Annotated in this window: 54 protein-coding genes and 1 other RNA gene (2 of these 55 only partly in view); 30 read left to right on the top strand and 25 right to left on the bottom strand. The window is 39.5% G+C overall.

Going from position 1 to position 57,214, the window contains the following annotated elements; all coding sequences use genetic code 11:
- A protein-coding gene (locus G4Y78_RS17215) for a hypothetical protein (RefSeq protein ID WP_163834196.1) crosses the window boundary here: on the top strand, positions 1-182 show its 3' portion. Its footprint begins 145 nt before the window's first position; 182 of the gene's 327 nt are visible here — the last part of the coding sequence; its start codon lies off the left edge, out of view; it ends in the stop codon at positions 180-182.
- Between the two features lie 198 nt (positions 183-380).
- On the opposite strand, the gene G4Y78_RS17210 is transcribed toward G4Y78_RS17215, so the two are convergent.
- Complete coding sequence (locus tag G4Y78_RS17210; RefSeq protein WP_163834195.1) at positions 381-1,214, bottom strand: hypothetical protein; 834 nt, start codon at positions 1,212-1,214, stop codon at positions 381-383.
- A 275-nt stretch (positions 1,215-1,489) separates the two neighbouring features.
- Between G4Y78_RS17210 and G4Y78_RS17205 the strand changes: the two genes are divergently transcribed.
- Complete coding sequence (locus G4Y78_RS17205; RefSeq protein WP_163834194.1) at positions 1,490-2,878, top strand: cytochrome P450; 1,389 nt, start codon at positions 1,490-1,492, stop codon at positions 2,876-2,878.
- 435 nt (positions 2,879-3,313) lie between these two features.
- Here the strand turns inward: G4Y78_RS17205 and G4Y78_RS17200 are convergent, their stop codons facing one another.
- The 3 genes from G4Y78_RS17200 to G4Y78_RS17190 are packed head-to-tail and all read right to left on the bottom strand — an operon-like array spanning position 3,314 to position 5,248.
- Positions 3,314-4,156, bottom strand: coding sequence for a substrate-binding periplasmic protein (locus tag G4Y78_RS17200; RefSeq protein WP_163834193.1), 843 nt, complete (start codon positions 4,154-4,156; stop codon positions 3,314-3,316).
- Positions 4,156-4,884, bottom strand: coding sequence for an START domain-containing protein (locus G4Y78_RS17195; protein WP_163834192.1), 729 nt, complete (start codon positions 4,882-4,884; stop codon positions 4,156-4,158). The genes G4Y78_RS17200 and G4Y78_RS17195 overlap by 1 nt, the downstream gene beginning before the upstream one ends.
- A gap of 7 nt (positions 4,885-4,891) precedes the next feature.
- Complete coding sequence (locus G4Y78_RS17190) at positions 4,892-5,248, bottom strand: PilZ domain-containing protein (protein ID WP_163834191.1); 357 nt, start codon at positions 5,246-5,248, stop codon at positions 4,892-4,894.
- Between the two features lie 181 nt (positions 5,249-5,429).
- On the opposite strand from G4Y78_RS17190, the gene G4Y78_RS17185 reads away from it, so the two are divergent.
- On the top strand, positions 5,430-5,792 hold the full coding sequence (locus G4Y78_RS17185) for a DUF4870 domain-containing protein (protein WP_222937520.1): 363 nt from the start codon (positions 5,430-5,432) through the stop codon (positions 5,790-5,792).
- Positions 5,793-6,107: 315 nt separating this feature from the next.
- Positions 6,108-8,126: a flagellar hook protein FlgE gene (locus tag G4Y78_RS17180; RefSeq protein ID WP_163834190.1), complete on the top strand. Its 2,019-nt coding sequence runs from the start codon at positions 6,108-6,110 to the stop codon at positions 8,124-8,126.
- 114 nt (positions 8,127-8,240) lie between these two features.
- On the opposite strand, the gene G4Y78_RS17175 is transcribed toward G4Y78_RS17180, so the two are convergent.
- Positions 8,241-8,510, bottom strand: a complete 270-nt coding sequence (locus G4Y78_RS17175; RefSeq protein WP_163834189.1) for a ribosomal protein L7/L12 — start codon at positions 8,508-8,510, stop codon at positions 8,241-8,243.
- A gap of 178 nt (positions 8,511-8,688) precedes the next feature.
- Here G4Y78_RS17175 and G4Y78_RS17170 point away from each other — a divergent pair, with 178 nt between their 5' ends.
- Positions 8,689-9,291 carry a YfbM family protein gene (locus G4Y78_RS17170; RefSeq protein ID WP_163834188.1) on the top strand — a complete coding sequence of 201 codons (603 nt, stop codon included), beginning with the start codon at positions 8,689-8,691 and terminating at the stop codon, positions 9,289-9,291.
- Positions 9,292-9,407: 116 nt separating this feature from the next.
- Here the strand turns inward: G4Y78_RS17170 and G4Y78_RS17165 are convergent, their stop codons facing one another.
- Together G4Y78_RS17165 and G4Y78_RS17160 are read right to left on the bottom strand one after the other, a co-directional pair.
- On the bottom strand, positions 9,408-10,256 hold the full coding sequence (locus G4Y78_RS17165; protein ID WP_163834187.1) for a hypothetical protein: 849 nt from the start codon (positions 10,254-10,256) through the stop codon (positions 9,408-9,410).
- Between the two features lie 380 nt (positions 10,257-10,636).
- On the bottom strand, positions 10,637-12,814 hold the full coding sequence (locus G4Y78_RS17160) for a M4 family metallopeptidase (protein ID WP_163834186.1): 2,178 nt from the start codon (positions 12,812-12,814) through the stop codon (positions 10,637-10,639).
- Between the two features lie 760 nt (positions 12,815-13,574).
- On the opposite strand from G4Y78_RS17160, the gene G4Y78_RS17155 reads away from it, so the two are divergent.
- The 3 genes from G4Y78_RS17155 to G4Y78_RS17145 all read left to right on the top strand — a co-directional run bounded on the left by G4Y78_RS17155 (position 13,575) and on the right by G4Y78_RS17145 (position 16,685).
- Positions 13,575-14,177 (top strand): hypothetical protein, encoded by a 603-nt coding sequence (locus G4Y78_RS17155; RefSeq protein ID WP_163834185.1) that lies wholly within the window; start codon positions 13,575-13,577, stop codon positions 14,175-14,177.
- Between the two features lie 209 nt (positions 14,178-14,386).
- Complete coding sequence (locus tag G4Y78_RS17150) at positions 14,387-15,982, top strand: ATP-binding protein (protein WP_163834184.1); 1,596 nt, start codon at positions 14,387-14,389, stop codon at positions 15,980-15,982.
- A gap of 19 nt (positions 15,983-16,001) precedes the next feature.
- Positions 16,002-16,685, top strand: coding sequence for a response regulator (locus tag G4Y78_RS17145; protein WP_163834183.1), 684 nt, complete (start codon positions 16,002-16,004; stop codon positions 16,683-16,685).
- Between the two features lie 131 nt (positions 16,686-16,816).
- Here G4Y78_RS17145 and G4Y78_RS17140 read toward each other — a convergent pair whose 3' ends face one another.
- From G4Y78_RS17140 to G4Y78_RS17130, 3 genes are all read right to left on the bottom strand, one after another.
- A complete protein-coding gene (locus tag G4Y78_RS17140) occupies positions 16,817-18,370 on the bottom strand; it encodes a tripartite tricarboxylate transporter permease (protein ID WP_163834182.1) in 1,554 nt (517 codons plus the stop codon).
- Positions 18,371-18,373: 3 nt separating this feature from the next.
- Entirely contained in the window at positions 18,374-18,850 is a 477-nt protein-coding gene (locus G4Y78_RS17135; protein ID WP_163834181.1) for a tripartite tricarboxylate transporter TctB family protein, read from the bottom strand.
- A gap of 83 nt (positions 18,851-18,933) precedes the next feature.
- Positions 18,934-19,932: a tripartite tricarboxylate transporter substrate binding protein gene (locus G4Y78_RS17130; RefSeq protein ID WP_163834180.1), complete on the bottom strand. Its 999-nt coding sequence runs from the start codon at positions 19,930-19,932 to the stop codon at positions 18,934-18,936.
- Between the two features lie 386 nt (positions 19,933-20,318).
- Between G4Y78_RS17130 and G4Y78_RS17125 the strand changes: the two genes are divergently transcribed.
- Positions 20,319-21,074, top strand: a complete 756-nt coding sequence (locus tag G4Y78_RS17125) for a substrate-binding periplasmic protein (protein ID WP_163834179.1) — start codon at positions 20,319-20,321, stop codon at positions 21,072-21,074.
- A gap of 54 nt (positions 21,075-21,128) precedes the next feature.
- On the opposite strand, the gene G4Y78_RS17120 is transcribed toward G4Y78_RS17125, so the two are convergent.
- The 3 genes from G4Y78_RS17120 to G4Y78_RS17110 form a co-directional block, all read right to left on the bottom strand.
- Complete coding sequence (locus G4Y78_RS17120) at positions 21,129-21,335, bottom strand: hypothetical protein (RefSeq protein WP_163834178.1); 207 nt, start codon at positions 21,333-21,335, stop codon at positions 21,129-21,131.
- A gap of 274 nt (positions 21,336-21,609) precedes the next feature.
- Complete coding sequence (locus G4Y78_RS17115; RefSeq protein ID WP_163834177.1) at positions 21,610-22,011, bottom strand: hypothetical protein; 402 nt, start codon at positions 22,009-22,011, stop codon at positions 21,610-21,612.
- 142 nt (positions 22,012-22,153) lie between these two features.
- A complete protein-coding gene (locus tag G4Y78_RS17110) occupies positions 22,154-22,624 on the bottom strand; it encodes a DUF6174 domain-containing protein (protein ID WP_163834176.1) in 471 nt (156 codons plus the stop codon).
- Positions 22,625-23,055: 431 nt separating this feature from the next.
- Between G4Y78_RS17110 and G4Y78_RS17105 the strand changes: the two genes are divergently transcribed.
- A complete protein-coding gene (locus tag G4Y78_RS17105; RefSeq protein ID WP_163834175.1) occupies positions 23,056-23,544 on the top strand; it encodes a ParB/RepB/Spo0J family partition protein in 489 nt (162 codons plus the stop codon).
- Positions 23,545-23,607: 63 nt separating this feature from the next.
- Here the strand turns inward: G4Y78_RS17105 and G4Y78_RS17100 are convergent, their stop codons facing one another.
- The gene (locus G4Y78_RS17100; protein ID WP_163834174.1) at positions 23,608-24,372 is read right to left on the bottom strand and encodes a substrate-binding periplasmic protein; all 765 of its coding nucleotides are present in this window, start codon (positions 24,370-24,372) and stop codon (positions 23,608-23,610) included.
- A 146-nt stretch (positions 24,373-24,518) separates the two neighbouring features.
- Between G4Y78_RS17100 and G4Y78_RS17095 the strand changes: the two genes are divergently transcribed.
- The gene (locus tag G4Y78_RS17095) at positions 24,519-24,788 is read left to right on the top strand and encodes a TfoX/Sxy family DNA transformation protein (RefSeq protein WP_163834173.1); all 270 of its coding nucleotides are present in this window, start codon (positions 24,519-24,521) and stop codon (positions 24,786-24,788) included.
- On the opposite strand, the gene G4Y78_RS17090 is transcribed toward G4Y78_RS17095, so the two are convergent.
- Positions 24,785-26,269 carry an NCS1 family nucleobase:cation symporter-1 gene (locus tag G4Y78_RS17090; protein WP_222937519.1) on the bottom strand — a complete coding sequence of 495 codons (1,485 nt, stop codon included), beginning with the start codon at positions 26,267-26,269 and terminating at the stop codon, positions 24,785-24,787. The two genes, G4Y78_RS17095 and G4Y78_RS17090, sit on opposite strands and share 4 nt — an antisense overlap.
- Before the next feature lie 114 nt (positions 26,270-26,383).
- Between G4Y78_RS17090 and G4Y78_RS17085 the strand changes: the two genes are divergently transcribed.
- On the top strand, positions 26,384-26,911 hold the full coding sequence (locus G4Y78_RS17085; RefSeq protein WP_163834171.1) for a hypothetical protein: 528 nt from the start codon (positions 26,384-26,386) through the stop codon (positions 26,909-26,911).
- Between the two features lie 125 nt (positions 26,912-27,036).
- Here G4Y78_RS17085 and G4Y78_RS17080 read toward each other — a convergent pair whose 3' ends face one another.
- Positions 27,037-28,926, bottom strand: a complete 1,890-nt coding sequence (locus G4Y78_RS17080) for a hybrid-cluster NAD(P)-dependent oxidoreductase (protein ID WP_163834170.1) — start codon at positions 28,924-28,926, stop codon at positions 27,037-27,039.
- 52 nt (positions 28,927-28,978) lie between these two features.
- The gene (locus tag G4Y78_RS17075) at positions 28,979-29,698 is read right to left on the bottom strand and encodes a sulfite exporter TauE/SafE family protein (RefSeq protein ID WP_163834169.1); all 720 of its coding nucleotides are present in this window, start codon (positions 29,696-29,698) and stop codon (positions 28,979-28,981) included.
- A gap of 264 nt (positions 29,699-29,962) precedes the next feature.
- Between G4Y78_RS17075 and G4Y78_RS17070 the strand changes: the two genes are divergently transcribed.
- The 10 genes from G4Y78_RS17070 to G4Y78_RS17025 all read left to right on the top strand — a co-directional run bounded on the left by G4Y78_RS17070 (position 29,963) and on the right by G4Y78_RS17025 (position 42,211).
- Positions 29,963-30,418: a type III secretion system chaperone gene (locus G4Y78_RS17070; protein ID WP_163834168.1), complete on the top strand. Its 456-nt coding sequence runs from the start codon at positions 29,963-29,965 to the stop codon at positions 30,416-30,418.
- Between the two features lie 280 nt (positions 30,419-30,698).
- Positions 30,699-30,917, top strand: coding sequence for a DUF7079 family protein (locus G4Y78_RS17065; RefSeq protein WP_163834167.1), 219 nt, complete (start codon positions 30,699-30,701; stop codon positions 30,915-30,917).
- Positions 30,918-31,744: 827 nt separating this feature from the next.
- The gene (locus tag G4Y78_RS17060; protein WP_163834166.1) at positions 31,745-33,763 is read left to right on the top strand and encodes a carbohydrate binding domain-containing protein; all 2,019 of its coding nucleotides are present in this window, start codon (positions 31,745-31,747) and stop codon (positions 33,761-33,763) included.
- Positions 33,764-33,869: 106 nt separating this feature from the next.
- On the top strand, positions 33,870-34,577 hold the full coding sequence (locus G4Y78_RS17055) for a hypothetical protein (RefSeq protein WP_163834165.1): 708 nt from the start codon (positions 33,870-33,872) through the stop codon (positions 34,575-34,577).
- A gap of 300 nt (positions 34,578-34,877) precedes the next feature.
- Positions 34,878-35,789, top strand: a complete 912-nt coding sequence (locus G4Y78_RS17050) for a substrate-binding periplasmic protein (protein ID WP_163834164.1) — start codon at positions 34,878-34,880, stop codon at positions 35,787-35,789.
- Positions 35,790-36,040: 251 nt separating this feature from the next.
- On the top strand, positions 36,041-37,903 hold the full coding sequence (locus tag G4Y78_RS17045; protein ID WP_163834163.1) for a GGDEF domain-containing protein: 1,863 nt from the start codon (positions 36,041-36,043) through the stop codon (positions 37,901-37,903).
- 83 nt (positions 37,904-37,986) lie between these two features.
- Positions 37,987-38,355, top strand: coding sequence for a PilZ domain-containing protein (locus tag G4Y78_RS17040; RefSeq protein WP_163834162.1), 369 nt, complete (start codon positions 37,987-37,989; stop codon positions 38,353-38,355).
- Between the two features lie 225 nt (positions 38,356-38,580).
- Entirely contained in the window at positions 38,581-39,489 is a 909-nt protein-coding gene (gene prpB / locus G4Y78_RS17035; protein WP_163834161.1) for a methylisocitrate lyase, read from the top strand.
- A gap of 132 nt (positions 39,490-39,621) precedes the next feature.
- A complete protein-coding gene (gene prpC, locus G4Y78_RS17030) occupies positions 39,622-40,746 on the top strand; it encodes a bifunctional 2-methylcitrate synthase/citrate synthase (protein ID WP_163834160.1) in 1,125 nt (374 codons plus the stop codon).
- 16 nt (positions 40,747-40,762) lie between these two features.
- On the top strand, positions 40,763-42,211 hold the full coding sequence (locus tag G4Y78_RS17025) for a bifunctional 2-methylcitrate dehydratase/aconitate hydratase (RefSeq protein ID WP_163834159.1): 1,449 nt from the start codon (positions 40,763-40,765) through the stop codon (positions 42,209-42,211).
- A gap of 222 nt (positions 42,212-42,433) precedes the next feature.
- On the opposite strand, the gene ppsR is transcribed toward G4Y78_RS17025, so the two are convergent.
- Positions 42,434-43,249 (bottom strand): posphoenolpyruvate synthetase regulatory kinase/phosphorylase PpsR, encoded by an 816-nt coding sequence (gene ppsR / locus G4Y78_RS17020; RefSeq protein WP_163834158.1) that lies wholly within the window; start codon positions 43,247-43,249, stop codon positions 42,434-42,436.
- 236 nt (positions 43,250-43,485) lie between these two features.
- Here ppsR and ppsA point away from each other — a divergent pair, with 236 nt between their 5' ends.
- The 3 genes from ppsA (at position 43,486) to G4Y78_RS17005 (ending at position 47,271) form a co-directional block, all read left to right on the top strand.
- Complete coding sequence (gene ppsA / locus G4Y78_RS17015) at positions 43,486-45,852, top strand: phosphoenolpyruvate synthase (RefSeq protein WP_163834157.1); 2,367 nt, start codon at positions 43,486-43,488, stop codon at positions 45,850-45,852.
- Between the two features lie 105 nt (positions 45,853-45,957).
- The gene (locus G4Y78_RS17010; RefSeq protein WP_163834156.1) at positions 45,958-46,701 is read left to right on the top strand and encodes a dienelactone hydrolase family protein; all 744 of its coding nucleotides are present in this window, start codon (positions 45,958-45,960) and stop codon (positions 46,699-46,701) included.
- 42 nt (positions 46,702-46,743) lie between these two features.
- On the top strand, positions 46,744-47,271 hold the full coding sequence (locus G4Y78_RS17005; protein ID WP_163834155.1) for a hypothetical protein: 528 nt from the start codon (positions 46,744-46,746) through the stop codon (positions 47,269-47,271).
- Positions 47,272-47,365: 94 nt separating this feature from the next.
- Here the strand turns inward: G4Y78_RS17005 and G4Y78_RS17000 are convergent, their stop codons facing one another.
- Positions 47,366-48,511 carry an IS4 family transposase gene (locus tag G4Y78_RS17000; protein ID WP_163830996.1) on the bottom strand — a complete coding sequence of 382 codons (1,146 nt, stop codon included), beginning with the start codon at positions 48,509-48,511 and terminating at the stop codon, positions 47,366-47,368.
- A 230-nt stretch (positions 48,512-48,741) separates the two neighbouring features.
- Between G4Y78_RS17000 and G4Y78_RS16995 the strand changes: the two genes are divergently transcribed.
- Positions 48,742-48,903: a hypothetical protein gene (locus G4Y78_RS16995; RefSeq protein ID WP_163834154.1), complete on the top strand. Its 162-nt coding sequence runs from the start codon at positions 48,742-48,744 to the stop codon at positions 48,901-48,903.
- 60 nt (positions 48,904-48,963) lie between these two features.
- Here G4Y78_RS16995 and G4Y78_RS16990 read toward each other — a convergent pair whose 3' ends face one another.
- Positions 48,964-49,773, bottom strand: a complete 810-nt coding sequence (locus tag G4Y78_RS16990) for a rhodanese-like domain-containing protein (RefSeq protein WP_163834153.1) — start codon at positions 49,771-49,773, stop codon at positions 48,964-48,966.
- A gap of 398 nt (positions 49,774-50,171) precedes the next feature.
- Between G4Y78_RS16990 and G4Y78_RS16985 the strand changes: the two genes are divergently transcribed.
- Positions 50,172-50,717 carry a metal-dependent hydrolase gene (locus tag G4Y78_RS16985; RefSeq protein WP_163834152.1) on the top strand — a complete coding sequence of 182 codons (546 nt, stop codon included), beginning with the start codon at positions 50,172-50,174 and terminating at the stop codon, positions 50,715-50,717.
- A 115-nt stretch (positions 50,718-50,832) separates the two neighbouring features.
- Here the strand turns inward: G4Y78_RS16985 and G4Y78_RS16980 are convergent, their stop codons facing one another.
- Positions 50,833-51,462, bottom strand: a complete 630-nt coding sequence (locus tag G4Y78_RS16980) for a hypothetical protein (protein WP_163834151.1) — start codon at positions 51,460-51,462, stop codon at positions 50,833-50,835.
- Between the two features lie 162 nt (positions 51,463-51,624).
- Positions 51,625-52,491 (bottom strand): patatin-like phospholipase family protein, encoded by an 867-nt coding sequence (locus G4Y78_RS16975; RefSeq protein ID WP_222937518.1) that lies wholly within the window; start codon positions 52,489-52,491, stop codon positions 51,625-51,627.
- A gap of 226 nt (positions 52,492-52,717) precedes the next feature.
- Between G4Y78_RS16975 and ffs the strand changes: the two genes are divergently transcribed.
- Positions 52,718-52,814, top strand: an RNA gene (ffs, locus tag G4Y78_RS16970) — signal recognition particle sRNA small type.
- A gap of 50 nt (positions 52,815-52,864) precedes the next feature.
- Here the strand turns inward: ffs and G4Y78_RS16965 are convergent.
- Positions 52,865-53,470: a peptidylprolyl isomerase gene (locus G4Y78_RS16965; RefSeq protein ID WP_163834150.1), complete on the bottom strand. Its 606-nt coding sequence runs from the start codon at positions 53,468-53,470 to the stop codon at positions 52,865-52,867.
- Between the two features lie 229 nt (positions 53,471-53,699).
- On the opposite strand from G4Y78_RS16965, the gene G4Y78_RS16960 reads away from it, so the two are divergent.
- The gene (locus tag G4Y78_RS16960; protein ID WP_163834149.1) at positions 53,700-54,506 is read left to right on the top strand and encodes an extracellular medium-chain-length polyhydroxyalkanoate depolymerase; all 807 of its coding nucleotides are present in this window, start codon (positions 53,700-53,702) and stop codon (positions 54,504-54,506) included.
- Between the two features lie 124 nt (positions 54,507-54,630).
- On the opposite strand, the gene G4Y78_RS16955 is transcribed toward G4Y78_RS16960, so the two are convergent.
- Positions 54,631-55,194 (bottom strand): hypothetical protein, encoded by a 564-nt coding sequence (locus G4Y78_RS16955; protein ID WP_163834148.1) that lies wholly within the window; start codon positions 55,192-55,194, stop codon positions 54,631-54,633.
- Between the two features lie 334 nt (positions 55,195-55,528).
- Here G4Y78_RS16955 and G4Y78_RS16950 point away from each other — a divergent pair, with 334 nt between their 5' ends.
- Positions 55,529-56,950: a phosphate ABC transporter substrate-binding/OmpA family protein gene (locus tag G4Y78_RS16950; RefSeq protein ID WP_163834147.1), complete on the top strand. Its 1,422-nt coding sequence runs from the start codon at positions 55,529-55,531 to the stop codon at positions 56,948-56,950.
- A gap of 52 nt (positions 56,951-57,002) precedes the next feature.
- On the opposite strand, the gene G4Y78_RS16945 is transcribed toward G4Y78_RS16950, so the two are convergent.
- Positions 57,003-57,214 carry the end of a YecA/YgfB family protein gene (locus tag G4Y78_RS16945; protein ID WP_163834146.1) on the bottom strand. Its footprint extends 391 nt past the window's final position, so 212 of the gene's 603 nt are visible here — the last part of the coding sequence; its start codon lies beyond the right edge, outside the window — the gene reads right to left on this strand; its stop codon occupies positions 57,003-57,005.

Here is a 57,214-nt window from a genome sequence, read left to right as displayed (position 1 = left end):
CTGGTCAATGGATAGCTGATTTGATAGTTGAATCAGATCCTTTAGAAGCTTCTTTGATGCAAAAATTTTCGGCATCTGGAGAGAGTATTCTTGAGTGGGAGGTTGGTGTTTTGCTTAGCAAGGCTAGGGAAAAACTTGGAATTAATTATGAATGGCAAGAGCAAAATTATGGTAAAAAATAAATAGATATAAGGTTGTGATCAGTAGAATATCACTTTGTTGCTCACTTAGCTGTAAGTAAGGTGGGAGAAATTTAGATGTTGAGTTAATGAGGCTTGTTGCAGACTATATAATCTTGAATCCGGAGAGCTGTATAAAAGAGCCTTGTATGAATAAGCTAGATTTTCAGACAGTTGCAGTGAGTGAAAAGCCCTTAAAACTTATTTAGTATGCCAATAGCTCGCAGGAATCGCCATAGTTTCCTTGCTCATAAGTGGGTTTTTAATAATAAAGGTTAATCGTTTGTCCATATCGGCTTGTTTGAAAATGGCGGTTATGCTGGGGTGTTGGGAAAAGTGCTGCATAAAGCTGCCATCTTTATAAGATTCTTTTAGGCCTTTGGTCAGTGCTTTGGCAATTTCTGGCTGGTTGGGGCTGACGAAAAAAAATAATGCAAAAGGGTATACCAGCATAATTTTAGTTTCTACTGTGATATAAGGATGGTTAGGTTTATGTACTTTGACTTCCTTCCATGCTTCATTTACACCTCGAGGGAAGTAATCGACTCTGCCGCCTTTATTAATGATATTGAAGATATTTTTATATTTACCTGCTACTGTTTTAAGCCCTGCAGCTTCCAATATTGCTATATCAGACCAACCAATTCCTTGAATTGCTTGCATGTTTTTCAAATCATTTACCGTTTTGATGTTATTAAAACGAGGTTGGTCGCGCTGATTAATAATAAAAACTCTATGGCCTAGCAGGCCTCGGAGGAGGGGGATGCGAACAGGGATTAACTGCTTTTCCAATTGGCTGGAAGTACCCATCCAATACACATTAACTTCTTTGCCTGCTTTTAACATCAGCTTTAAACGTTCTTGGGTAGCATCATGGGTTTTTTTGATAATTTTGTATTGATAACCTGATTTGGCTAAAGCCAACTCCAGTAAGCGATATTGATAGCCAAATGCTTCTTCACGGTAAGGTAAAACAGGTACTTTGATTTCAAGGGATGCAGCATTAATTAAGCTGGCTGTCAGGCAACCAGCCATGAATATGAAAAAGCAATGTTTGTAGACCAGCAGGCCTCTGCTATTAAGCATACTTATATTTTATGTAGCCTCTTGGGTTCTAAAAAGTATAGTGAGACTAATTTAATATTTCTAAAGCATTTTAGAAGAGAGAGTCGTTTTGCCTTAACTAGCGTGTATCGATGGGTGTAGTGGTTGGTGAGCGAAAGGGTTAATTGTATTGATTAAAAAAAGATCTAAACTGTTAGGGATAAAGCGTACAGTTGTCAATTAAAGTATAACGCAAGGAATGCGCCATGTCTGACCAATTAGCCACAGTAAATGTTACCAGTGATGATGAGATTACCAGGATAGCAACAAGCAAAAATAGTTATTTAGCTGAGTTAGATGCTGCGGATGATGACGAAAAATTTAAATTAGTAAGGCAATGGATTGACCATGAGCCGTTGGCTTTTTTTAAAGCTTTGCGAAAAGATTGCCCCATTCTTGTTACCCCTAAAGCAACGTTAGTCACTCGCTTAGATGATTGTGTAGAGGTGCTTAACCAACCGAAGGTTTTTACAGTCGCTTTGTATGAACCTAAAATGGACAATTATTTAATGTCCCATGATGATGATGCTTTTCATACCCGTGAAAAGTCTATTATGCAAGGTTTTTTGAACCGAAATGACTTGCCTCGGGTTCGTACTATGGTAAGAGAAACTTGTATTGATTTACTAAATCAGGCGGCGGGCAATATGGAGTTAGTCGGTAGTTATTGTCGGATGGTGCCTGCGACTTTAGTACAAAATTATTTTGGTTTAACTGGGGTTGATCGTGAAGATTTGATTGAGTGGTCTTATTGGAACCAGGCAGATACTTTTTATAATCAACCTTTTGATAACCATACTGAAGATAAGCGGCAATATATTCGAGAACAGCACGAAAGAACAGGTAATGCTTTAGCGAAATATATTACAGAGTTGATGGTACGCCGTGTGTTAGCGGTTAAAGCAGAACAAGCAACCAATATTATATTTGCTTTATGGTATGGGCTACGTAAATTAGTACGGCACTTGATGGGGGAAAAGCCTGAAGTATTAAATGATGATATTGTGACACGAATGATTCGTAGTCATTTTGCTGATACCGTTGAGTTTGACTTACAGCGAGTTGGAGTTAATGCCGGTGGCCTGTTAATTGGAGCTATTGAAACAACGTCACAGGCTGTTGCTCAATCCGTGCAGTTTTTATTAGATCACCCTGAGTGGCTTGCAAAAGCGAAAAGTACCGCAACACAAGCAGATACCACGGCGTTTGATGATATTGTGTGGGAAACCTTGCGTTTTGTACCAATCTCACCGTATTTATTTAGAGAAGCTGCGTCAGAAGCCGTGATTGCTCGGGGGACAGATAGAGAAACCACAATCCCTGCAGGGGGGTATGTGTTAATTGCTACCCAGTCAGCCATGTTTGATGAGCGGGCATTTGATGAACCAGAGCAGTTTAGGCCTGGACGGAATTGGTATCATCAGTTTCACTTTGGTTATGGTGAACATCAATGTTTGGGACGTTATGTAGGGGCTGAAATGATTCCTGAAATGGTCAGGCAAGTGGTGTTGCTTGATGGGTTAAATGCCGAAGGAAGTATTGATTATGAAGGTGGGCACTTGCCACAAAGATATCAAGTTACTTGGAGTGACTAGTAGTAGAAAATAAATTATTGCTAAAACTATAATGTTGTCCTTCACCCGGTAGTATTGGGCTGTATTAAGCCTATAGCGGGAAAGTACTTAAAATCTGAAGTTGTTAGAGCTACTTTTAGTTAGCTGCCAGTTAAATTCAGTTGGGTTTATTCTGAAATGGTGTGTTGTATGCTGTGGGCAGCTGACATTTGGACAACCGTATAACGCAAATTCAAACTTACTGACGGCTGAATGGCAAACAGAACAAGTAGACTGCTGATGTTGCTTGGTTGAGTTACTCATGGTTTACATCTCATGCTTGTTATAGCAGTAGGGTATTGTTTTTATATGACAGAATGAAGAAGATTCTTTCAATAGATTGGTTAGTGATAATCTATTGAGCAGAAATTTGAACTATGACATGTTGCTGAGGTAAATTATTGGCTTCGACATGAGTTACTCACAGCTGGGTGCACTCAATTCTAATCCTCTTTTCAAAAATTTCCTGACTAATTCCTGATATTTTCGACTGTGTTTGAAGTTTTCGATAGCAGCACTTAATGGTTCTACCAGATTAGAGCGTCGTTTATTTAAGTAAATGTATAAGTTCACCTTAAGCTCGGGTTTGACTTCAATTTTTAAATTATTCAAACAGGAAATTTTTTTATAATAATAAGCAACTGCAATAGGTAGCACCGCAACATGCAGGCGTTTACGGCGCAGTAATTCAATAAGTTGTTCATAATGTTTTACTCTCACTACTTTTATGTTACTGAGAGAGTCTGCCGCAATGGGCATGCCTGTAATTAAACCAATACGATAACTGGCTAATTCTTCATATTTGATATCCTCGAAGCTGACATAAGCCATGAAAAATGAAAAGTAACTGGGTGTTACTTTAAGCAGTTGTGGATAACTCACTTTATCTATATCAGATAACAGTACAAAGTCACCATCAATTTTACCTTTATTGGCTTCTAATAAGGCGCGTTCCGCTGGCAGACTGATAATTTTTAATTTGCAGTTGACCATTTCAAAAATGAGTTGTAAATACTGGTCGACCAGTCCGTCTCTTAAGCGAGTATGATATGGCTCTGATAGTTGACCACCTAATAATACATCGTCTTCTGTACAGATTGGATTGCTGTTTTTTGCCTGACTATTGTTAATAAAGATAAAAGTAGTCAATATAAAAGCAGTGAATGTTAGCTTAAAATGAGTAACGTGGCCTTTTATCCTATGGAGATAATGGGGCGATTTATTTAAAGGTGGTTTGTCTGTAGATAGAAAGGTATTCATTACCAGCTTTTTACCTCAAAACCGATGATAAGACCTTTAGCATTATGCTTTAGTTTGGCTTTTTGATATTTACTTTCTTGTACAATACGAGCTAATTTTTTAAGTGTATAAAATGGAGCGTCTGTAATTAAATTATTTACTAGCCAATTAGGTAGATTGCCTCCTGGTTCCATATGGTGTTGCCAGGTAATCTGTATTTTGTTTTTGGCAATAGGTTCTAACAAGTAAAAGCCTTTAGACTTCTCAATACGGACTAGCTTGGACTGGTTGACTTTTTTGCATATGGTTGTTTGTTGGTTTTTACAGAAGTGAGGAGCTGCTTGTAATTGAATAGTAATCGTTTTCGTTGTGAGTGACTGGTTAAGTTTTGCATGTAGAATAATATCTCGATTTCTTGAGGGGAATGGAAAGTCGTTGACTTGGTAAACATAACGTTCACCAAAGCTGATTGATTGGATTAAGGCAGGCTGTGTACACTGATATACCCATTGTGGACAGGCACTGATATCGTTTAACACGCCTAGTACACTGTCTAAGCTGGAGTTAATGGTGGTCACTGCTTTAAATTCTTTAATTCCCGACCCTGGTATTGCTCTGGTGTAAACTTGGATACCCTCTTGATTTTTAACCTGCTGCCACTGTTGAGCCTGCAAAGGCTTGGCGATAATAGATATTAATAATATAGCAACTAATAATATTAACAGGGGGTAAGCTTTATTATGGTTCATTACTCACTCAAATACCTTCAGCAAAGCGGGAAAAAAACTCTTGATCATTTTTTTTTATATCTGTAAATTGCAGTCCCAGCTGAAAATCGTACGTTCTGATTATAATGTGCCTAACCTCTGCTTTAGCATAAATGATAAGATTTTTTCCTTGGTATCTCGCTTTAATCATGATGGGAAGTACTTGAGATTTTTTAAATGCAAACAGGGTTTGTAACAAGACTCCTTGTGCTGAGACATTAACAGTAGTGGCAGGTAGCACTTGATTATTAGAAGGACTTTTGATGAATGCTTTCCACTTAACATTTCTCCGAGTGTGGCGTCGTTTCTGCGTATCATTATCTTCTAATAATTCTTCAATGTTCATTATTTTATTACTTAATGAATGAAATTAAACACTAATGTTAACGCTCATTGTTTAATCATAGTTCATCATCAATTATTCGTACCAAAAATCTTACAGGTAAGATATTGACATTTTATGTCAACCGTGGTGAAATGACACCTAATTACCCCACCCAGGGTATGTATAGAGGGAGATGTTATTGATGAAAAGCGATATCACTGTAGCTATGTCTAATGAGGAAAAGCAGTGGGGAATGTTTTGCCATGTGGCTGTTTTTGTTGGCTATGTGTTTCCACTTGGTAATATCCTTGGTCCACTGATTATTTGGTTAATGAAGAAAGATGAATTCGATTTTGTTGATAACCAAGGTAAAGAGGCGATTAATTTTCAGATTACAATGCTAATTGCTAGTGTAGTTATCTTGATACTTTGTTGGGTATTGATTGGATTTCTCTTGTTACCAATATTTTTTATATTTAATTTAATTATCCCAATTATTGCTATTGTTAAGTCTTCTAAAGGAGAAGCTTATCGTTATCCGTTATGTATTCGTTTTATTAAATAAATGATGACTGTTTATATTGAGTTGATCATTACCAAATGAGTCATGATTGCACCTTGGCATTTAAAGCGGAAAACAGTTGCCGCCTGATTTTTCTAAAATTCTGATTTTATTCAATATAATTTATGGCACACCTGTTGCCTAGTAAGATGAGGTATACAAGTATACATAATAGGAACAGGAAAACAGGCTTATGGATTGAGCCATTTATCTATTCTATTGCTTGCCTAGTGCAGGCCCTGCAGTTTTTTCCAAAGTAGATATTTTTAGTTACACTAAAAAACGATGAAATATGCCCATCGCCAGGGGAGGTATACAATGGGATTCAACACTGCACTCAGCGGTTTAAGGGCAGCAAGCTCAGATTTGGATGTGATTGGTAATAATATTGCTAATGGTGGTACGGTTGGTTTTAAACGATCACGGGCTGAATTTCATGATTTATATTCTCAGGCAGTATTAGGTGGAGGTAATAACCAAAAGGGTTATGGTGTGTTTGTTCAAACTGTGGCACAACAGTTTGGTCAGGGTAATATAAAATCAACTGATCGCAATTTAGATCTGGTGGTAAATGGCTCTGGTTTTTTTGTAACCAAAAGTCACAATGGTTTGGCTTATACACGACAAGGGATTTTTAGTTTGAATAAAGATGGCTATGTTGTGTCAAATACCGGTGACTTTCTACAAGGGTTTACTGCCGATGCATCGGGGGTCATTATTCCAGGTGCCTTGTCTGACTTACAAATTAATGCTCAATATCTCGATCCTCGTCAAACCAGTGGGATAGATATTGATTTTAATTTAGACTCGAGAGATACGGTATTAGCAAGAAGGGGAAGTTTAACTGAATCGAATAATACGGCGGTTGTTGCCAATGCTCAGTTAGCCAATACCAATGGGTATAATGCTGGCAGTTTTATTTTGCAAGATACTTCGCAATCCCCAGTGGTTACAGTAGCAACTTTAAATATACCGAGTGCAGCGAATATGCAGGCTAGCGCTATCGCCAGCGAACTAATCAGTAATGGTGAACAATATGGTGTAATGAGTGCTTCTGCCAATACCCGGGTAAAAGTGGATGTGTCTAACCTTGTTGCATTGCTTGGTTCTTCAGCTCCAGCAGGTGCTTCAGTTAGTATTAATAATCAAGCAATTGATTTGAGTTCAGTAAATAGTATAAATGAGCTCGCAATTGCTATATCTAATTTAACCGGTGTCAATGCACAAATTGATTCATCGGCACCAAACGAAATAAGAGTATACAACAATACAGGTGATAATATTGCTGTTGCGCTCAGTAATACGGGAACCAATGTAGCGGTTCAGGGGGCAACAGGAGCTGCCTTTACTAATGCAGGGGCTGCAGTTAACGTAGCGGATGGAGCTACATCAACTGTCGGGGGCGAAGTCACAATACAACTTGAAAATAATCTACAAATAGCTGCCGCTCCTGCGCCAGCGACCCTACCAAATATCTTTACCATCCCATTAACTTATACCCCTTTTGCTGACAATGAGTTTGATCCAAATGATCCTGCTACCTATAATCATGCTACTCAAGTGCAGATTTTCGATAGTTTGGGTAACCCTCATACACTAACATCTTACTTTGTAAAAGAAGAAACCAACCCTTCGACCCCTAACGTTTCTGACTGGAGTATGTATTTACTGATTGATGGAGAAGATATAGGAGACCCTGTTGTAAGTAGTGGGTCAGCCACTCGCGCTAGATTTTCAGTGCAATTTGACCAGGATGGTAATTTACTTAGCTCTAACCCCATTGTTGTTACCAACTGGGTACCTTTAGATAGCAATGGGGATCCTATAAATGCCTTACAACCTATCAATGTTTCTTCAGGGGGCAATATTTTGCCCTTGCCAGATCCTCCTACCAGCTCAAATTTTGTCTTTGATATTACTAACTCAACTCAGTTTGGGAGTCTTTTTGCTGTCAAGAACTTATCACAAAATGGTTATAGTGTTGGGCGAATGACTGACTTGAATGTGAGTGAAACAGGGGTCATATTTGGTCGTTATTCCAATGGTCAAAATACCACTTTAGGCCAGGTGGCTTTAGCTAATTTTGTTAATCCCCAAGGGCTGCAACCTATAGGTAAAACCGCTTGGATGGAAGCGTTTGATTCTGGTGAACCTGTCATTGGTACTCCTAATACAGGGACTTTAGGTAGTATAAGATCTGGTGCTTTAGAAGAAGCTAATGTGGATGTGGCGGAAGAGCTTGTGAGTTTGATTATTGCCCAGCGTAACTACCAGGCTAATGCTAAAACGATTGAAACAGAAGACACTGTTACTCAAACAATTATTAATCTGCGTTAACCGTAAGGAGTTAGCGGGCATGTTGATAGCTTGGGATGGCTTTTAATAAGACTACAGCAGTTTATGTCATAATTATACTGCTTTATTTAGTCATGCCTTCTAACTCAATTGATATTAGTCATCCATAATAGACAAGCCATCTAAGTTATGTCCCATATTCTCAACCTCGCAGGTGGCACCGATCTTTTCAATTGCAGCTTTATATTTATCAGCTTCTTCCGATGTTAAGTTTTCTTTAATGGTATAGGGAACTGACTTGAAGATGGATCTGGCTTTGTCATGAGAAATTTTAAAAAGCTTAGCAAAGTCAGTTTCTACATAGTATTGGCCTTTACTACCTGCGGCATAGCCAGTCAGTTTCACTCTAAATTCTTTAGTTGTCATGTTATGTCTATACTTCTACTTGCGTATTAAGAGTAATGAAAGAACATAGCCTAATATAAATAGTATTAGCTGAAAGGCAATGATGAAATCTATTTTATATTGTGGATGAGGTTATGCTAGTACTGGAAAGTGCTTGGTTGTTGCACAATAAAAGATAGTCAGGTAGGGATTGCTGAATATGAGCATGTGTCTTGAAATGACAACGCTAGGTAGGCAACACATAGAGGCTGTTTTAGGGTATCCGCCGCTAATCTGGCGAGTGTTAGCGCCGGACGAGCCTGGCTACTTTTGGTATGAAGTTGAGCAATTTACCCAATTGATGAAGTTTCCTCATCGTAATCAGTTAATCGATGACACTGCTCCGCCACCAGACTTTCATTACACTGACGGTGAAGGTGTGAGTGAACAGTTTGGGAAGGCGTGGCATGGTATGCATTATTTATTGACCCATTCTGTGTGGGGAGGTAAACCACCACTCAATTTTATTGTCAATGGAGGCACACCTGTACCCGACACAGACATTGGTTATGGTGCAGTACGAATTATTAATGATACAGAAACACAAGCGATTGCCACCATGCTTACTCAACTTGACCAAGCTAAATTACTGCAGCATTTTGATTGCGAGGAATGGATGGGGTTAGCGATTTATCCTGTGGACTGGGAAAGCTGGGGGCGAGATAAATCCATCACTTATTTACTAAGTCATTTAATGAAACTGCAATCGTTTATTATGAGTGCTGCTGAGCATAAAGTAGGGGTGGTGATGTATATTTCGTAATTTTACTGTAAAAAACGATATCTTGATTTATAGTAGCCAATTTACATTACATTGAATAAAAAAGGATAGTGTGAAATAGACCGTTAAAATAATTCAGTCCTCTATTAAAACTTTATTTACCAAGGCATGCTTAAATGAATTTTAATTCTGTTTTCTAAGTCGATCTTGTTGGGATCATATATTTCTGGGAAATGCTTCATGATTAAACGTTTCATATGACCTTGTGTAGAGTAGTCTTTGATAGCTTGCTCTAGGATAGGCTTAAGGTACTTGAATGACTTAGCTAAATAAAAGCGAAAGTCACGAGGGTAAATAAATACCAGTTTCTTTTCGATAGCCAGGTAGTTATGCTTTTTATATTCTGGGCCAATTTCAAATGCAGCTCTGGAAAAATAATCAATACCGCGCTTACCTGAATGTAGCATTAAGTAAAGGTCTGGATCAATGTTCCCATCTTTTTCTTTGAATGGCAGACCATTATGATTCCATATTTTAGTATCAGACCATCCGAGCCCAAAGCCGCCAATAAGCTTTGATTGCTTGAAGTCTTCCAGGGTTTTAATTGAATCAAATTTATGTTGAGTACCTTTGCGAATAAAAAAAATACGATACCCTTTGAGTCCCATGGTTAATGGAGCATCAACATATTCAAATAACCTATCATATTTAGGGCTTTGCCCTCGCCACATTAAAGAAATTGTTTCATCTTGCACTAACATAGCCATCAGGCGTTTTTGATTGTATTGTTCGGGTAACTTAGTAATGGTGACTTGATGATCTGCATGTTGTAGAGACTCTTTGAGCAGGTCATGAAAATAGGCTGAACTTCTTCCACCATAGATAGTCAGGTGAATCTCTTCTCCATAAAGAAAGTGTGAGTAAGAGAGGAATAATAGGTTTAGGAGGAATGAAAGCAACAAAAACCAGCTTGGGGAGCTGTGTTTATAAGAATTAATAAAAGCCATAAATGAATTACTTTGCTGGTAGTTATTAACAAAAATACCAATGAACCTAATCAGCATAGCACTATAAAAAACGAAAAGTGGGTATTAGAATAACAGTTTATCATGCAATTGGGTCTTAGTAACCAGTAGTAAATGAAAGCGTTGGTAACTACTGGTTTACTGTTCGCTTTGGTTATATATACGCTTTGCGAATGAATGTTAGGCTTTTTTCCATTGTGCTTGGCCACCAAGGATGGTGGAGCATTCAATTGTCACCCCATTAATTTAGCTTACTAAATTAATGGGGCTTCATCTCCCGGTTGCCTTGCTTAAATTATCCTTCGTTGTGAGTATATACCGGTTTGTTTTTTTACCTAAAGGTGATTCATGATGGGCAAAGATTAGCGATCAAAAAGCTCTAACCGCCAACTGTCAATATAACCAGTCTCTTTGCTTAACATATCTTTTACATGCAATGACCAAGTACCACCTTGTTGTAAATCAGCTAATTTAATATCATACGACTGATTAAGGTTATCTGAACTATCACCTGCTGAAAACGGTTTTAACAAGTGACGGTTATTATCAGGACTAATTAAGTAAACGGATATGTCACCCACTGCGGTGTGTTTTATATCAACAGTCACTCTAGCGCGAATAACGGTATTACCTAAGCCCACTTTAATATTGCTTTTTACACCATCAAAATCTCGGTCTGGAATTTTATAATCAGTCGTATTTTCCAGGTTTTTTACCCGCATTTCGTACTGGCCAACTAATGATACGTGTTGATAAGGCGCATCGCTATGTAACATTAAATAATAAGTACCGGCTTTGGGCTTTTCAATCATACAGGTTTCGTTGTTATCGGCTTTAATTGCTTGGCAATCCCAAATATGGACTGTGGGAATTTGTTTATGTTTGACATATAAGTTAACGTTGCCTGTGCCGCCCCAGGTAATAAATTGCAGGTTATGCATACCAAAAGGCACATTGAGTTTGTAATAACGCTTATGGTCTTTTTCATCTGCTAAGTTTGGCATTATTTTGCCATTAGCCAAAGTAAAGACTTCATCATCAGGTGAGATACAGCTAGCATTAACCCCTACCTTAGCGAAGGCAGCTTCTACTTCACTAGCCTTGTAATTCAAGTCTTTTGCTGCAGTGACTACGCCGCAACCACCTTCATTGAAATCAGTTGAACGACGCCAATACAGTTGGTTTGCTTTAACAAATACCTCAAATGCTTTATGTGTATTCCAATTAGGTGTAGTTGCAAGCAAGTAAAACGCTTTGTTAAATACACCAGAGCTGTAATGCACATCTAACCCTTTGCGGTAATCTTTAGCATGGCCGATTGAGCGTTTATCTTTAAGTGGGTCATCGAAATAGCGAAGTGCCCCAGTTTTTTTAAATATATCAGCCCCTACCATCCAGTCATTATTGCCTTTCATATAAAACTCTGCGGCTTCACCTGCGATGTCTGAAAAAGATTCATTAATCCCCCCAGACTGATAACGATAAATAAGGTTAGAGTTTTGTTCGGTAAAACCATGAGATACTTCGTGAGAAACAACATCTAAGCTGACTAAAGGGTAAAATAAGCTTCGGCCATCGCCAAAGGTCATTTGTTTGCCATCCCAAAAGGCATTTTCATAGCCGTTTCCATAATGAACTCGCATTTTTAATTTAAAGGTAAGGGGGGTCGTATTAAACCACTTGTTGTACATAGCAAAAACGATACTGCCAAAGTAGTGAGCATCATTAAGTGGTGAATAGGCACCGTTAATAGGCTTTTCTGTATTTCTTGGGCATTCAAACTGGTGTATTTCTCCTCCAGAACGCTGATGGTTAAGGTTAATAGTTTCAACGTGCTTATTGGACATTTGGCAATCGTCAGTAACGGTTAAAAAACCATAATCAATGCCATACTCATATAATTCTGTTTTTTCATTACCGCCAGGGCCTGTGGCTTGTTTATGGGTCATGCCTTCCCAAGTATCAAGAATTTCACCACTGATGGCATCAATAATATAATGCGGGCGTTTGGGGAGGGGGTTATGGCTAACGAAGGATACCTTGTATACCAGGCGAGCAGTGCCTGATTTATCTTGATAGACAAATGGTGTTGTAGACGAGTTTTCAAGGGTACCTGCTTGATTCTTGGGAATATTCGCTGTCTGGATAGCTAGCTGTAGAGCCTCTGCTGCAGATAATTGAGTGACTGGAGTAGGAATGTCTGTTGCGATGCCTTTTAGTAGGTGGCCACTAATATTGACAAGTCCACCGTCTGCATCCTTTTCTACCACAATATTGGTGTCCCAAACAGGCACACCATGAAATTGTTGTTGATAACGTAGTTTATGGTGAGAGTTAGCAATTTGCACTGTGCGAATCAATTGTAGGTTTTCATTGGCAGGTAATTTTAGTAGCTGTTGAATGGTTTGGGTGGATTCTGTCGGGTGTAAATTAATTGAAGCCATTTCAGCAGACCAACAGGTTTGGCAAAGCCACAAACTTGTATAAAATATTGAATGCTTAAAAATAGGTTGTTTGAATAAAAAACGTGTTGATAACATGCTGATCTCCTCCATGAGTGGGCAAACTTGTTTTTGAGTGATTAAAGCCATTCAGTCAAATGTAAAAGGCTTTGACGGCTTGCCACGAGCTATGCAAAAAGACTCTAGTTGGTCAGGTAAAGGTCTGCTATACCGAAAGGACGTAAAAAATTAGTTTTTTATTGCAAGTATCTCTTTAGAGGAGAGGAGAGGGGAGGTGAATTGTTAGACCATCCTAGCACTTAGTAGCCCTGCAATCACTTCAGCCCACTTTACATAAAATCTGATTACTTGATATTACAAACTATATTAGCCATTGCTGGTGTTGAAATTTTTTATAATTTTAGGGGGGTAAAAATATAATGATGGTATGTAAAATTTAATAACAGCTCTTTGGCTATTTTTTCAGTTATCAGGCACTTTATTACTGATAATAAAGCCTTTTTAGTAAAAAAAATCGACATAAAAAATTGGTTTGTATTGTGTCTTTGTATATACACCATGAATATCTGGAGTATATTTTTTAGGTGGGTAAAAATTGATAATCAACTATTTTTGTGAACAGGTCATGTTTTCTACATTATGGTATTGAACTAGTAACAAAGATTCAAAATAATAGTGTCTAGGGTCAACCTATAACAACGAAGTGCTTTTAGTGCTTTCCATAATACAGATAACGAAAACTATACTACATATAGCACAATGGAGTTGTATACGGACAGACTTGAGTATACGGACAAGTTGTAGTTATACGGATAAATTTACGCTAGGGAACCAAGCCATGCCTACCGTGAGCTTAAAAAATTCAGCTGTGGAAGAAGCAGTTACTGCATGTATTGATGCGAATATTGAGAATATTCAAGAAGTGTCAGTTGCTGATATTACTGACAACATTCAGAATAATTTACAGGATAGTTTGCAGGAAGAGGCGGACGATCAAGATATCAGTAAAGTAGTAAATTTTCATATACGCTCGCAACTTAATGCAAGCGCCATAACTGGTAAACCAGCCATCAATAGCCCAATTGATACCTTTTTAGAAAATATGTCACAATGGTTGGCAAATGACATAAGTGCTGGCCTGCAATATATTTATCAACAATATAAAGCTGAACAGTCAGCCCCTCAAGAAGAGCCCACTCAGCAGTTAGAAACTGAAGCATCGCAGCTAGTCGCGCAACAAAGTGCTAAATTAACGGGCTTGATTGTTGAGTTAGAAAATCGCTTTAGTGAAGTTCATGAAAGTTTGCGATATTTTGAAGTGATTAACTTAACAAATGAAGACAAAGAAAAAGAGCAAATCAAAATAAATAAACTAAAAAAATCAATCCAAGAGCAAGTTAACAGCATGCAAACTCTTCTGTCAGGTTATAAAGCACAATAAAATTAACGAATTTTTGACTCATATAGCCTAGAGAATGGCTTGTTAACTACCTATGTACTCTCTAACTACCCAGCTGCATTGATATGCAGCTTTTTTTTGCCTGAAAAATACCTGCCATGTGATAACAGCCCTTTCTAGATAGCTTTTCTGGATAAGATGCTATTTAATGGAAAACTAGCATTATTGTTCGGTAGACCGTTTATTGAATTATGCGTTTATTATTACCTATATATCGGCTAGGCATTCAAGGTCGCATCATGGTTGTGGTTGGCTTGTTGAGTGTGCTGCAAATTGGTTTGGTGGGTGGTGTGTTTTTAGCCCAACATGCGCAAACCATTGAAAATCTAACCGGCAGCCGAGCTTTAGCGATTGCTCAAACAGTAGCCCAACTACCAGCCATTCGTGAATCGTTAACCACCAGTAATGTAAGTAAAGTGCAAGACTTGGTAGAACCTATTAGGAAAATGACTGGCGCAGAGTTTATTGTGGTTGGTGACTCATCTGGTAAACGATTATCACACCCTATTGTTGCCCGGATTGGTAGACAAATGATAGGAGGCGATAATGCTGCTGCGTTAGTGGAAGGCAAGTCATATGTTTCAAAAGCTATTGGTTCACTGGGGCCTTCGATTAGAGGGAAAACTCCTATTGTTTCTACATCTGGTGAAATTATTGGTCTGGTGTCCGTGGGTTACTTGCAGACAAAAGTGGATAGTGTCGTTTTTCAGCATCAATTCTTATTGTATGGGTTGCTGGCAGGAGTAATTTTTTTAGCTATGATAGCAGCGGTATTAATTGCCAGTCATATCAAACGTGCTATTTTGGGCCTTGAGCCGGAAGAAATTACCCGTTTATATCAAGAGCAGAACGCTACTTTACAGTCTGTATCAGAAGGGATTTTGGCATTGGACAGTGAAGGTTACATCACCCAGTTTAATTTAGCCGCAGTTAAGACCCTGCAGTTACCCAAAAGCTGGCTTGTTGATAAGTTAAAGCAATCAGTAACATCCTTATTTAAAGAAGGTGATTTGCTGTTAGCCATGCAACAACAAGGACAGCCTATCAAAGACTTAGCATTGGTGGTAAATGACCAAGCTATCATTGTTAACAGCCAGCCTATTCCTGAAGGCGGGATGGTATTTAGCTTTAGGTGCCAGGATGAAATGGGTCAACTTACTGAACAGTTGAGCCAGGTAAAGCAGTATTCTGATACGCTACGGGTGCAAAGCCATGAATACTCTAATAAGCTGCATACATTGGCAGGGCTTATTCAGTTAGGAGAACATAGTAAAGCATTGGCGTTGATTAAGCAGGAAACCAGTGGTGTTCAGGCCTTTATGAATTTTTTACGGAGTGCAATACCTGACCCGGAATTGGCGGCCATTGTCTTAGGCCATTATCATCGGGCTAAAGAGCTGGGTATTACTCTGTTAATAGAAGAAGATAGCTATCTGGAAGGGTTGCCTGCGACGTTTGATCGGATGGCGTTAGTCACCATATTAGGTAACTTAGTCAATAATGCTTTTGAAGCAGCGTTACAAACGATTACTGCTAATCCTACGGTAAAACTAGGCGTTACTGACAGTGGTAATGAAATAATTTTTGAAGTTGAAGATAATGGGATTGGTATCCCAGATAATTTATTAGACAGTATTTTTGAAAAAGGGACCTCAACAAAAAACCAGCTTGGCCATGGTATAGGGTTGTATTTAGTTAAGCAGGCAGTTGAACGATTAAGTGGGATGATTACTATCGAAACGGTTTCACCTCAAGGTGTACGGTTTGTTGTTTATATACCAAAATAATAAGAGTTGTATTTAGCCTATGGCTACATTAATTAGTGTTGTAATTGTTGAAGATGACCCCGATATCGCCGAGATTCAACGTTTGTTCGTGGAAAAAATCGCGGGTTTTGAGGTGGTGGGAATTGCCTACAATTTAGTAGAAGCCAAAGAACTGGTTACTATCTTAAAACCACAGTTGGTCTTGTTGGATGTTTATTTTCCTGATGGAAGTGGTTTGTCATTTTTACAACAGTTACGTACAGAGGGGGCTAAATCGGACGTTATTTTAATCACCGCGGCTAAAGACATTACAACCTTACAAACAGCCTTACGAGGTGGAGTGATTGATTATATTATAAAGCCTGTCATATTTGATCGTTTTTCTGAAGCGTTACAAAAATACCACAACTATTGGCGGCAATTGAATCAATTGGAGCAATTACAACAAACGGATATTGACCAGTTGATCACGCCAGCCGTACCAGCAGAAACTAAACGACGAGTACTGCCCAAAGGGCTACAAAAACCTACCTTGGAAAAGGTGCAACATGTTTTTAACGAGCCACAGGTTATTTTAAATGCAGAGCAAGTGGGTGAGTTAATTGGCATTAGCCGCACGACGGCACGCCGTTATTTAGAATATTTAGTGAGTTGTGGACAGTTGCGGTGTTCATTGGTGTATGGAGATGTGGGCAGACCTGAAAGAAGATACTCACTCTCTTAGGTAAGGTGCAAAAGGAGAAGAAAATAATTTTGATGTGAAGTATGGATTAAATGTTTATTCTTCATTAATCTTGAAGGGCTATTATCAGCCCATCAAGAGCTAAAGCGACATTTGAGTGTAGCCTAGTCAAACTATCCTGCTGATATAGTTGAATCAGCGAGTTGGTCTTGTTTTTTATTTGCACGATGATCTAACCAATGCCTAATAGCAGGTAGTAGGCCTAATACTAGGGCTAGTAAGATTAAACTAAGGGTTAATGGCCTCTCCCAAAGAAAGTTTAAGCTACCATCACTGATCAGCAATGCTCGACGTAAATTATTTTCCAGCATGCCACCTAAAATAAACCCAAGCAGTAAAGGGGCCATAGGAAATTGCAGTTTTCTTAAACCAATAGCGGCAGCAGCAAATAATGTCATGATTAAAATATCTACACTATTAAAGCTGACTAAATAAACCCCGGCTAAAGAGAAAAATACAATTAATGGAATTAACAACTGTTGCGGTATGGTTAATAAACGAGCCAAATAAGGAATCAGTGGCAGATTAAGGATTAATAACACAATATTTCCCAAGTACATTGAGACAATCACAGACCAGAATACTTCTGGGTTATCCAAAAATAATCTAGGGCCTGGTTGAATGCCATAAGAAATAAGCGCTCCTAACATAATGGCGGTGGTGCCAGAACCGGGAATGCCCAATGTGAGTAGAGGGACAAAAGAGCCCGTTGAGGCTGCATTGTTGGCAGCTTCCGGTGCGGCCAGGCCTTTAATACTACCTTTACCAAATTCATCTCTGGCTGCTTTATTAGCAAGGTTACGCTCGGTGCCATAGGCCATAAAAGCGGCAATGGTAGCACCCGCGCCAGGTAATACCCCAATCAAAAACCCTAAAATTGATGACCTGCCAACAACAGGAGCAACGGCTTTTACTTCCTGTTTAGTTAATGCCATGTCTTTTAAGGTAGGCTTTTTCATTAAGGCGGATTGATTGGCTAATGGGTTTGTCGTGTATTGTTGTGCTGCAATTAAGGCTTCTGCTAAGGCAAAGGTTGCCATGGCTAATAATAAAAAGCTTAAACCGTCAATAAGGTCAAGTCGACCAAAAGTAAAGCGTTGAATTCCTGAAGACTGGTCAGTGCCAATGGTTGACAGCATTAAACCAAGGATGACCATGACACAGGATTTTAAAAATTGCCCTTTGCCAGCAAAAGCAGCAATTGCGGTAAGACCGACCACCATTAAGGCAAAATAATCGCTGGATTGAAAACTAAGGGATACTGAAGCAAGCATGGGAGCAGCCACTAGTAGAATCAGTGCTGCTAATGTACCACCAATAAATGAAGAATAAGCAGCCAATGCCAGTGCTTTACCTGCTTGGCCTTTTTGTGCCAAGGGAAAACCATCAAACGCAGTAACAACTGTGGCTGAACAGCCTGGAGCATTAATTAAAATAGATGAAGTTGAGCCTCCAAAAATAGCACCATAATAAACCCCTGCCATTAAGATAATACCACTTGCAGGGTCTAATCCGTAGGTAATAGGGATCATTAATGCGATGGCTGAAATTGGCCCTAGACCAGGTAGCATACCAATTAAGGTGCCAACAAAGCAGCCAACTATAACCATCATGATGTTGGTCAGATTGGTTGCCGTACTAAAACCTAATACAATACCGTCCCACATTGTTTAACCCCCCAATCCATCAAAAACTCTGCCGGGAGTCAGGTATACATCAAGTACTTGAGTGAGAAATACCCAGAAAATAACAACAACAGGGACTGAGGCAAGCAATAAAACTTTTATGCGTTTTTCACCTAGAATGCGATAACCTGCTATTAAAAACAAAATAGTGGCTAAAATAAAACCTAACCATTCAACTATTAGCCCATATACAGCCATTGCAACTAGTAAAGCAGTCGTCGTATACCAATTAAATGGCTGGGTATTTTTTTTAACATGAGTATTAGTGGTTTGTTGGGTTGGTGCAAGTAATAAGCACAAAGCCACCAGGCAACCTAAAACACTTAGCAAATATGGAAATGTTTTTGCTGTTACAGGTTCAAACTCTGAACCAGGATAATCTGGAATTAAAGTTGTACAGTAACCATAGCCCAGGGAAAAGGCTAAAAATACCATTCCGCCAATTCGATCGGTAGTGAGCATGGGAGGATTCCTGCGTTGTCAGTTATTGTTATTATGGGCACTACAAGTGTCAGGTGGTCTAACTTATAGCGCCTAAATATGAGTTATTTTTTTAGAAAGCCCAGTGATTGCATGAGTGCTTTCATGGTTTTTTCTTGTTCATCTAGAAAAGCAATAAACTCGTCATTGGCTTTATAATTATCAATCCAACCATAACGATCACGGGTGGTGTTCCAGGCAGTTGATTGCTGCATCTCTGCTAATAGTTTGGCGAATGCTTCCGCTTTGGGTTTGGCAAGATTCGGTGCAGCAAAAAAACCTCGCCAGTTGGCAAATACCGTTGGGTTACCCATTTCTTTTAAAGTGGGAACATCGGGTGCTGCTTTCAGACGTTCAGGAGCGGTAATAGCTAATATTCTAACTTGTCCTGATTTTGCTAACTCTAATGCTTCACCGAAACCTGTGGAAAGCACTTGTGTTTCGCCAGACAGTAGCGAAGCCATTGCTTTTGCACCAGCATCATAAGGTATATAGCGAAGTTGACGTGGATTAAGCCCGGCATTTTGTACAGCAGCTGCTGCAATCAAATGATCCATGCTGCCACGAGTGGATCCACCAGCAAACTTAATTTTAGCGGGGGATTTTTTATACTCTGTAATCAACTGATTCCAGTCTTTATAAGGTGCATCATTTTTCACAATGAACGCGCCATAATCAGCAATTATTGCTGCGATAGGCGTTAAGTCACGGTAGGTTTGGGGGAACACGCCAGCCAATGAGCGAATAACAATAGGAGTAGAGTTAACCATTAATGTATTTTGCTGTTTTTTGGCTGTTTCGATGAGATAAGCAATGGCTTTTCCGCCACCTCCACCAGAAAGGTTTTGGTAGGATACTTTATCAGCTAAACCAGCTTCTTTTAGTGTGGCACCTGTGGCTCGGGCAGTTGAGTCCCAACCACCACCTGCACCACCTGGTACAAGAAAATGAATATCGGATGTGTCTGTAGCATAGCTGTTAAAGCTTAAAGCCAGTGTCAATGCACAGATAGAGGTTTTGATTCGATTAAAACAGCTGTGAATAGATTTGGATAGAATTGGCATAGTGACTCCTTGGTTTAATAATTATTTTTCAGCACTACAGTTGATACATTACCGACCTGTGGGAAAATGAAAAGGTTATGTGCTTAAAGAATGTTTTGTTCATAAAGTTCATAGAATTCATTTTTACTTGTTAAGCCTAACTGACAGTGGATGGTAACAGAGTATTCATAACAATTTGAACGCTTATATTAAAATGTTACTTTAATGGGTATAATAATTTAATGTACTCTGGTGTATAAAATATAGCCATTAATTTGTACTTCATATGCTGGGTATATCATATGAAGCATAAATAATAGCCTTATATAGAAAGGTTTTGGAGTTAATAGGTTATTGCTGGGTTTTATCGAAGCAATATAGCCATGTCGAAAAGCGAGAGATTGATCATGAAGAAGATGCTTATTGTACTGCTTCTGTTGTTTATTCAACCAACACTAGGTTTTTCTGGCATAAAAGTATTGCGAGCGGACTTCCGTGAGCGACCACCATTGATGTTTTTGGAAAATAACCAAGTCGCTGGGCCGATGGTGGATATACTTGAGTTGTTAGCTAAACAACTGGACTATCGACTGGTGTGGCGTAGAGCACCGTTTCAAAAGAGTATGACGGATGCGCGCAGAGGTTTGATTGACATAATCCCAAGAGTATCTTATTCCAAAGAAAGAGAGTCAATCGTGCATTATTTAAAACCGCTAGGATACCGACAAAAAGATACGTTGTTTATTGTGTTAAAAGATAACCCTGTAGAGGTAGACCAGTTTGAAACCCTAAAACAGTTTAAATTAGGGGTGAAGCTTGAGACATCGTACTTTGATGCTTTGGACCAATCAACACAAATCAGTAAAACACCTTATCGTAGTTTTGATGCTATGGTGGTAGGGTTAGTAAATAAAGACGTGAATATAATTGCAGTACTGGAACAGGACAAAGAGCACATTGAGCAGCCAATTGCAGAACTAAATTTGTCATACCATTATTTGGACTATAAACATGAAAGCAAAATACCTAATTATTTTGCTATCTCCAAACGTTCGCCTCACTATGTCAATAGAGATAAGTTTGATGTGGCATTAGCTGCTTTGATTAGTTCAGGGGAAGTCAAACGAATTTTTGATAAATATAAAGCACCTATTGTATTTTAGCTTTAAATTAATCACAAAAATACGCATACTGTTGACTGATGTGTAATCAGTAGGCTATTTGTTTTTATCAGTTTTGTCTGAGTGAGTTAGCGGTGCACAAGCCACTTGTTTAGCGATAATACATAACATTTTAGCTAGTTCAATACTATTTAGCTCATCAGCAACTGTTGGTTTTGTTTGAGGAGGTGAATCTCTCACTTCAGTAGGTGTTTGGTAAACAGAAGAGTTTTGGTTGGTAGGCTGGGTGCTGATAGTACTCATTGTATTGGCTCCCATCTATTGATTATACAATTAGTCAAGGCTCATTTAACTGAGTGGCTTGCTTACTATCATAACGGGAATGAAGAGTTTGAGTAGCGCAGGTTGCTTGATGCTGTTCACACTTTATGTGGCTGTCTCATTAAAGAAGGTGGGTTGCTGAGGCATGGGTCTCATTAATGGAGTAGTCATGTTATGTAACTGAATAAAAGGTGAGTTGAATAAGTCCATCATCTTTTATTCAGTTAATAATCAAATAACTGATGACCCTAACAGTTTAGCGAACAGAGTCGATACAGTGTCCTAGTACTTCGTTATATTCTGTGGTGCCTGGGCAGTTGCAAACGCTTGGGTTGCCAAAGCGGTTGATATCACGAGTACAAGCAGCGACAGATGAGGCTTTAATAGAACATGAGCTTTTGATACCCCTTTTATCGACGCCTGCCATGCTAGCATTGTCAGTCTCTGAAATGATGCAATAACCAATAGCGGCATTATATTGATATCCATCTGGACAGCCACAAATACTTGAATTGCCACACTGGTTATAATCCATTGTGCAAATACCCTGGGGTTTTACAACAGCAGGTACATTTTCTTGAGCAATGGCTGCTGACGTCATGTGTAATGCAATAAAGCTAGTACCAATAGTTTTTAAAAGACTTTGTATTTTAGCCATATTTCTCTCCCTTTTGTTTACAGAAGAAAATGCCTAATACTTGGCTGGCATTTTTACACTTTTTACTCAAACTATACAACCGTATTCACTTGAGTGAAAAAGCATTTTTTATTTGAATTGCTAAATGTAAAAAAATTGTTATTTAAGGCAACATTACGAAAATTTGGTCAATAGAATAGGCGGTTTCTTCATCTGCGATACGTGGATCATAATCAATGTAAACACTGCTTGGGTTGCCAAAACGTTTGTTAAATTGAACATTTATTTTGTGAGCACTTTTGTTTGCTTTAACTAAGTCAGCAAAAAGCCCATCTATGGTATCAAACATACTCATATGGGATTCAGGTACTTCTTGATTAGTGTCGGTGTAGGTAACTTTTTTGACTTCGTTATCTCTAACGTCAACGGTAAATGATTTACCTGACTCAGCACAAAAACAGAAATACCGATAAATGTAAGTGTAGTTGCTATAATTATCTTTATACCATTTAGCTAGGTAAGTGGCGACTTCAGGTTTAAAGTCTTTAGTAAAATCTTCACTCCAAGGATCAGCTGAAACAGTTGTTGATAAAGTAGCAGCTAAAGTGATAGGTAGTATTTTTTTTAAGATCATTATTGAACCTCCAATGCTTGACTCGTTATGGAGTCTCACAATATTGTTAAAAATATACTCAATACATCTAGTTTATCCATTTGAGTATTTATCGCGGCACTTTATATAGGAACTTGACAAAATTTACAATATTGGTTTTTCCAATAGTACGATTTTTTGGTAGCAAATGTCGTATACTTGATATAAAGCAATAAGTATTAAACTTGTACTTGCTAATTAGTATTTTAAAGCAAGTGATAACTAATTTTTCAAAACGCTTGTTGGTGGACTATTGCTTGTATTAGGTTGGTTTATAGTTCTGCATAAGTGCTTACTTTTGATAGCGCTCCGTTTTGTTGTGACAACTGCTTGTAACTATCCATTCTTTTAAAATATAGTCATTCGGTATTACACTCAATTGCACTTGCTACACAGAGTTTTGGGGGTCTTCTATGGATGACTTTTGGTTACAGGTAGAGGAGTGTAAAAAGCTCAAAGCGCAGGGATTGACGCAAAAGCAAATTGCTGGCCAGCTAGGTGTTTCTAGAGCAGAAATTTCCCACTGGTCAAGATTTGCTACACTAAATCCAATGGTAAAAGCGTTGTTAAAAGTCCATCGATTTAAGTCTTCTTATATCAGGCATATAGTGACTTTGAAGGAGCCACAGACTCAGATGCAGCTTATTCGTTTGGCTGCTCAAAACCATTGGTCGGTGAGAAAGCTAGAAATGGAAGTGAAGCATCTAAAGGACAAAAAAGATAGTTTAGTTAATATTATTGACAAGTCTTATCATGATATAGGTAAAGCCGTTAATCAAAAGACGGGGTTAATGGTGTTGGTAAAAGAGCGCCCTGGTCATAAAGAGGAAGGACTGGTGGCAATTGTTTTTAAAAATAAAATTGAGTTGGCTAATATTTTAGAGAAGTTAGCCTATCATTAGAAAATTCATCGGTTAAGTGTAAATAACTAGTTGTTAGCGTTTAGATATTTGTCAAATATTCTTTTAGATATGCCCTGATGCTGAAGAATAAGAATAGCTTGGTTTAACTCTGTTAATATCTGTTAATAATTGGTATGCACGCAGCGACGTTTTAGCAATATAAATATGATAATGGATTTTATCAGCATGGGGTAATGGTGCGCTGGCAATGTTGTGAGGGAGTTTGTATTTATCTATCAGCACTGCCCCATATATAGGCTCTAGGCTGTTTTCAAAGATTTCACAGCGATTATTAGCAATCATTGTCAGTACAGAAAAAATACTGGGGGCACCTTGATTAATAGTTTTGCTCTTGACAAGCCCGTATTTTGTATATAAATATTCATAATTGTACCCCAAAACCCCACAGAGTTTGTAATTATTGAGATCTGATGGCTGATTAATTTTGGGACCTTTGGGGAAACGATCTTTGGAATAGAATACCCCACTGTTTAAGTGGTAGATGGGTGTTGTTGCATAGTACTTTTCTGCACGTTCCATACTGAAGCTAGCATTTAAAAATACTTCGAATTTACCTCGTGTACCATAATGATGGACTTCATCAAGGCAACGTTTCCAAGGTATCATCTGTAATGTATAACTGAAATTAGTTAGTTTAAACGCAGCCTCAATTAGCTCAACAGAGGCACCTATTATCGTGTTTTTATCAAGTTTACCAGCCGATCTTGAATAGTAAATAAAAGGTGGCCACTCACCCTCATCATCACAGATTTTGACGGGCTCATTCGCATAAACAGATGAAGCAGTGCCCAGAGAAAAAAAAAGCACTATTCTGAATACCACTAAAGCTATTGAGTTTGAAAGGCTAATAATATTGACTCTATCATTGGGAAGTTTATGAAATTATAGTTCAAGTTGCCTGTTGTAATGAGGAATACCAAAATGCTAAATCAAAATAGTGGACAGGAGGGTAGATGAACAAACTAGCGTTGACTCAACTACGAAATATCGGTGAGACTGTTGCGGAAAGGCTTGCCAATGTTGATATTAATACGCCAGAGGAATTAGCAAAAACAGGTGCTGCCATTGCTTATCAAAAGTTAGCTGCCAGATATCAGGGACAGCGTTTGCCGGTTTGCTATTACTTATACTCATTAGAAGGCGCGTTGCAAGACCGGCATTGGGATGACTTTACTGATGAAGAGAAATATCAGTTACGAGTGGCGGCAGGTTTAATAAGTTAGCTGGCTGACCATTGATAGAATGGCTGGGTGCTAGGACTGACTAAATAGTATATCAGCCCACCGGTAAGCGACCCAGTAAACCAGCCGTAGTCATAAAACCAGGGTAATAGGTTAAAAGTTAATGCTAACAATGATATGGCTGTTGGGATAATCAATGCGATGAAACCAGTTTTATTAAACTTAGGGTAGTGACCTTTGGTTGTGTAAAGCGACTTGATATCAAGCTGTTGTTGCTTTATGACGAAATAGTCAACAATCATAATACCGGCGATCGGCCCCAATAGGCATGAATAACCAATCAGCCAGTTGGAGTAGAGGCTTTCTATACTAGTCGCTGAGGTAATGAAACCAAGTTTTTTCAGTAATTCCCAGCTCATCAGTAATACACCTACCATCCCTGTTAGTAATACCCCTGTGGTTTGGTTGATGTATTTTGGGGCTATATTTTGAAAGTCGTTAGTGGGAGAAACCACATTTGCGGCAGTATTGGTAGAAAGTGTGGCGATAATTAAAATACTCATGGAAACCACTATTACTATAGGGTTTTCAATTTTTCCAATTAAGTGTATCGGATCTGCAATGGGTTCGCCTACTAGTGCTGGCGAAGCGGCTGTCATGATTACACCTAAAGCTGCAAAGAAAAACATGGTGAGTGGTAGGCCGATTATTTGACCAGTGATCTGTGCTTTTTGATTTTGAGCATAACGACTGAAGTCAGGAATATTTAATGAAAGGGTTGCCCAGAAGCCAACCATAGCGGTTAAACCAGCAAAAAAATAGCGCCAAACACTTGCATCAGCTGGACGTTTAGCTGGTTGGTTCAATAGGTTTTCCAATGAAATATGGGGCATAGCCCAAACCATTAAGCCAATGCCTACCAACAGAAGAAGGGGAGCTGCAACAGTTTCTAACCATTTAATGGAGTTGGCTCCTTTAAGTACAACCATTAGGTTTAATACTAGAAAGATAAAGAAACCAATCACTTCTCCCGCAGTGGCTAAACTTGCCCAGCTGTCAGAAAAAGTCGCTAACAGTTGGTGTATAGCAAGCCCCCCAAACAGGGTTTGAATGCCAAACCAGCCACAAGCAATTAAAGCACGGATTAAGCATGGAATATTTGATCCTACAATGCCAAAGGACGCGCGTAATAGCACAGGGAATGGAATACCGTATTTTGTACCAGGGCAGGCATTTAGGGTTAAAGGAATAAGCACTACAATATTTGCGATCAATATAGTCAGTAATGATTCGCTGACACTTAAGCCGAAGTAACTAGTGAGAACCCCACCCAGCATATAGGTTGGCACACAAACGGCCATTCCCACCCAAAGTGCAGCAATATGCCACTTGGTCCAGGTGCGCTGCTCAGGCAGTGTAGGTGCAATGTCGGCATTGTAGTAAATACTGTCGTGTAATCCAGGGTGTTGTTTTATCAAAGGGGATTGGTCCAAAGTGGATGAGGAAAGGGAAGTGGCTGCCATGTCCATTAGTCTCTAATTATACTTGTTATTCTTCTTTACGTTTAAGCGATTAAGCTTACCTGGCTTTATACTTACAATTCAATAAGAGGCTGTTGTATAGGGTAATAGGGAGTAATGATGAGAAAACGGCTTAAATATTTGGCTTCTGTTGTACTCATTTCGTCGGGTGTATTGATGACGGTGGTATCTGCAGTGATGAGCAACTATCTAGTCACAGCAAATAATGACAGAATTAAATCACTTCATGATCAGGCTGAGTCAATTGAGCAAACCATCATGCAGCTTTGGCAGGACTACCAGTTGTTTGAATTGAAAAAAGATACTGCTACTTTGATGGTTGCTCAGGAAGTTGAGCAGCAATATTTGGTGACTTTTATTGCTGATGTATTAAATAATATTAATGTCTCTATTCCTGATGCTCCACAGAATAATGATCAAACCTTGTATAACTTATTTTTAAAGAGTATTGCCCAGCATAAGCAACTTACGGTTGATCAAATCAATACAATTTACGGTGAAAAGCTTGACTTTTTGGCTCAGGCAAGAGAATTGGAGCAGAAAAACAATGGTTTAAGTAATGTTGCATTGTTTTTTCAAATAATGGGGTTGATATTGGTGTTGTCAAAACACTTCTTTGATTAGCTTCATCAAGAGAGTGTCAGGTTAAGGGACGTGTATGAAACAATTGGTTAGCTTTTTGTTCCAAGGTGGAGGTTATTTCGTACATGTCCCTAAACATTTGCCTAGCCTGAGGCCTTTCTGTCAGCTTATATGGTATTAATCACCAAGTCACTATTTGCTAAGCAACTGCACGCTAACACGATATCTTCTGCTTTTTCAGCTTCCGATAAAGGAGTGTCAGCTAGGCGTTGATAGTCACCTGTTATCACCTTTACTTTACACTGACCACAGATCCCTGCCCGACACATGTAGGGGATTGCCACACCAGCTTGTTCTGCTTGTTCAAGTAGTGGTGTTTGGTTATCACCTTCAACCATCACATCCCATGAGTCAAACAGCAATGATAGGGATTGTTTAGGTCGGGGCGTTGTGTCTAGTTGCTGTGGGGCAAAAAAATGCTCCTCATAATAATCCTGTAAGGTGTGGCCTATTTGACTACTTAGTGTTTTACAGTGATCCATAAAGCTTGCAGGGCCACAGACAAAAATGGCTCTTTCAGATAAGTCAGGCACATTCTGCTGTAACATAGTTTGGTTGAGCCTACCACGGTGCCCAGGCCAAGCGGGTGTTTGAGTCGGCTGGGTAAGCGTTATATGAAGGGTGAACTGGGAATTTTGCTGAGCTAATAAGAGTAACTCATGATGTGCAATTATTTCAGCTTGATTTCGTGCAGAGTAAATCAACACCACATCAGCTTGGGCTAGTCGGTCAGTTAACCAGCGAAGAATGGACAACATGGGGGTAACGCCGCTACCGGCTGCTAATAATAACAGTTTATTATTGCTAGTCCGATTAAGATGAAAATCACCCGTGGGTAGCTGGGCAGTTAAATGATCTCCTTCCTTTAAATGGTTGTGTAGCCAATTTGATACTAATCCTTTGGGCTCACGTTTAACTGTTATGGCTAAATGCTCTGGCCTACTGGGTGAAGAAGATAAAGTATAAGTACGGTTAATGGCCTGCCCGTTAATAGTCGGTTGAATAGCCAGATACTGGCCTGGTAAATAACAGGGTAAAATAGTAGGACTATTAAGTAAAAAAGTTTTGGTTGAAGGGGTTTCTTCGATAATTCGCTGGCAGGTTAATTTTAGTTCGCCTACAGGTGCATTTGACTTGGCCTGTTTAGGGTTGCGCTTGATAGAGGCATTATCAATGTAATGAATCGGTGTTTTGGTTTTTATTATCTCAATAGGATCACCGACTGAAATAATGCCTTCGTTTAGTGCAATTAAATTTTGGCCAAAAAAAATGTTATGATTTTCATCACTTCGATATTTAGCCAAAGTAGTCAATGGTTCTTTTAATTGATTCTTGGTGGCGTTGTTTGGGTTTACTGTTGTAAAAATGCAACGGGTACAAGGAGAGTCTATTTCAAAATGTACTTCACCGATTTTGATTTGTTGCCAACTATCTTCAGCAAACGCCTCGGTGCCACTGACTACTATATTAGGACGAAATTGCGCCATATTAACTGGTTCAGCTGTACGACAATTTAAGTCTGTTAAAGAAGCTTCTGAAACAATGAGTAAAGGATAGCCATCAGCAAAACTCACCTGTTCATTAGGTCGTTTTTTTACAGATCGATGTGAGTGCTCACCGTAAAAATATAAATGGCACGATTTATTTAAATACTGACTGAACCATTGGTCATATTGTTCGTGGCTGTGTTGGGCTTGAATGGTATCTTTCCAGACTGTGATGGGGCGATATTGGCTGGTTAACTGCGCATACTCAATCGTTAAGGTCGGCATACCTGGTGCTGATATTTGTAATCCTGCTGGAATAATCACCGATTTAATCAAAGTAAGCTGAGGGTATTGGCGCCCGGTAATAAACTGACCATTGCTGTCAACCAAAACGAACCGTCGATCGAAGGCAAGCCCTTCACGGTTAACCATGGCTTGGCTAACCGAAAGCCCTGCAGTTGACTTGATAGGATAAATAGTGATTGCAGATAAACAGGCAGGTTGATACATCTATTATTACTCTACGCTAATCAGACTGTTTACCTTAATTCATTCCACCAGGTTAGGCAAATACCTTCAATAATAGAGTAATAGTCGCAATAAAGCATAAGCATAGGGTGAATCGACGTATTTGGGTTTTGCTAATAAAATGGAGTATTTGATAGGCAAGCCAATTGCCAAGTAACGTTGCTGGTATCAGTGGTAAGCCAAGCTTTAACTGCTGCCAACGAAAGCTACCCATTATGACTAAAATAATTAATGATGTAATACAGCTGTAAAGAAAGAAACTAGCTAAATTGGCTCGGATAAAGTCAGCACTTTCATTTTGTACGACCAGTGCCATAGGGGGGCCACCAATGGAAGTACTAGTACCTGTTAGCCCTGAAACAAATCCTGCAACAAATAGAGTTTTGGGGGTGGCCCGGATAGACCAGTTGGCTAGACTAACAATCAAAGCAAAAGCAATTAGAGTTGCCAGAAACCCTGCAAGCAAGCTTTGAGGTAGGACAAGTAATAAGCCGCCACCAGCAATGCACCCTGGAATTCGCCCAAGCATGGCTGATGATAACCCTTTCAGGGATATTGAATGACGAAAATAATAAGTATTTGCCAGGCAATTAAATAATGCAGCTAGAATGATAGGGCCTGGAACATAATCAGGATTCATGAGAAATAACAGCGGAGCTGCAACCACTGCCATACCAAAACCAATAGCAGTTTGTACTACAGAGCCAATTAAAATTATGACAAAGGCAAAAGTTGTGGTAAGCCAATAATCCATTTATTAGTGACCTGTTGAGTATAAAAAATTATCAAAAGGGTAGTTTAAGCTGAACAGGTGCCAGTTGGATAGGTCATAGTTGCATTATGGATAGCTTCTTTAAGAAAACGACAGTAGTTTTTTTAAAGCTCACATTAGAGTCGGTTAATTAACCTTAAAAAAAACCGCCGCTGGTGACAGGTAAAAAGTATGACTTTGGTTAAAGTATGTTAAAATTCCAGCAAATACCGAAGAAGTCAGACTGCTAAGCGCTGAGGAAGTTATATGAATGCTGAAGTAAGGCTACGTATTAAAACCTTGCTAAATATGTTGGGTATGGGGGAGGTTACACTTCCAGATGAACCTGTAGTGAGTCTAAGCATTGATGATAAACTCACCATTAACATTGGTATGACAGAGAGTAGCCAAATTATCACCTTTTTTAGTAGCGTCGATAAGTTAATGGACGGAGATTTTCAACAAGCAAAGCAGCTATTGATCAGTAATTTATTCAGTGTTCAATATCCGCCTATGATGACGGCTATTGATGAACTGAGTAACGATATTATTTTATGGACTCAGCTCGACCTAGGTAATACTGATGATGCTCAATTATTTCAAGCGCTGGAAGCATACATCAATAAAGTAGAGGAGTATGCACAAGCAGCTGAAACAGGTGGCCAGCAGTCGTTAGAGGTTAATCAAAATGAGGTGAATGCGCCATTTGGTTTAAAAGTGTAAATATACTCTTCTTGAATGATTTTTAGGACTTGTTGTTGTCGCTTTTTTCTCAATTATTTATAAATATATGAAATTATGGGCCTCATCGCTTGACGGCCCAGCTTGTGCTTTTTATTTTAATTAGTGCTGCTATCGCAGGCTTTAGCTCCACAAAAGCATTCGCCTTGGCTACATATCCCCATTTAACTTAAACCTAAAATGAGCCGCGGTACAGGTAAAGTCTTTCGTTCAAGTATAGGTACTAGGACATGATATGGACACGTTTTAATATACGGTTGAAATGAATAAATTGGAGTTATATTTATTAGATGGTAATCGCTTGCATGCTTGGGTGATTTTGGCACAGCTTTTTGCTGAAGTAGGGCTGTCAGAGCAAATTTTGTCTAATCTTGCTGGTGAATTACAGACGACTCAAATTGAACAACAAGATCTATATGATATTTACCATTATGAAGTGGCTCCCTGTTTTTTGCATGAACAGTGGTTTGCTGTAAAATGAAAGTCAATGGAAAAACTAATTCCTGATTATTGGCAACAGCTGAATAAATATCTGGTTTAAGGTAAAGGTGCATTAATACCAGAAAAATTATGATTTATTGTCAATGAGTTTTGCATAATTGAAAAAAATACACTGCTTTTTTAGAAACCTATGCTAATGGCTTGCATATAGGTCGTTATGTAGTATCTAACCAGTGCAATCAAATAGTGAAAAATAAGCACTATGTCAGCTTTTATCCACACCTTCCTACTATTCATTCCAGTGGTCAACTCAAGGTTTGCTTTAATTAAAAGTGAAACTGAGCCAGAAATTTTTCAGACATTTCACTTTTTCTTCCTTGACTGAAGGGTGAAGCTTGTGGTGCCTGCTCTTTGTTAAAAATATTTTTCTGTTTTTAAATATCGGCAAAGTCTATCCCAACTAATAGTCAAACTATTTGCTTTTTTTATTCCTGTAATAAGGGCTGAACAGCTAGATAACGAAAATTTGGCATTATAAAAAAACTGAATTTATAGCTATTCAAATCTCTTATATTATGTGACTTATATCTGATTTCATAATGGACTCACGTTTAGTTTTCTAAATAATATGTGAATCAGATCAAGGTAAACGTGTGTTTGATTAATGTAAAGTTCACCACTGAAGTTCACAAGTAAACCCACAGAAAACCACTTAACTGAATAGCTATTTGGCAGGATGTCGATAGCTAAGGAAAATACAACCTACCGTATCAGATAAATACTGAAATCAAGCTGTTCAAGGACGCCTGATATACAGCTCAACCAAACACATCAATATCAATTTTTGGTGTAATTAGAGAGGATAGAATGCGTTTATTGAATAAAGCTTTAATTAGCCCACTAGCATTGGCTATTTCTGCAATGGGTAGTCTCACGGTAACAGCGAATGAGGTCGTTGATGGACCTGTTGTTTTGGATGTCATGGCTGTTTATACAAAAGAAATAGCGAAACATAATGATATGGCTGCTAAGTTAAGCCAGTTTGTAACTTATGCGAATAAAAGTTATGAAAATAGTAACATTAATATCGAATTACGTTTAGTCCATCATAGTGTTTTACCTGATGCAGAAGGTTTTGCAGACAATCTGACCAGCCCTTTATTAAAAAAATTAAAAAATAATGATTATGTTGCAAAGTTAAGGGCAGATCATGGAGCTGATTTCGTTTCCCTTATTGGGCCTGCAGCAGGGTTTTGTGGTTTAGGGTATGTATCTCGAAATAATGGAGTAGAAGGTCAGTTAGAAAATAACTCAAAATCATGGGCATATAATTTGGTTGATATAAGGTGTCTAAGCTCTTATGCTCATGAGTTAGGTCATAACATGGGATTACAACATTCTCGGGTGCAAGAAGCTGAAGAGGCGAAACTTAAAATAGAGAAGACGATAGAAGCAAAAGAAAAATTTTTCAAAAACAACCCTGGAAAAGAGTTCCCAGAAGAGCTTGATTATTATAAGCAGTTTCAAAATAATCTTGATAGTAAGATCTTTAAGTGGGCATTAGGTCATGGGGAAAATGGCCAGTTCGTTACAACCATGGCTTATCCAAATGCTTATGGGGTTTCACAGAATTCACGGTTACAGTATTTTTCTAACCCTCGAATATATGAGTGTAAAGGCTTGGCGTGTGGTGTTGATGTAAATAAAGAAAGTAGTGCTGATGCGGCACAAGCGCTAAATCGTCTAGCGACTCAATTAGCTGAGTTCATGCCTACAACGCATCCAGTGTCAAATGTTAACAACAAAAAAACTCAGACCACTTCGAATAAGCCAGAAACAACTAGCAATAAAAAAACAACAATCCAAACGACGAATACAACCACTACCAATACAACAAAAACCAAAGTCACAACGACTACGGTGGTGAGTAATAAAACTTGTCAAAAAACTAAGGTTGAAGGCAACTTAATAAAGAACGGTGAGTTTTCAAATGACCAGCTCCAACATTGGGGGGCTAGTTATGCAAGTCAGCTAAGTATTGATTCTATTGCTAAATCCTGTGGTAAGGATCAAGTACTTAAAGTAGATAATAGTCAATATGGTGCAGGTGCCTATACCAAAATTACCGGTGTAGAATTGAATAAACCTTATGACTTCAGTGCTAAAGTTAAATTGGCTACCAGCGAAAATACGCGAGCAGATGCAAAAGTATTACTTTATGTACCAGGACAGAGATACATAGAGTTAAAGTCTCAGTCTGTTACTGATCAGGAGTTTACTCAACTAAAAGCGCAATTTACTATTGAGTCAAGTAAAACATTACAACGAGTCGATTCAGCTTATTTATTTGTGTATATTCCTCATAGTGGCACGCCATTTATGTTGGATGAAGCGGTTGTGAAGCAAGCGGCTGAGCAGCCAACCACGACAAAAAGAAAAACATCTCAGGTGTTAGTCAGTAACTTTGAAAATGGTTTACAAAGTTGGCATGAAGGGTTTCGCAGTACAGTAGCACTTTCTCGTTCAGCCAGGGAAGGTTATTACGGTTTGGCGGTAATGAATCGTCAGTACTGGTACTCAGGCGCCGTATATGATGTGCGTGGTTTATTAGATAATAACCAAAGCTATCAGGTTACAGCCAACTTTAAAGTGACAGACACTTCTGCAGGGCAACAATATGCTGATATGAGACTTTATTATATTGATGACAGTGGCCATCACTGGGTCACAATTAAGCGTCAGCCAGTGTCTGCAGGGCAATGGCACACACTTAACGGTTCAATAAATGTCTCACCAAAAGGCAAAGTGAAATACCAAAAACTCTTCCTTTTTGGTCCACAGGCGGGCGTCAACTTCGCTATCGATAATGTTCAGATTAAACGATAGAAAAAGCGCAAGGGCAGCGACTCGCTGTCCTTACCTTGAGTGGTTCATCAAAACATAGAAGTAGTCGGGCTAGTCTTTAGGTTAAGCCCGTTAAGAGGTTTAAAACATGTTGAAGCCAATAATCTTAGGAATCGGTGCATTAACGATAGGCATTAGTTCTGTATTCATGATGAAACAGGAAGCAACTGTTGGATCAAAGACAAGTCAGCTTATAACGGAAAGTGAACAATCAGTGCCTTCTTTACAACAGATTGTTGTACAGGATGCAGAAATTACCCAAGCAGTTAAGAAAAATGCACTCGCTGAGTTTGCAGCAGTGGATCCCAGCACGTTAAAACTGCCCACCGATGAAATGGTGGATACCCTTATTGAGCCAGAGCCTCAGCAGGTATGGGTCGTTGATGCTGACAATCCTATTATAGAGGAAGGTGGTATCCACGTTGCTCATGTACAAATGGAACCTGGTGTTTTAGAAAAATTAAGTCTGGGAAAAACATTAATATTAGAATTACCTCATTTGAATCAAGCCGTTCAAGCTGAAATTACGTCAACCCATAATACGGTGGATGGTGTGGAAGTTTGGCAAGGACAAATTGAAAATGGCCAAGTCTATGAAAATGTGTCAATAAACCGTGGCAGCAGACAAACTTATATAACCGTAGCTACGGGCAATGGTGTTTATTCTGTAAAAGTTGATAACCAAACTGGGCTGGCAACCATCATTGATGATGGTGAAATTACCAGTAAAAAGTCTCAAGGCCATACTGATATGATTAAGCCACAACAGATTCAAGTAGTCCCACCACAAGCTTAGTGGTCCATGCGCAAAATAAGGTAACAACTTCTTCCCCATTTATCCTCTGGCTGTGTTACTTTTTCTTGACGTAGGCCCACTATGCCTGCAAAAAAGTGCCTTGTCAGAAAGTAAATGGATTTGAAGACAGTTACCCAACTTTACGCATGCAGCACTACTAGTTTTCTTCTTATTTAATAGCTGTTATTTATTTAACCATCTTAGTTGAGGGTTTTTTGTTTTTATATCTATCATTTACTTAGTTTTGCTTTATGGTGAAATAATCAGAATATAACATTACCACACAGTAAAGGTTAAGCAGTGCAGTGCTATAAATGCTTATTACTGATTTTGTTATTGCTAATAACACTGAAAATAATGCCTGTTAATCATGCATTTGCTAAAGAAGTGTTTCTGATTAGGCCTCACAGTGGTGAATTGTCATTGGAAGGTACCTTTCGTTATCAATTACTTGACCTGGTTTTGGCTGTGACCAAAAAACAGTTTGGCGACTATACAATTAAAGGCTATCAAGGAAAAATCTCTCAGGATCGGGTAATGGATTTAATTAGCCGGGGCATAAAATTTCGCACTATTGCAACCATGACCTCTGAAAAGCGGGAACAAACCTTACAGCCAATACGGATTCCCCTGTTAAAAGGTTTGTTGGGGCATCGCATTTTTATTATCCGATCAGGGGATCAGTCAATTTACTCTCGTATCCCAAGTTTGGCTATGTTAAAAAAGCTAAGGGCTATTCAAGGGCATGATTGGCCTGATACTGAAATTTTAATTGCCAATGGTTTTAAGGTAGTCACAAGTCCAGATTACTTAAGCATATTCGATATGCTTCAATTCAATCGTGCAGACTACTTTCCACGAGGCGTGGGTGAACCCTGGACAGAGGTTAAGCAACATGCTGATAAACACTTACAGGTAGAAAAAACGATTATGCTACAGTATGATGCGCCTTATTATTTTTTTGTTAGAAAAGGTGATAAGTCATTATATAATCGAATTAATAAAGGCTTAAATATCATCATGGCATCAGGAGAATTTGATCAGTTATTTTATAGCTTTCCAGACCATCAATCGATGATACGTCAAGCTAATATGGGTAACCGTCGTTTATTTAGAATTGAAAATCCATTTCTTAAAATTAACCCTTTCAAAGAGGGAAAGTATCGTTATCAGCCAGGAGAAGAAAAACACTTTATGCATTTTGCTGATTAGTAAGTGTTTTAATATGACTTACCTGATACTCACCAATGGTGTTTTTGCATTTCCAGCTAGGTTTGCCTGGTAATTAGCATAATAATGAAAGAAAGTAGGATAATGATAAGCTAAAATTGAAGTTAACTAGCTTTATAGAAATAAGGTAGAGCGAATAAAGTAAGCAGGTTTAGCTATATCAGTTATTAAGTAACTTGTTCTAGTGTAACGGCAGTCTGTTGAAGACTGAGGGAAATATGTAGTATCACAAGATGAAAAACCCTCTGGCGCCTATCTTAAGTCATCGCAAAGACCATCCCTTAACTTATCGTTTATTGGGCTATATTATTCTCTGTAGCTCTGTTTTTGCGTTAATTTCGACAGCTCTTCAATTGTATTTTGATTACACCAAAGATATAAGTGTTATAGACGAGCAGTTTTCACAAATTCAACATAGTCATTTACCTAGTTTATCGGTCGGTTTGTGGCATGTGAATATGCCACAGGTTCATAGTCAACTAGATGGTATTCTGCAGTTTGCTGATATTGTTCATGTGGAATTGGATAATGAATTGGGTACAGTGATTAAACTGGGAGAGCCGACGGATCAAGTGTACCAAATCGAACGCAGTTTTAAGGTGGTTTATGATGACGTTCATTTAGGCAAGGTGGAAGTAGGGAAACTGGTTGTTCAAGGCACATTGGAAAATGTTTATAACCGATTATTTGATAAAGCGCTGGTTATTTTATTTACCCAACTGGGCAAGACGTTCATTGTCTCTATTTTTATTGTGTTGATTATTTTATCAATGGTAGCAATACCATTGAGTCAAATGGCTCACTATGCAAGAAAGCTTGGCCTGAATAACTTAGCAAAAGAGTTAAAGCTAGTGGGAAAGCAGCCTTCCACGCCGCCTGATGAAATTGATGAAGTGGTCAATGCAATCAATGATATGCGGATGTCACTACAAAGTGACATGATTAAACGAGAGCGAGCGGAACAGGAACTTAACCACTATCGAGAACACCTGGAAGACTTGATTGAGAGCCGTACTGCATTACTGCAACGCCGGGAGCAAGCAGAAAAGCTAGTGGCTCGGTTATCAACCAAATTTATTAGCTTACAAATTGATGCTATCGAGCAAACTGTGGATCATGCTCTCAGTATTATTGGTCAGTTTTTTGAGTCAGATTATAGTTATATTTATTTAATTAGTGAGGATGGTCAATATCTTTATAAAGCATTTGAGTGGCGCAATAGTGAAATTACCCATACCAAGTCATTACCCAAGGTAATGTTTATTGATGAATATCCTTGGTTGCAATCCCGGCTAGGTCATAACACACAAATTCCTGATATCAGCTTATTAACCGGTGAAGCTAACTTAGAAAAAGATTTATTTGAGGGAGCTGGCGTGGGATCATTTGCCATGGTGCCATTGCGAATGCAAGAACATTTACGAGGTATATTTGGCCAGGCCGTTGCGAATAATACTAAAACCTGGACGATTGATGATTTTGTATTGATGCGTTTATTTGGTGATATGGTGGTCAGTGCATTAATCAGAAAAGATATGGAAATCAAGTTGAGAGATGCGAATGAAAAACTAACGCGACTTGCTATTCAGGATGGTTTGACAGGCTTGAGCAATCGCCGTCATTTCGATCAGACGTTAAAAATGGAGTATATCCGCTTTTCTCGCACTCGAAGCCCACTATCTCTAATTATTTGCGATGTGGATTATTTTAAAAAATATAATGACTTCTATGGGCATGATGCGGGTGATCGTTGTTTAAAACAGGTCGCACATATATTAGAGGATATCTTCAAACGAGAGACTGACTTAGCGGCGCGTTATGGCGGTGAAGAGTTTGCTGTCATTTTGCCTTCAACAGGCCCTGAGGATGCATTAGAGTTAGCAAACCAATTGCGGGAACGAGTTTGTGATTTGCAAATACCCCATGCCGCATCGCCCATCAGTTCTTGGGTAACTGTCAGTGTAGGGGTTTTAACTGTTGATGAGTCGATCATTACCGACTTAGATCAGTTAATTCCAACCGTCGACAAAGCATTATATCGTGCTAAGGATAATGGCCGTAATCGTGTTGAGGTGGCTGTGGCAACGGCAGCTTAAAGAACATTGATATAGCACTATATTGCTTGCAGTAAGCTCTTTCATGTTAGTTGATGATAATAACGAATATTGGTTTAGCTACAATGTCTGAGAATATTGATGAGCTGTTAGAAGATCCTGATTCGCACGAACAGAGAGTTTTCCCGCGTCGAGAAGTAAAGTGGAAAGCGGCTATTAAAGATAAACAAACAGAGCAAATTATCCCGGCTGCAACCATCAATGTTTCAAAGCACGGCGTTTTACTGGAAACTGAAGTGTGTTTTAAAAAGCTACAAAAACTGCCAGTTATGATTAAAGTCATTTACGGCAGTAATAAATTAGTAATTTACGCAACAGCTGAAGTACGCCATGTGGTGATCAGAAAAAAAGACTTTCATTTGGGGCTACAGTTTGTAGAAATAGACACTAAATCCCAGACATTTTTAGCGAAATTTGCTGATCGGGCAATCTAGCTCGCCTATTTATCAATTCGGCTAGCCAAAGCCGCCATGATGTGTATATCATCCAAACCACCTAGTTGAGCGAGAGTTTTAAAAGGATATTATAAAACTAAACGAAATAAAGTGGTATTAATGAAAAGTCGTTTAGATGACGACAGGTTGGGTAAGTGTTATGTTACTCATCTATCAATAATACTAAAAAAGTAAGTAAACCTATACAGGAAGGAATCAACTTTCATGACAACCTCACAATCACCAGGGGCCCGTTTTCGGCAGCTTGTTAAAGAACAGTTACCCTTACAAGTGGTGGGTACGATCAATGCTTATTGTGCAATGTTAGCAGAACAAGCAGGTCACCAGGCTATTTATTTATCTGGCGCAGGGGTTGCCAATGCATCTTTTGGGTTACCGGATTTAGGCATTACCAGCTTGAATGATGTGGTAGAAGATGTTCGCCGGATAACGGCTGCCAGTTCACTACCTTTATTAGTTGATTGTGATACAGGGTTTGGGGGGGCTTTTAATATTGCCCGTACTGTCAATGAAATGGAACGAGCAGGAGCCGCTGCGATTCACCTGGAAGATCAGGTAGCTCAAAAACGCTGTGGCCATCGACCAGGAAAAGCGATTGTTAGTGCTGCAGAAATGGTCGATCGGGTGAAGGCTGCTGTTGATGCCCGTGATAACTTAGACTTCGTCATTATGGCACGCACTGATGCCCATGCAGTAGAAGGGATGGAAGCAACTATTGAACGCTCATTGCTTTGTGTAGAGGCAGGAGCGGATATGGTTTTTCCAGAAGCTATGCATACACTTGATGAATACCAGAAATTTGTCGCAGCGGTCAAAGTACCAGTGTTGGCAAATATCACTGAGTTTGGTAAAACCCCTTTGTTTAATACTAAAGCCTTAGCAGCAGTAGGTGTACAACTGGTGTTGTATCCGCTAAGTGCGTTTCGTGCTATGAGCAAAGCGGCACTTGATGTCTATCAAACTGTACTTAACGAGGGGGACCAAAAGTCACTGTTAGCCAAGATGCAAACCAGGGAACAGTTATACCAAACCTTAGGATACCATGCTTATGAAGATAAGCTGGACCAGCTATTTACCAAACAGCAACAGGCTGATGATGCTCAAACTGTTTGAAGTTGTCGCGAAAGCACATCATTACTCCCCCCGTGAGGGTGTCATGAAAAGGAGCAAAAATTAGGTTAGTGTCCGATATGGAATATAAAGTAATAACAAAAAATTAAATGAATAAAAAGGAAAGAGTGTGCCATGACAGAAAAAAAACTATCAGGTGCTGGCTTAAGAGGGCAGTCTGCAGGTGAAACAGCACTTTGTACCGTAGGTAAAACTGGAACGGGACTAACCTATTGTGGTTATGATATTGCCGATTTAGCAGAACATGCACAATTTGAAGAGGTGGTTCATTTATTGTGTCATGGTGAGCTGCCCAATCAGCACCAATTAACAGCTTATAAGCAGAAAGTTAAAAAGCTGCGTATTTTGCCTGATAAACTACGTCGGGTGTTGGAAATATTACCGGCTTCTGCTCACCCCATGGATGTAATGCGAACAGGTTGTTCGGTGTTAGGTAATTTAGAGCCAGAAGAAGACTTTTCTCAACAGCAGGATTGCTTTGATCGGCTACTAGCTCTGTTGCCTGCGATTATTTGCTATTGGTATCGTTTTAGTCATGATGGTGTTCGGATTGAAACTGAAACAGATAGCAATGCGATAGGAGCGCATTTTTTGCAATTATTACATGGGAAAAAGCCAAGTGATTTACATGCACAAGTCATGAATGTTTCCCTTATTTTATATGCAGAGCATGAGTTTAATGCATCCACGTTTACGGCGCGTGTTTGTGCTTCCACATTATCTGATATGCACTCATGTATTACTGCCGCAATTGGCTCGTTGCGAGGCCCACTCCACGGAGGAGCTAATGAGGCTGCGATGGCAATGATCTCCCGTTGGCAATCTGTGGATGAAGCGGAGCGTGAGTTGTTAGCCATGTTGACATGTAAAGAAAAAGTCATGGGGTTTGGTCACGCTATTTATCGCGAGTCTGATCCACGCAATGCCATTATTAAACGTTGGTCGCAACAGCTAGCCAAAGAAGTAGGTGACACAGTGTTGTATTCTGTGTCTGAACGTTGTGAGCAAGTAATGTGGCGGGAGAAAAAACTGTTCCCTAATGCTGATTTTTTCCATGCCTCTGCTTATCATTTTATGGGTATTCCTACTAAATTATTTACGCCTATATTTGTTTGCTCTCGGGTGAGTGGTTGGGCCGCTCATGTGATGGAGCAACGCACTAATAACCGGATTATTCGCCCCAGTGCCGATTATGTTGGACCTGAGCACCGTGAGTGGCTGCCTATTGAACAACGTTAAACAAGACGAGTAGACGATGACAAAAAATGTTGATGTAAATGTACGACCTAAGCCGGATGACGTATTGGTAGCCATTGCTGACTATGTGGATCAATATGAAGTCAGTAGTGATGAAGCTATGCAAACCGCACGCTATTGCTTAATGGATACCTTAGGGTGTGGGTTGTTAGCATTGCGCTATCCTGAGTGTACCAAACATTTAGGACCGATTGTTGAAGGGACAACTGTGCCAAATGGGGCAAGGGTTCCAGGCACACAATTAAGGCTGGACCCAATTAAAGCGGCCTGGGATATTGGCTGTATTATTCGCTGGCTAGATTATAACGATACTTGGCTGGCGGCTGAGTGGGGGCATCCTTCTGATAATTTGGGCGCTATTTTAGCGGTGACTGATTATTTATCCCAGGTGAAGCAGACACGTGGACAAGCACCGTTTACGATGAAAGAAGTGCTTGTGGCGATGATTAAAGCCCATGAAATTCAGGGGGTGTTAGCCTTAGAAAACAGTTTTAATCGAGTGGGATTAGATCATGTAGTATTGGTTAAAGTGGCTTCTACGGCAGTTGCTGCGAAGTTAAAAGGGGCGAGCAAAAATCAAATTATTGATGCGTTATCTCATGCTTGGGTAGATGGCCAATCATTACGAACCTATCGTCATGCGCCTAATGCTGGCTCAAGAAAATCCTGGGCAGCAGGGGATGCCACTTCTCGTGCTGTGCGATTGGCAGATATTGTGATGCGTGGAGAAATGGGTTATCCAGGTGTATTGTCAGCTCCCAAATGGGGTTTTTATGATGTGCTTTTCAAAGGTAATGCATTTAAATTAGCACAGCCCTTTAATAGTTATGTGATGGAAAATGTATTATTTAAAATTTCCTATCCGGCAGAATTCCATGCTCAAACGGCAGTAGAAGCAGCCATGGCGTTACATCCTCAGGTAAAAGAGTGCATTAATGATATTGAAAAAGTTGTTATTACCACTCATGAGTCGGCTATTCGTATTATTAGTAAATCAGGACCGCTGAATAATCCAGCTGATCGCGATCACTGTTTACAGTATATGGCTGCGGTGCCACTGTTATACGGCAGTTTAACTGCGGATCATTATGAAGACAGTTTTCACCAGGCTCATCCTGAAATTGATCAGTTACGGGAGAAAATGGAAATTGTTGAAGCCCCGCGTTTTAGTCAAGAGTATTTAGAGGCAGATAAACGCTCTATTGCAAATGCTATGCAAGTATTTTTTCGTGATGGTAGCAAGACTGAACAGGTGACAGTGGAGTATCCGGTTGGGCACCGGCGACGGCGTGAAGAGGGCATTCCTTTATTGTTGGAGAAATTTAAACAGAATTTACAGACCCGTTTCCCAGCACAGCGAGTCGAGCAAATTTATCAACTTTGTCAAAATCATCAGCAATTGCTAAAAACGCCGGTTAATGCGTTTATGGATTTATTGGTGATTTAAAGCATTTTTTATTGGCTCGCATTCTCTTTTATTGAAGGGTTGCCGCAAAAGGGATTGAAAAAAAGCCTAGTGTCCGATATGGATAACAGGCTATTCTTCTCTAGCTCTTAATCTGTCATTCCTGGCACATTAAGAGCTAATGCAACGTTTCTGTTGCCGCTATAAAATACTCTATTACCCCATATCTATTAGCATCTCAAGAGGAACAAAATAACTATTACATTAAAACCGCCGCTCAATACCTACTTGAGATAAAATCCGGGTAGAAATTTCTTCAACAGATAAATGTGTAGTATTAATAAACGGAATACGCTCTTTTTGTAGTAATAGCTCGACCTCTCTGGTTTCTTGTTGGCATTGACGTAATGAGGCATAACGGCTGTTTGAACGTCGTTCCTGTCGAATAGCTGACAATCGTTCAGGTTCAATGGTTAAGCCAAATAACTTATTTTTATAGGGCTTCAAACAGTCAGGTAGTTTCAAGTTATCCATATCATCTTCGGTAAAGGGGTAGTTGGCTGCTCGAATACCAAATTGCATGGCTAAATATAAACAGGTAGGGGTTTTTCCACAGCGAGACACCCCAATTAAGATTAAATCAGCTTTATTGTAATCACGGGTCCGGCACCCATCATCGTTGTCTAAGGCAAAGTGGACGGCATCAATCCGCTGGGTATAACGCGGGTTAGAATCAATTTCTCTTACTCGACCAATGTGGTGTGTGGAATGTTGCTTCAGCTCTTGTTCTAACGGCGAGAGATAGCTACAAAAAATATCCATCATAAAAGCATCAATGGTTTTAAAGAGCTGACTAATTTGCTGGTCCACAATGGTGCTGATGATAATCGGCCGATGACCATTACTCAGCCCCATTTGTTTAATATCATCCACCACTTTTTGTGCTTTATCTATCGTATCCACAAAAGGGACCGTATGGCAGTCAAACTCAACATGGTCAAACTGGGTTAATAAGCTTTGACCAAGTGATTCAGCAGTGATACCTGTACTATCAGAAATAAAGAAGACACAACGTTTCATAATCATTATTGCCTGGTGGCTAACAAGTCGTTTTAAATGACGTCATAGTGTAAACCTATTCGCGTAGATACATAAATTAAACAAGTAATTTTTGTCAGTTTAGTTATACTGAGGCCGAATCCTCATTTGCTGTCTTACTCACTGCTATTTGACTTGTTAGACAACAAATTAAGGGTTACCACAGCCTTGTAATTAATTGTAAATAAACGACCCTCAAAGAAAGGGGAGATTCGATCTTGGAAGCTTATGTTGTTTCACTGGCCGAATTAGGTGCCAATGATGTGGAAAAAGTGGGAGGAAAGAATGCCTCCCTGGGAGAAATGATCAGCCAGTTGACGGCTGCTGGGGTTAAAGTGCCAACTGGCTTTGCCACTACGGCAGAAGCTTATCGCGCATTTTTGGAAAAGAGTGGACTTAATCAGCGAATTCATGATGAGCTGGATACGCTGGATGTAGATGATGTCAAGGCGTTAGCCAAAACCGGTGCGCAAATTCGTCAATGGATTATTGATGAGCCATTCCAGCCAGAACTTGAACAAGCCATTCGTACTGCTTATAGCAACATGTGTCGTGAGCTACCTGAGGTTGCTGTGGCAGTGCGCTCATCAGCGACGGCGGAGGATTTACCTGATGCATCTTTTGCTGGTCAGCAAGAAACTTTCTTAAATATTCGTGGTGTTGATCAAGTCATTCATGCGGTAAAAGAAGTATTTGCTTCTCTGTTTAATGATCGTGCCATTGCTTATCGGGTTCACCAAGGCTTTGATCACAAATTAGTAGCTTTATCGGCTGGTATTCAACGGATGGTGCATAGTGAAACGGGGGCTTCTGGGGTCATGTTTACCTTAGATACAGAGTCTGGTTTTAACGACGTTGTTTTTATTACCGCGGCCTATGGTTTGGGAGAAACTGTCGTACAAGGTGCAGTGAACCCCGATGAGTTTTATGTACATAAGCCTACATTACAAGCAAATCGTCCAGCAGTGTTACGCCGTAACCTTGGGACTAAAGCAATTAAAATGGTTTACAGTGATGACCAGGAAGTGGGCAAAACTGTTGCGACAGTTGATGTAGATATGGCTGACAGACAGCAATTCTGCATTACCGATGAAGAAGTCACAGAGCTATCTAAGCAAGCGCTGATCATTGAACAGCATTATGGTCGGCCAATGGATATTGAGTGGGCTAAAGATGGCGAAGATGGCTTGCTGTACATCGTCCAGGCTCGTCCTGAGACAGTGAAAAGCCGTTCCCATGCCGCGACGATGGAGCGCTACCTGTTAAAAGAGCAGGGTAAAGTGATTATTGAAGGTCGTAGTATTGGTCAACGAATTGGTAGTGGCCCGGTAAAAGTGATCCATAATTTAACGGAAATGGATAAGGTTCAGCCGGGTGATGTATTAGTGACTGATATGACTGATCCTGACTGGGAACCAATCATGAAACGGGCTGCTGCTATCGTGACGGATCGGGGTGGGCGCACTTGTCATGCTGCTATTATTGCCCGTGAGCTCGGTATTCCTGCGGTAGTTGGTTGTGGGCATGCCTCCAGCCAATTAAAGGACGGCCAGCTGGTAACCGTTTCGTGTGCAGAAGGGGACACTGGCTTGGTTTATGATGGTCAGTTAGCCTTTGATGTGAAGCAAAGTTCTGTAGACTCTATGCCAGATCTACCCTTTAAATTAATGATGAATGTGGGTAACCCAGACCGTGCGTTTGATTTTCAGGCTATTCCTAATGAAGGCGTTGGGTTGGCCCGCTTGGAATTTATCATCAACCGGATGATTGGAGTGCATCCAAAAGCGTTGCTTAATTTTGAGCAATTACCAGAAGATGTAAAGCAAATTGTTGATCAGCGTATTTCAGGCTATGTCAGTCCTGTTGATTTTTATGTGGAAAAGCTGGTGGAAGGGGTGGCTACCATTGCGGCGGCATTTTACCCGAAAAAAGTGATTGTGCGGTTGTCTGACTTTAAATCCAATGAATACGCTAATTTAATTGGTGGTGATCTTTATGAACCTCATGAAGAGAACCCCATGCTTGGTTTCCGTGGGGCATCTCGGTATATCTCTGACGACTTCCGCGACTGTTTTGAGCTGGAGTGCCGGGCGATGAAAAAAGTACGGGATGAAATGGGCTTGACTAACGTGGAGTTAATGGTGCCATTTGTCCGTACAGTAGGTGAAGCTAAACGGGTATCAGAGCTATTAGCTGCCCATGGGCTAAAACGCGGTGAAAATGGATTACGGCTGATAATGATGTGTGAGTTACCAACCAATGCGTTGTTGGCTGAACAGTTTTTGGAATATTTTGATGGATTTTCCATTGGTTCTAATGACATGACGCAGCTAACCTTGGGCTTGGATAGGGACTCTGGAATTATTGCGCATTTATTTGATGAGCGAGATGATGCTGTAAAAACGTTGTTATCTATGGCTATTAAAGCCTGTCGAGATGCGGGTAAATATATTGGTATTTGTGGCCAAGGCCCCTCAGATCACCCAGATCTAGCTCGCTGGCTAATGGACGAAGGAATTGAAACAGTGTCATTGAATCCTGACTCTGTATTAGATACCTGGTTTTATTTAGCTGAAAACACCTAAGTGTTTACTTAGTGTGGATGATTTCAATAATGCCGGTTAATAAATAACTGGCATTATTGAAATAAAAATTAAATTGGGAATTAATCATCAAACCAGAGGACGGTTATGAAATCGATCACTACGCTTTTTTTATTCCTCATTCTTTCTTTCGCTGTTAGTGCGTCAGGCAAAATGGTCTCCTATCAGGTTGGCGGTAAACCTTATGAAGGCTATTACATCAGTGCATCAGCTAAAGCACCATTAATTTTGCTTATCCATGACTGGGATGGCCTGACTGGTTATGAGAAAAAGCGTGCCAATATGTTAGCGGAGTTGGGCTATTCGGTATTTGCTGCAGACTTATTTGGTGCAGGTATCCGACCCACAGAAGTGAAAGATAAGCGCCAGCATACCGGTGAATTATATAAAGATCGAAAAAAAATGCGTGATTTAATGCAAGCTGCACTTGAAACGGCTAAGAATAATGGCGCAGATATTAATAATACCGTGGCGATGGGCTATTGTTTTGGAGGTGCGGCGGTACTTGAATTGGCTCGCTCAGGTGCTGACTTAAAAGGCTTTGTCACTTTCCATGGCGGCTTGGCTACACCTGAAGGTCAAAATTACGCAAAGGCGAAAGGTAGTCTATTAGTATTGCATGGCACGGCTGATGCTAATATTACCATGGAAGATTTTGCCAAACTGGCTAATGAATTAGAAAAAAGTGGAATTAAGCATGAAATGATCAGCTATAGTGGTGCGCCCCATGCGTTTACCGTTTTTGATTCTGATCGGTATCGTGCAGATGCAGACAAAAAATCATGGCAGCGATTTACAAACTTTTTAGCGGAGTTACTTAATAATAAATAAATAGTCCACGAAGAATCGCAATATTACTAGCAGGTCCAGACAATGCTCAAAGCGGTATTTATGGAAGGATGGCTGCAATATCTTTTTTTACGAAAGGCTGGATTTGTTATAGTTATTTGTTGTTTATTAGTTTGGTGGAGGTCTAGCTCCTCTGAGGAGCAAATACCAGAAGACGATTTTTTATCTAAATTAGCAGGAAACTGGTATGGTGAAGCGTTGCATACACCTGTAGGCCCTCGGCCTTATACTATTAGCTTTAAGCCTATTTCTTCAAAGTGTATTTCTGGAGTAGCTAATAATGGGGTTAGTTTGCATACCTGGACTTTTTGTCAAAAAAATAACAATGGATTAACGTTGACCTTTTTGTCTGACTTTGCTGGTAATCATACTCCAATCTACTTTAAAGTGATCAAAATTAATAAAGAGCAGATTATTTTTAAAGCAGATTCTCATCCCTTTATGGAAGTCTCATTTGAACGTTTTGGTTATTCTCGCAGAATTAATATCATTCACTACGGCAAACTACATGTTGGTATCCTGCTAAAAAGAGCGGACGTTAATACGCCTTGATACAGCACTTTGCATCGGTTGCTGATTAAGTCTTAATAATACTATATCGGCTGTTGGTTATACTGCTATGCTGAAATACACTGCTGTCCCACATTTACAGCATCCTCATTTGCTTATGATCATCTGTATTATTCGGTGGTGAGGGTGTAAATAATGCTTTAAGCTCTCTACGCTCAAACAAAGTGAGTTGCATGAGTCGAGCTATTTGAGTGATCGATAGTGTTATTCCATGAGAAAATTTTAGATAAGCGACGAGCAAATAAGCACACATGGCTACCCATATCTGGGTTAACACGGCATTTTTAGAGGTACCGACAAACGATTTTATCTTTAGGTTTTGCTTTATCCACTTAAAAAATAGCTCTATTTTCCAGCGTTCTTTGTAAATAGCTGCAATGGTGCTGGCTGCGAGCTTACTATTATTAGTTAAAAAGTAATATTGGTTGCCAGTCTCTGGGCATTTAAAACCGATACGACGTAAATGACCTTTATAAACAGCCCCTTGTTGGCTAGTCAACTGAATGTGCTGATCAGAAGTGACTGTACTGCTATTGTCGGTAGGCTGGCGCTTTAGTACACGGTATTTGGCTTGCTTTTTTAGTCGGGTTACAAAGAAGATTCCTTGCTCATTTAAAGTATTAAACCAGCGATAATCAGTGTAGCCACGGTCTACAGCAAGAATACTCCCCTTGGGGAGATCAAGGCTGCGTGCTATCTGTATTTCATGACATTTCCCTTCAGTAATACTCATAAATGCAGGCAAGTAGCCATTATGATCAAACCCAACATGTAACTTGATAGCACCTTTACTTTTTCGAAAATCTGCCCAAGGAAACATGGATAAACACAAGTCGATCACTGATGCATCAAGAGAATACAATGGATTTTTAAAACGAAACTTATGCCCTGGCCGATGATGATGACATTTATTTAATAGCTTATAAAACAAGGCTTCATAAAGCGTAGCGGGTTGCTGTTCATTGACACGGGCCAAACTACTTCTGGTGATATTTCCAATACCATGGTGATAGCGTTTATGCTGCTGAATCGATAGGTGATCAATGATGTCACGCAAACTATTGCGACCTGAGAGTTGACCAAATAATAGCGCAACAAACTGCCCCCACCGAGTCATTTTACGTAGCCGTTGACCCGTATGATGCTGATTGGCTAGTGATTCAAACTCATGTCTAGAAAGCAACTGAAGTATTTGGTGCAAGATTGTGTTACGATGAGCCAAGGCTTAAATCCTCTGGTTTTGCAGTGTTTGGTTGCACTCTCATTGTAACAACTTATGGGGACTTAAGCCTTTTTTGTTTCAATCTTATGGGACAGCAGTGGCTGAAATAATAGTGTATTAGTAAAGCCATATTGTTGATGGCATAATTATAGTAGTTTGAAATATGTGGCGTATTTTTTGTTGCGGCTTGTTGGTTTGTCAACTGACGGTGGCAGAAGAGGTGGTGACAATTGCGGTGGGGGAATATCATTTCTAAAGAGTTTCCTAATAGCCAGCAGTTAAAAGAAAAATTTGATCGAGGACTCAGTAAGTTAAAGGAAAGTGGTCAGTTCGATGAATATTATGATGAACTGCTTGCTGGAAAATATGCTCTAGATAAGAAAAATGATTGAAGATTCTGTTAGCCCGGTGAGAAAGCAGAGGATACTAAATAGTATCACTCTGCCTTATGTTTAGTGGAAAATAGTTGCTCCACCCTTTAAAAAAGAATAATTTTTGTATCCATACTCTTTTAAATAGTAATGTAGCCATCGATTTTGTTTACCTACTTTGTCAATAAATAGTAAGTTGTTGTCCTTTATTATTCTTCTTTTTAATAATGGAATTATCCTTGATAAGGGAATACGTTTTCTATCCTTAAAAGGTACCTTATCTTCTGCTCGTTGAAATGAATCTCTAATATCAATAATATAAAGACTGTTTTGGTGGGCTAAGGCTTGATCTTTTTCCATTAGCGTGCTTTTATACTCATCAGATGAAATAAGCTTGTTTTTATTATCAAGTGGTTTTTCCAATAGCATAGTTAGGTGATTATATTCCTGAGCCCAATCGAAAATACCGCTATCATAGGCATAACTGGGTTTTATTTCTCCTTCCACTTTTCTTGCTGCTTTATATGATTTTTGGCAGGTATGGCCATTGCAATAGAAAACCACACAAGCTTTTCCTGCAAGCTTAAACTCATTTGATACCATATTTACAAAATTTCTTTTTGCTAAAGAAATGTTAATTGCATTTTTAATTCGAATGACATCAAACTCTACTTTACTTCTAACGTCAACGATAAGACAACTATCGTAATTTTTATGTAATTCTGCCGTACTGATAACTTCAACATCTTTAAATTTTTCACGATAAGGGTAGTGGTGGTTAGCATAGCCGTTACAGACTATGAATAAACTGAGTAGTAGTAATGGAATAGTGAGTAGGTTGGGTTTATTAGAAGTGTTAGTTTTTTTATTTAAGTTGCCTAGTAATATCATATTAGAAAATCCTTTTCTAGCAGCCTAACAGAAACTATCCCATAAGTCGTAAGGCATAAATAGAAGTGACCATACTACTATGAATTAGACTATGTTATCACCCCAAGTCAACATAAAGTGGCTGGAGTAGCATCAAAATAATGTAAAACAAGTATATTTTTTATCCATGAGCCTAGATTTTTTGAATATGTTGCGATTAATTAGTGGAATCTTTGTTATAAGACATTGCTTTGAGGGTTGTTTATTATTTTGTGAAAATATAAATGTATAAGGGGTTACTTTTATTATATTTAAAATTTAACGAAGTATTGAGCATATTTTCTTGACTGGTTTATGATCATTGAAAGCGGTAAAATTATCAGGTTTATTATCTATTATGTTCTAGAAGAGCAAATTTTATGGCATCACTGTTTACCCATCCTGTCGTACCTGTTGTGTTGGGGTTGGCGCTGAAAAATCCAAAAATCACCCTACCTTTATTATTGGCTGCTGCTATAGCGTCAATTTTGCCTGATTTGGATGTCATTGCATTTCAGTTAGGTATTCCCTACGCTTCACCGTTTGGTCATCGGGGCTTTACTCACTCGATAAGCTTTTCTATTTTTGTGGGCCTAGTTGGATTGATCAGTCATCGGCTGTTAAAAACCACGCCATTTTGGGCGTTTACTGGCTTATTTGTTGGTTCAATCTCTCATCCTTTTCTGGATGCAATGACTAATGGTGGGCTGGGGGTTGCCTGGTTGTGGCCATGGGAGAATCATCGTTATTTTATTCCAAACCGGCTGATTCAGGTGTCGCCTATAGGCGTGTCAGGTTTTCTGTCTGAACGCGGTATGCAGGTGTTATGGTCAGAGCTACAGTGGGTCTGGTTACCCGCGATAAGTGTAGGGCTTGGGGTATATGGTTTGAGAGTGGGTTGTACTCGGTTACTTAGCAAACGGTAGTGTTGGTCATGGTGCAACCGTAGCAACCTGAAGGTTGCATAGTTGTCACCAATGTTACAGAAGTTCACCCAGTCTTGATCATCATCGTCGGTGTTTATTGGCAAAATAGGTAGTACTAACCTGAATGTTTATTTAGATAAGAGAGTTTATTTCTAATTGTCATTGTGATTTCACTTTTTATCGATAATGGTAGCTCATCGTATTCATTAAGGCGTATGCGAAATAAGTGAATAAAGGGGCGATGAGAGTGAAAATTTCTTAAGTCTGGGTTAAGTAAAACAGGCAGGAAAGGAGTTTGGTATTTTTCTTTGAATCGATTAATAACCAGTTGACCTCCTATAGGAAGTGGTAATAGCCTATAAGTGTTTTTTTTGTGTTTAGGAATAGCAATGATAATTCCATTTTTATGGATGCATTCGCCTGGTAATAGTAAAATGCCTGTATTAATTAAATACTTTTCGCTAATGTGGTTAAAGCCATTATTAAAATTATAGGGATTAGGTAAAATAATAAGGTGCTCTTTTTGGTTGTCCTTGGGTAATACTACTTCGAAATGACTATATAATTTTTCAACATTAGGGCTGTAAACACATAAGCCTGCAGAGACCTTCTTAAAAAAATTTAATGCAGATAACTTATTTCGATTAATGTGTAAATCCCAATATAAGCTTAAGTTTGGTGGAGCAATTGGCGTAGTAGTTTGGATAGGGGGTTGAGGTGATAAAGTGGCTATTGTTTGATTCATAATTGCTGTCCATCCTTAGACTATTGAATGCAATTAACACAATGTTAATGTAATAAAATGATTAATTAACTATTTCTCCTCAATAGTGCTTAACTAAAGTTAAGTATAGCAATTAGCTGACCTATTATTTAGTTACTGTTAAAAAATAAGGGGGATCTTTATTTAACTAGCTGTTTTTTTAGCAGTACAAGAATGCTTATCTTCATCTTCCCAGACTTTTTGGGGCACATATTGTAAGGTGGTTTGATAGCCCATATCATATAAAGTGAGCTTATCTTCTTCAGATAAATTAAATTCTACTGGAGAAAAATGTTTAGTATCAACAATAATGGTTGAATGCCAAAATGCTTCATTTATATACTCCCTGGAAATGGTGGTCATAAAAGTGCGAATTAACATACTTAAATAATCTTTAATTGGAATTAAGCTATTAGAACTAATTTGTGTGTGCTTTTGGCTACTTCGCATGCGAAAACAAATCACCGGTGTATTTTCCCCTGACCAATCACGGTGTAAGGCATCTTCGGACAGAATACTGCCATCGACTAATACATGATCATCAAAGTGTTGAAAGCTGAAAATAAGAGGAATAGAAATAGAAAACCTAACGGCTTTGGCAACTCTGAGATCAGGGGTATTATGCCGGTTAAAAATAACCGGTTGGCTTGAGGCGACATCCGTTGCTACAATGTGTAAATCTAATGCTAAATCTTGAAAGGTAACACCACCAAGCTGTTCATCTAGCCAATGTTCAAATACATGGCCATTCGATAGCCCTCCAGAGCGAATCAGGCTAATGATAGATTGGCCGCGAAACTGTTGAAAGTCTACATTCAAGGTAAGTGATTTCAACTCGTCAACGCTTTTACCTGTTGCATAAAGTGATGAAACAATACTGCCACCTGATACGCCCACAATGTGCTGAAAGCCAATACCTAGCTCTTGTAAACCTTGCAGGATACCTACATGAGCGGGTAAGCGGGTTCCCCCACCTGCCAAAATGGGGACAATGGTTGTAGAGTGTGTCACTTGCGTTATTACTGCCGTTATCAGTTTGATTACATTTTTATTATGTAACTATAGAATAAGTGTAACTACTTTGAGTGGGGCAAAGCATAATAATACGGCATGGATAACCAGTGTTTAATAACTAGCCAGTGATGTGGCTAGTAAAATTTATGCTTGCATTTTCCTAGTGAATTAGGGAGAATGCGCAGCCGTCGGCAACGCACGACGACCGCGTTATGGTGGCCTTTATCGGTCCTCTCGCAATGAATATCTGTAAACCCCGCCAGGCCCGGAAGGGAGCAACGGTAGCAGGGACTTCATGTGCCGGGATGTGGCTGGTAGAGGCTGCCGCCTATTACCTCTACCATTTTGTTTTACCTTGTTATTTCATTACTTAACTTTTCTCAGGTGCTACCGATTTCTCAGCAGGCTTAGCGTCTTTCTGCCACGCTTTTTTGATAATCACAGGTTCAATAGGTACATTTTGCATGCCTTGTTGATTACCTGTTTTAGTGGCTGCAATCGAGTCAACCACATCCATGCCAGTCGTTACCTTGCCAAATACGGCATAGCCAAAGTCTCTAACTCCATGATCTAAAAAAGCATTGTCGTTTAGATTAATAAAAAACTGAGAGGTCGCTGTGTCTGGGGATGGCAGGCGAGCCATGGCAATAGTACCACGAAGGTTTTTTAAGCCATTATTTGCTTCGTTTTTAATACTAGACCGGGTACTTTGTCGGTTCAACTGCGGGTTAAAGCCACCACCTTGAATCATAAAGCCTGGGATTACCCGGTGAAAAACTAGCCCATTATAAAACTCATCATTAACATACTGTAAAAAGTTTTTGACTGAGATCGGTGCTTTATCTGCGTACAGTTCAAGCTCAACAGTTCCTTTATTGGTTTCAAATACGACAGTAGGATTAGCAGCGAATGCATGGCTTATGAATAACCAGCTACTGAGTAACAGAATAGTTAGCGTAATGTAAGCTTTTTTCATCAGTGTCCTCATGAGTGTTAATTGTGGGAAGCTGAACATAAAAGGTTTCTCCTAGTTACGCAAGACTGCCCTTAGGGACGTACATGCCCTCAAGGTTGACGGCCGGTTGGAATGACCTACATTTAAAGAGAGTTCGCAACGATTTTGCTGAGTCATGGAAGACAACAACTGCCGCACTGATCACCCTCATCAAACAGTTAACTGGCTTAATAGGTGTTTATTATATTGTTTGAGTTTATTATGTTGCTTCAGTATTGCTAGTTGGGCAGATAGTCGTTGTTTGGTAACCCCAAAAAGCTTATTTCAGTCAGGGACAATTGAGTGCAGTTATAAAATATATGCAGTTCCTGTCAACGAGCACCTTTCCCGCGAAGTAAAATACCAACTACCCCTAGGTGAGCCGCCTAAGGCAGGCTGGCCAGTCGTGTTACTGTTTCAAGGCAATTTCTTTCCAGTCCAGTTTAAGCGGTCAACGGATGATCCTTTGGATAGTTATTATGAAACGTTAGCTATTAAAAGATTGCTTGATCAGGGGTTTGCTGTGTTAGCGCCTAAAGCAGAGTCGGAGCTTGATTGGTTAACTAACTCAGCAGGTCCATTTACTCAATATGAGTTAACCAGTGATTATGCTTTTTTTAAACGTTTATTAGCTGCTATCAAAAAAGGGACATTTGGTCCGGTTGATAATCAACGGAAATATGCAGCAGGTATGGCCAGTGGTGGTTATAACACTAGTCGGATGGCTGTTTCTTTTTCCCAGGAATTTAAAGCGCTGGCTATTCATTCGGCTTCATACGCAACCTGTACAGGCCCAACTTGTAGTATACCCCAGTCGTTGCCAGTAGATCATCCACCTACCTTATTTGTTCATGGCTTTTTGGATACAGTGGTACCCTGGTGGACGATGGATCAATACTATGCAAAGTTATTGGAACAAAATATTCCTACCAATCGCCTGACCGATTATTTGGCTGGGCATCAATGGGTATCTGAGTCGCCAGCTGCTATTATTACCTGGTTTCAGCAGTACCCATAAAAAAACCGTGACAACCTCCTCAGCTGTGTAGTCATTTATGTAGAATGACTACACAACATTCCTTGTCTTTGCTGGGCGAAAAAATAGTCTATGGCCGTGGTGATTCAAATAGCGTTAACAGGCCTTAGTCTTTTTTTTCTGGCTTTACAGATAAATGGCTGGTGTCAGGAGGTGGCGGTGGTGTCTTTTTGTTGGGCTCAACAATATACCCTTTCATTGGAGCAATAGACAGTTGGCTGGTATCTGGCGGTGGTGGCGGAGTAGTCTTTGAGGGCTCTTTCATTAAAGAACCAGTAGGGGCTATTGACCAGTCAGGTGCATCAAGATCAGGCTGGTCGCTATGTTCAGCCGTTTCAGGGGTATCTTGCTCAGGTGATTCTGCTTGTGAGGCTGTAGGATCGGCAGTTGGCTTTGCTGCCGGTGCGCTGGAATGGGCTGAATCGGTTGTTTCTGGTGCCCCCATTTCCATTAGTCGACAGTTTAAGCCTGCTTTTTTTAACGCCAGCAAATATTTTTGCCCTGTGGTCTCATCTAGCTGATTTTTAATCACAACCCGCTTGCCAGAGAAGAAAATAGCTATCTGTTGCTCATTGGCTTTAAATAACTTAGCTACATTTTGTTTGGCAGTTGCCTCGGTAAAGCCGGAGATTAGCTCACCATTGAAAACCAGTTCGTATTGTTTACTCATATTAACCAGCAGTGAAACGTAGGAGAAATTTATAAAGCCTATTTGTGTTTGGTTGAATTTGACAAACGTTAGGCCATAGTGCTGACCCTTATTTATAGGATGCAGCACTAGATAGTTATAAGCTGTTATTAGGAATTGGGCAACCTTGATATGAAGACAATAATAGATTGTCTGACAGTCTGGTTGGGCGGGTAAGCTTGAACTGTTTTTGATATTGATGCTTGTATTTTTTGTGAATCATTACTACAAAGAAAATAGTGTTGCTCTGTCATATTTATGTAAATTGATTTACGTTGAATAGACATGTTATTAATTTGACAGAGGAAGTAATGATTTGTTTGCAGTACATTGGTGTAAAGGAGGCCAGAGGCCTTTGCGAGAACGTTGCTCTTTGCAAAAAATGACCGCTTTATTAAGTAGTTGGCTGGTAGCATCGTTTTGCTGTGCTGCTGAGTTGGCACCATTACCTGATTTTTCTAAAAACACTCAATCTAAAATTACGTTATTCACTATTGCTGGTTCAAATACCATTGGCGCTAAGTTAGGTCCGGCACTTGTCCGACAATATTTAGCTGATAAAGGCTTAACTGATATTCAGGAAAAAGAGCTGGCGACTAATGAAAAGGAAATCAGTGGCCTTGCTAAGCAACAAAATAAAGCACTAGCCATTGTTGTCAAAGCCCACGGTTCGTCTTCAGGATTTAAAGCCATTGCGGCAGAAAAAGCTGAAATAGCCGCTGCATCCAGATCGATTAAAAATAGTGAGCATAAGTTATTAAGCTCAAAGGGAGACTTTAAAAGTGATTCAGCCGAACATATTTTAGCCATTGATGGGTTGGCTATTATTGTTAATAAGTCTAATTCACTCAAGCAGTTGTCTGTGGAGCAGGTTGGTAAGTTGTTTACCGGTAATATCACTAGTTGGAGCCAGATTGGTGGGTCGCCATTAAACGTTACTCGTTTTGCCCGTGATAAAGCCTCTGGTACGTGGGATACCTTTAGTGGACTCGTATTAAAAAAACAGTCACTCGCAGCAGGTACAGAGCGGTTTGAATCGAATGCCGAATTGTCTCGTAAAGTGGCAGCAAATACGGGGGCAGTCGGCTTTGTTGGATTAAACAGTATTGGAAACGCTAAGCCATTAGCGATTTCTGCTGGAGGAGATAATTATTTAGAGCCTAATATACTTAATGTGGCGACTGAAGATTATCCCTTAGGACGTCGGTTGTACTTTTATATCAGCCCGAATAATCCCTCTGAGTTAGCTAAAGAATTTGTTGATTACGCATTAAGCGCAAAAGGGCAAGAAATTGTTAATGAGGTAGGGTTTGTTGGGCAAAATATAACGATACTTAACCAGCAATTAGCTGCTAAATTTCCTACTAATTATATTGAGCAAGTAAAAGGCTATCGCCGTCTATCTGTTAATTTTCGGTTTGAAGCAGGAAAATCCAAGCTTGATAATAAAGGCAATCGGGACTTAAAACGCATGAAGATATTTTATGATCAGCAGAGTAAAAGCGGCCCGGTTAGTTTGATTGTTCGTGGTTTCGCTGAAGAGGCAGGTAATGCGAGAAAAACAGAGTTATTAGCTAATTTACGGGCAAAAGTCGTAAAGCGGGAACTGATTAAAGCAGGGGTGGACCGCAACTCACTAAAGGTAATTGGCTATGGGGCACTCCATTTAACTGAATCCAATAATGATCCTGCAACCAAAGTTAAAAATAGTCGTGTTGAGGTTTGGATTAAAAAGTGATCGGCTGAGAAAGTGGCGATAGAAAAAAGGGCCTTTGCGATAGGCCCTTTTTTTATTTTCTGCTCTTGCTCTTTGGGGATTTATGATATTTGGGCTTTTCTTCAGGGGCTTGGAAAACCAAATATAACTCAGTAACCACTTCAGCAAGTTGGTTAAACATGTCTTCTACCAGCTCAGCGTCTTCTCGCATTTCTGCAAACTCAGGCTGATCATTAAATAATCCGGATAATACCATGATTGGTAGCAGTAACTCACTGATTTCCT

It is taken from the genome of Spartinivicinus ruber, from assembly GCF_011009015.1.
GTDB classification, from domain to species: Bacteria; Pseudomonadota; Gammaproteobacteria; order Pseudomonadales; family Zooshikellaceae; genus Spartinivicinus; species Spartinivicinus ruber.
This window is presented reverse-complemented; position numbering and strand designations above follow the sequence as displayed.

What these genes read in the sequence shown, in the direction of transcription:
- G4Y78_RS17210 (WP_163834195.1), bottom strand. Translation starts at nt 1,214, where the DNA reads ATGGCTGGTTGCCTGACAGCCAGCTTAATTAATGCTGCATCCCTTGAA.
- G4Y78_RS17205 (WP_163834194.1), top strand. Translation starts at nt 1,490, where the DNA reads ATGTCTGACCAATTAGCCACAGTAAATGTTACCAGTGATGATGAGATT.
- G4Y78_RS17200 (WP_163834193.1), bottom strand. Translation starts at nt 4,156, where the DNA reads ATGAATACCTTTCTATCTACAGACAAACCACCTTTAAATAAATCGCCC.
- G4Y78_RS17195 (WP_163834192.1), bottom strand. Translation starts at nt 4,884, where the DNA reads ATGAACCATAATAAAGCTTACCCCCTGTTAATATTATTAGTTGCTATA.
- G4Y78_RS17190 (WP_163834191.1), bottom strand. Translation starts at nt 5,248, where the DNA reads ATGAACATTGAAGAATTATTAGAAGATAATGATACGCAGAAACGACGC.
- G4Y78_RS17185 (WP_222937520.1), top strand. Translation starts at nt 5,430, where the DNA reads ATGAAAAGCGATATCACTGTAGCTATGTCTAATGAGGAAAAGCAGTGG.
- G4Y78_RS17180 (WP_163834190.1), top strand. Translation starts at nt 6,108, where the DNA reads ATGGGATTCAACACTGCACTCAGCGGTTTAAGGGCAGCAAGCTCAGAT.
- G4Y78_RS17175 (WP_163834189.1), bottom strand. Translation starts at nt 8,510, where the DNA reads ATGACAACTAAAGAATTTAGAGTGAAACTGACTGGCTATGCCGCAGGT.
- G4Y78_RS17170 (WP_163834188.1), top strand. Translation starts at nt 8,689, where the DNA reads ATGAGCATGTGTCTTGAAATGACAACGCTAGGTAGGCAACACATAGAG.
- G4Y78_RS17165 (WP_163834187.1), bottom strand. Translation starts at nt 10,256, where the DNA reads ATGGCTTTTATTAATTCTTATAAACACAGCTCCCCAAGCTGGTTTTTG.
- G4Y78_RS17160 (WP_163834186.1), bottom strand. Translation starts at nt 12,814, where the DNA reads ATGTTATCAACACGTTTTTTATTCAAACAACCTATTTTTAAGCATTCA.
- G4Y78_RS17155 (WP_163834185.1), top strand. Translation starts at nt 13,575, where the DNA reads ATGCCTACCGTGAGCTTAAAAAATTCAGCTGTGGAAGAAGCAGTTACT.
- G4Y78_RS17150 (WP_163834184.1), top strand. Translation starts at nt 14,387, where the DNA reads ATGCGTTTATTATTACCTATATATCGGCTAGGCATTCAAGGTCGCATC.
- G4Y78_RS17145 (WP_163834183.1), top strand. Translation starts at nt 16,002, where the DNA reads ATGGCTACATTAATTAGTGTTGTAATTGTTGAAGATGACCCCGATATC.
- G4Y78_RS17140 (WP_163834182.1), bottom strand. Translation starts at nt 18,370, where the DNA reads ATGTGGGACGGTATTGTATTAGGTTTTAGTACGGCAACCAATCTGACC.
- G4Y78_RS17135 (WP_163834181.1), bottom strand. Translation starts at nt 18,850, where the DNA reads ATGCTCACTACCGATCGAATTGGCGGAATGGTATTTTTAGCCTTTTCC.
- G4Y78_RS17130 (WP_163834180.1), bottom strand. Translation starts at nt 19,932, where the DNA reads ATGCCAATTCTATCCAAATCTATTCACAGCTGTTTTAATCGAATCAAA.
- G4Y78_RS17125 (WP_163834179.1), top strand. Translation starts at nt 20,319, where the DNA reads ATGAAGAAGATGCTTATTGTACTGCTTCTGTTGTTTATTCAACCAACA.
- G4Y78_RS17120 (WP_163834178.1), bottom strand. Translation starts at nt 21,335, where the DNA reads ATGAGTACTATCAGCACCCAGCCTACCAACCAAAACTCTTCTGTTTAC.
- G4Y78_RS17115 (WP_163834177.1), bottom strand. Translation starts at nt 22,011, where the DNA reads ATGGCTAAAATACAAAGTCTTTTAAAAACTATTGGTACTAGCTTTATT.
- G4Y78_RS17110 (WP_163834176.1), bottom strand. Translation starts at nt 22,624, where the DNA reads ATGATCTTAAAAAAAATACTACCTATCACTTTAGCTGCTACTTTATCA.
- G4Y78_RS17105 (WP_163834175.1), top strand. Translation starts at nt 23,056, where the DNA reads ATGGATGACTTTTGGTTACAGGTAGAGGAGTGTAAAAAGCTCAAAGCG.
- G4Y78_RS17095 (WP_163834173.1), top strand. Translation starts at nt 24,519, where the DNA reads ATGAACAAACTAGCGTTGACTCAACTACGAAATATCGGTGAGACTGTT.
- G4Y78_RS17090 (WP_222937519.1), bottom strand. Translation starts at nt 26,269, where the DNA reads ATGGCAGCCACTTCCCTTTCCTCATCCACTTTGGACCAATCCCCTTTG.
- G4Y78_RS17085 (WP_163834171.1), top strand. Translation starts at nt 26,384, where the DNA reads ATGATGAGAAAACGGCTTAAATATTTGGCTTCTGTTGTACTCATTTCG.
- G4Y78_RS17080 (WP_163834170.1), bottom strand. Translation starts at nt 28,926, where the DNA reads ATGTATCAACCTGCCTGTTTATCTGCAATCACTATTTATCCTATCAAG.
- G4Y78_RS17075 (WP_163834169.1), bottom strand. Translation starts at nt 29,698, where the DNA reads ATGGATTATTGGCTTACCACAACTTTTGCCTTTGTCATAATTTTAATT.
- G4Y78_RS17070 (WP_163834168.1), top strand. Translation starts at nt 29,963, where the DNA reads ATGAATGCTGAAGTAAGGCTACGTATTAAAACCTTGCTAAATATGTTG.
- G4Y78_RS17065 (WP_163834167.1), top strand. Translation starts at nt 30,699, where the DNA reads ATGAATAAATTGGAGTTATATTTATTAGATGGTAATCGCTTGCATGCT.
- G4Y78_RS17060 (WP_163834166.1), top strand. Translation starts at nt 31,745, where the DNA reads ATGCGTTTATTGAATAAAGCTTTAATTAGCCCACTAGCATTGGCTATT.
- G4Y78_RS17055 (WP_163834165.1), top strand. Translation starts at nt 33,870, where the DNA reads ATGTTGAAGCCAATAATCTTAGGAATCGGTGCATTAACGATAGGCATT.
- G4Y78_RS17045 (WP_163834163.1), top strand. Translation starts at nt 36,041, where the DNA reads ATGAAAAACCCTCTGGCGCCTATCTTAAGTCATCGCAAAGACCATCCC.
- G4Y78_RS17040 (WP_163834162.1), top strand. Translation starts at nt 37,987, where the DNA reads ATGTCTGAGAATATTGATGAGCTGTTAGAAGATCCTGATTCGCACGAA.
- prpB (WP_163834161.1), top strand. Translation starts at nt 38,581, where the DNA reads ATGACAACCTCACAATCACCAGGGGCCCGTTTTCGGCAGCTTGTTAAA.
- prpC (WP_163834160.1), top strand. Translation starts at nt 39,622, where the DNA reads ATGACAGAAAAAAAACTATCAGGTGCTGGCTTAAGAGGGCAGTCTGCA.
- G4Y78_RS17025 (WP_163834159.1), top strand. Translation starts at nt 40,763, where the DNA reads ATGACAAAAAATGTTGATGTAAATGTACGACCTAAGCCGGATGACGTA.
- ppsR (WP_163834158.1), bottom strand. Translation starts at nt 43,249, where the DNA reads ATGAAACGTTGTGTCTTCTTTATTTCTGATAGTACAGGTATCACTGCT.
- G4Y78_RS17010 (WP_163834156.1), top strand. Translation starts at nt 45,958, where the DNA reads ATGAAATCGATCACTACGCTTTTTTTATTCCTCATTCTTTCTTTCGCT.
- G4Y78_RS17005 (WP_163834155.1), top strand. Translation starts at nt 46,744, where the DNA reads ATGCTCAAAGCGGTATTTATGGAAGGATGGCTGCAATATCTTTTTTTA.
- G4Y78_RS16990 (WP_163834153.1), bottom strand. Translation starts at nt 49,773, where the DNA reads ATGATATTACTAGGCAACTTAAATAAAAAAACTAACACTTCTAATAAA.
- G4Y78_RS16985 (WP_163834152.1), top strand. Translation starts at nt 50,172, where the DNA reads ATGGCATCACTGTTTACCCATCCTGTCGTACCTGTTGTGTTGGGGTTG.
- G4Y78_RS16980 (WP_163834151.1), bottom strand. Translation starts at nt 51,462, where the DNA reads ATGAATCAAACAATAGCCACTTTATCACCTCAACCCCCTATCCAAACT.
- G4Y78_RS16965 (WP_163834150.1), bottom strand. Translation starts at nt 53,470, where the DNA reads ATGAAAAAAGCTTACATTACGCTAACTATTCTGTTACTCAGTAGCTGG.
- G4Y78_RS16955 (WP_163834148.1), bottom strand. Translation starts at nt 55,194, where the DNA reads ATGAGTAAACAATACGAACTGGTTTTCAATGGTGAGCTAATCTCCGGC.